The following is a 57,671-nucleotide window of genomic DNA, read 5'->3' as shown; positions in this document are numbered from 1 at the left end:
CAGGCCCTGCAGCGTTCACGCCGCGCCTTGGAAGAGATGGTGGTGGAGGGTATCCCCACCGTTATTCCTTTCGACCTGGCAGTGGTCACCGACCCCGATTTCGCCCCGGCTGAGGGTCCATTCAAGGTTCACACCCGCTGGATTGAAACTGAGTTCGTCAACAGCATCCCAGCATGGTCGGCCAGCTCTGCCGGCGCAGAAAAACCCGACGCCGGTGAGCGCCAGCGCGTCGTCGTCGAGGTTGGCGGCAAGCGCCTTGAAGTCGTCCTGCCATCCGGCCTTGGTGGCGGCGTGGCTGCCGTCTCCAGTGGCTCGGGCACCAAGTCCGGGAAGTCCAAGAAGCGTTCCCGTTCCGCTGGTGCTACGGCTGCTGCGGCCGGCGGCAACGCCCTGACGTCGCCCATGCAGGGCACCATCGTCAAGGTGGCAGCCTCTGAAGGCGACGTCGTGGCCGAGGGCGACCTGATCGTCGTCCTTGAAGCCATGAAGATGGAGCAGCCCCTCACAGCCCACAAGGCCGGCACCGTTCGCGGCCTGTCCGCCGCGGCGGGCGAGACCGTCGCTGCCGGCGCAGTCATCGCCACCATCGAGGACTAAGAACAACCGCTTAACGACGTCGGCCCCGCACCAAACGGTGCGGGGCCGACGTCGTTTAGGCGTACTTAGGCTACGTTGTTCTCGTAGTCGGTGTCCTTGGTTTCACGTGTCAACCACAGGGCGATGAAGGTCACCACAGCGGCGACGGCCATGTAGACACCCACCAACCAGGTGCTTCCGTTCGCTGCCGACCAGAGTGCGATGGCCACGAACGATGCCGGGGCGGCGCCGATCATGGACGACAGGTTGTAAGCGACCGCAGAACCTGTGTATCGGACATTTGCCGGGAAGAGCTCGGGCAGGATGGCGGCCATGGGACCGAACGTCAGGCCCATGAGCGTGAAGCCAACAATGAGTCCAACCATGGCGGCGGCCTGGCCAGGGCCGAACATGGTGAACCAGAGCGCACCGAAGACGAAGATGCCGGCGGTGACGCCCAGCAGGAACTTGCGGCGGCCCCACCTCTCAGCCAGCGGCCCGGAAACCACCGTGAAGATGCCGAAGAAGACCACGCCGATGATCAGCATCCACAGGAAGTCAGAGCGGGTAATGCCCAGTCCGGGAACGAATGCTGCGATTTGGTCAGCTGTCATGGGCTTGCCGGCTTTTTCGGCGGCGGCCTGCGCACCGGCCAGGGTGGGCTTGGTGCCGTAGGACAAAGTGAACGTGGTCATGATGTAGAAGAGCACGTAGGTGGCGAACATGATGAAGGTACCGGCCACCACGGGGCGCCAGTGGCTCTTGAGTGTGGCTGCGAGGGGCAGCTTCTGGACCTTCTCCTGCTGGATGACCTTGGTGAAGGACGCGCTTTCCACCAGCTTCAACCGGACATAGAGGCCCACGATGACCAGCACGGCACTGAGGATGAACGGAACCCGCCAGCCCCATGCGAGGAACTCTTCGGCGGTCAGTGCCACATTCATCCAGATGAAGATGACGTTGGCAATGATGAAGCCGATCGGGGCACCAAGCTGCGGGAACGTTCCGTAGATGGCGCGCTTGCCTTCCGGAGCGTTCTCGGTGGCGAGCAAAGCCGCGCCGGACCATTCTCCACCGAGGGCGAGGCCTTGGAAGAAGCGCAGAACCACTAGGAGGATGGGCGCCAGGATGGCCCAACCCGGCATGGATGCCGTAGGCAGGAGTCCGATCAGGAACGTGGCAATACCCATGGTCAGAAGCGAAGCGACCAGGGTGCCCTTGCGGCCGATCTTGTCTCCAAAGTGTCCGAAGACCACTGCGCCGATGGGGCGGGCGAAGAAGGCCACGCCGAAGATGGCAAACGCACTGAGCAACGCGTTGATATCAGTGGCGTCCGGGAAGAAGAGCTTCGGGAAGACGAGTACCGACGCGGTGGCATAAGCGTAGAAGTCGTAGAACTCGATCGTCGTGCCGATCAGGCTGGCGAAGATCACTTTGCCCCGCGAGTTCACCGGCTGAGTGGACTCGCCTTCCTTGGATGGTGCGGTGGAAGACATGTAGTTGCAGCTTTCGTTCACATGGATTATTCGAGAGTTCAATAATAGTTCCCGCTGTCCATTGACTGGACAACCAAGTCCAACATGCGGACCGCCGCAGAAATCCCACGATGTGGTCTGCGCCACAATACCTCACCACGGCCTCACGCGCCGGTGACCCCGCCGATAGGGAAATGTCACAGGGCGTTTACAAACAGCGTCCGTCCGTGAAATGCGCCAAACCTACCTTGGAAGAACAACGTCCCCCACCAAGGAGGCACTCCCGTGACTGTTGATAGCACCGCAGATGCACTGGTTCCCGTCCAGTCCACTGCTGCCGCCACCCCCACCCTTGAACACCGCCCCGGCCGCTGGATCGCCAACTGGGATGCCGAGGACAAGGGCCAGTGGGAAGCCGAAGGCCGGTCCATCGCCAAGCGAAACCTCTACTGGTCCATCTTCGCCGAATTCCTCGGATTCGTTGTCTGGCAGCTGTGGTCCATCGTGGTCGTCCAGCTCCCAGCTGCCGGTTTCGCGTTCGACTCCAACCAGATCTTCTGGCTCATCTCCATTCCCAGCCTCGTAGGCGCAACACTCCGAATCCCCTACACCTTCATGGTTCCGAAGTTCGGTGGCCGGAACTGGACCATCGTCTCGGCACTCCTGCTCCTGATCCCCACCACGGGATTGGCGATCTGCGTCTCCAACCCGGAAACGCCGTTCGGTGTCATGCTTCTCATCGCCGCCCTTGCCGGCTTCGGTGGCGGCAACTTCGCCAGCTCCATGGCCAACATCACCTTCTTCTACCCGGCCCGCGAAAAGGGTTGGGCGCTGGGCCTGAACGCCGCCGGCGGAAACCTGGGTGCCGCCGTCGCGCAGCTTGTTGTTCCGATCGCCATCACGCTCCTGGCGGCGGGAACGGTCAACCTTCCCATGGCTGGCATCATCTGGATTCCCCTGATCCTCATCGCCGCCTTCGGCGCCTGGAAGTACATGAACAACCTCACCAGCGCCAAAGGCGATGTGGCCGGCTCGCTGGCCGCCCTCAAGGAACCGCACCTGTGGGTCATGGCGTTCCTGTATATCGGTACCTTCGGTTCCTTCATCGGCTTTGCGGGCGTCTTCCCCAAACTGATCAAGGACTACTTCCCGGACTTCTCCTCCATCCACGTCGGCGCAGTTGCGCTCTCACTTGCCTTCCTCGGCCCGCTTGTCGGCTCCCTGGCCCGCCCCTACGGCGGACGCATGGCCGACCGGATGGGCGGGGCGCGAATGACCATTGCCTCCTTCGCTTCCATGGCCGTCATCACCCTCACCATGATCTGGACGTTGCCGCTGAAGAACTTTTGGCTCTTCCTCACCCTGTTCCTGCTCCTCTTCCTGGCGAGCGGCTTTGGTAACGGCGCAACGTACCGCATGATCCCGGTCATCTTCGCCACCTCCAGCAGGGCTGCACGGAGCGGGGCCAGTAGCGCGGCCACCGCCCGGCTTGCAGCATCCTCACTGGGCCTGATCTCGGCGATCGGCGCCTATGGCGGCTTCGTGATCCCGCAGGTGCTCAACGCCTCCAACACCACCGCAGGTTCCTACACGCCGGCGTTCTACGGATTCGTGGGAGCGTACGTCCTGATGCTTACCGTCTGCTGGGTCTGCTACATCCGCCCGGCCCGGAAGCGCAACACGATCGGACACATCTAGATGCCCAACGGCGCCGATACCCACTGCCCCTACTGCGCGCTCCAGTGCGCCATGACGCTGACCCCGGCCACGACGGACTCCGCCGCGCCGGGGCCGGCGCCCGCACCCACCGCAGAACCGGCCCAGCCAGCCGCGCCCCTGGAGGTCTCCGGGCGCGACTTCCCCACCAACCGGGGCGGGCTGTGCCGCAAAGGCTGGACATCGGCGTCGTTGTTGCATCACAACGGCCGGGTCACCGAACCGCTCCTCAAGGGATCGGACGGCGTCCACCACCCGATCTCCTGGGACCAAGCGCTCATGCTCATCGCAGCGGCCGTCAAGGACACCCAAAAGCAATACGGAAACGATGCGGTGGGCGTCTTCGGGGGCGGCGGCCTCACCAACGAGAAGGCGTACCTGCTGGGCAAGTTCGCGCGCCTGGCGCTGAGGACTTCCCGCATCGACTACAACGGCCGGTTCTGCATGTCCTCGGCTGCTGCGGCAGGCAACCGTGCGTTCGGCGTGGACCGCGGCCTCCCCTTCCCGGTAACGGACCTGGACACCGCGTCCGTCATCCTCATGCTCGGTTCCAACGTTGCCGAGACCATGCCACCCTTCGTCCCGCACCTGCAGGGCGCCCGCGACGCCGGCGGCCTGATCGTGGTGGATCCGCGCCGCTCGGCTACTGCTGCGTTGACGTCCGACGGCGGCGGCCTCCACCTGCAGCCGACCCCCGGTACCGATTTGGCCCTCCTTTTGGGCATCTCCCATGTGGTGGTGCACGAGGGTCTGGTGGATGACGAGTTCATTGCTGCAAAGACCACCGGTTACGCGGCTGTGGTGCGCAGCCTCAATGCCTTCTGGCCCGAACGCGTCCAGACCATCACCGGCGTTCCCGCGAACCTCATCCGCGAGACCGCCAGGCGGCTGGCTCACGGTGCCCGTACCGGCGGCAGCTACATCCTGAGTGGTCGCGGCGTGGAACAGCACGTGGACGGCACGGACACGGCCACCGCCGCGATCAACCTCAGCCTTCTCCTCGGCCTGCCCGGTTCGGCGCGCAGCGGCTACGGCACACTCACCGGGCAGGGCAACGGCCAAGGCGGCCGGGAACACGGACAGAAGGCCGACCAGCTCCCCGGTTACCGCAAAATCACCGATCCCGCCGCCCGCGCCCACATCGCCCAGGTGTGGGGAATCGATGAGTCTCTGATCCCCGGACCGGGACTGCCGGCCGTCGAACTCCTGAAGTCGCTCGGGAAGCCCGACGGCGTCCGTTGCCTTTTCGTGCACGGCGCCAACGTTGTGGTGTCAGCGCCTGATACCAACGCCGTGACGGCCGGGCTGCGGGCTCTCGACTTTCTGGTTGTCTGTGATTTCTTCATGTCAGAGACGGCCGCCGAAGCGGATCTGGTCCTGCCTGTCACGCAATGGGCCGAGGAGGAGGGCACGCTGACCAACCTGGAGGGTCGGGTGATCCGCCGTCGCAAGGCGCTCAATCCTCCCCCGGGCGTGCGGAGCGAGTTGTGGCTTATGGCCCGGCTCGCTGAACGCCTGGACGCACCCTCCACTTTCAGTGACGACCCTGAGACGGTGTTTGAAGAACTTCGTCTGGCCTCCGCCGGCGGCTTGGCCGATTACTCGGGCATCGACTACGCCATGCTGGACCGCGGGGAAGCTGCCTACTGGCCCTACCCCGTTGGCAGCACTGGTACGCCGCGGCTTTTCGGCGACGGCTTCGCGCACTCTGATGGCCGGGCCGTCATGGTGCCCGTGACGCCGTCCAAGCGGGCCGTGCGTTCATTTGCGGATGACTCGCTGGCACTGGCTACCGGGCGGCTGCTGGAGCACTACCAGTCCGGCGCGCAAACCCGACGGGTCGAGGCACTGATGGCAGCCCAACCGCAGGCGCGGCTGCTGATCCACCCGGGCACCGCAGCTTCACGTGGGATTGCCGACGGCGACTACGCCACGGTCACGAACGAACGCGGCGAGGTCCTCTGCCGGGCCGAGCTCAGCAACTCTGTCCGGGCCGACACTGTTTTCCTGCCGTTCCACTTCCCCGGCCAGGAGAATGCCAACCGCCTCACGGAGGCGGCCACAGATCCCATTTCCGGCATGCCGGAGTTCAAGACCAGCCGTGTGTGGGTTAAGAAGGCCGGGGCAACCCCGGCGGCAACAATCGCCGTCGGGGTTCGAGTGCCGGTTTACGTCAAGGAGGCTTTATGAGCGAGCGGATTGTCGTCGTAGGTTTCGGTCCCGTTGCCGCGCGGCTCGTGGACGAAATCCTCCCCGCCGTACGTTCGGGCCTGGTCCAGCTGATGGTGGTTGGACAGGAGCCGGAGGCTGCCTACAACCGCGTGATGGTTGCTGAACTGGGCGTGGGTCGGACCACTGCCGAGGCCCTCGCCGTGGCTGACGCAGCAGAATTGATGGCCGACGGCGTCGACGTCAGGTTGGGCGTGAAGGTCAAAAGGATAGACCGGGCACGCCAGCACGTAGTGCTTTCCGATGGCAGCTCAGAGCAATACGACCGGTTGGTGTTCGCCACTGGTTCCCGTCCCGTGATTCCCAACCTCACCGGCCTCAACCCGGACCCTTCCGGACCTGTGCTTCCGGCGGGAGTGACGGCATTGCGCGATCTAAGGGACGCCGCCGTCCTCCGTGCTGCCGTGGCAGGTGGCAAGCGCGTGGTGGTACTGGGCGGTGGCGTCCTGGGCTTGGAGACGGCGCTGGCCGCTTCCGAGGAGGGTGCCCTGGCTACCGTCGTCCACAACGGCCCCTTCCCTTTGGGCCGCAGCATCGACCGCGGCAGCGGCTCCGTGCTCACCAACAGCTTGCGTTTGGGCGGAGTCAGGATGGCGGGCAACGCCCGCTCCACCGGTGTGGAGACTGCCGGGCCGGGTGGTTCCTTCTCTGCCCTGCTTCTTGATGATGGATCGGCCATTGACGGGGACTTGCTGGTGCTCTCCTGTGGTGTCCGCCCCCGGATAGAACTGGCCGAGGGTTGCGGCCTGCCGGTGGGCTCCGGAATCCTGGTGGACCACCACCTCCGGACCTTTCACGAGCCCCACATGTTCGCGATCGGTGACTGTGCGGAAGTGCGCTGCCCGGACGCTGCATGCCTCGATTGCCGGAGCGCCCCTGGTCCGTCCGGCCTGATTGGTCCGGGCTGGCGGCAGGCCGAATGGTTGGCCGAGTATCTCGTGGTACTGGCCCGCGACGGACAGGACGCAGCGGATGCCCTGGAAGCACTCCCCCCGGAAAAGCCCGGTGTGGTGGTCCTGAAGGCGCGCGGCATCAACCTTGCCGTGGCGGGCGACAACCAGGCGGATCCCTGGGATGAAGAGCTATTGGAAGCCGGTGCTGCTTCCGGGCGCCCGCGGCGGCAGGTCTCGCAGTGGGCCGATCCTGAGCACGGCCGCTACGTAAAGATGACCACCCGGGGCGGTGTGCTGGAGGGCTTGGTGTCTGTGGGCATGCCCCGTACTGCTGCCGAACTGGTGGTCTTGTTTGAGCGCTCTTCCGAACTCCCCGCTGACCGGTCCTTGCTGCTGCGCCTGGATGGTCCGGACCAGCTGAACAGCGGCGCCACCAGCACCGACCCGCAACGGACCGTTTGCCGTTGCGCGGGGGTCAGCGCGGCCAGCATTGGCGACTCCGTGGCGGACGGGTGCTCGACGGTTGCCGATGTTTCCAAGGCCACCCGCGCCGGTACAGGCTGCGGCGGGTGCCACGAGGACATCAAGGGCATCATCGAGAAACACTTCCAGGCCGCCGCCGCTTGAAGCCGCATAGTTTTTGGTTTGCCGCTCGGGTTCGGGGGTTCGCTGCGGAGCATGCCGTGCGCCCGGCATTCTCCGCAGCGAGCCATCGAATCGGACACTTCAGCCTGCCGGGCCACGGTCCTGCGTTGCACATGCCCCTCGCTGAAGCCATCGCCGCTCTGCACACGTAGGAAGCACAAACGCCCGTTTCGATGGTTCGCTGCACGTTAGACGGTAGGAATCGTCTGGTGCGCTGCGAACCGTCGAAACGGGCGTCGGCGTCACAACTACATGTGGACGTGCAAGCGGCGTGCGGCCTCGGAAATGGATCCCGTCAGGGACGGGTACACCGTGAAAGCGCTGGCCACGTCATCGACGTGCAGCTTCTGGGTGACGGCAACCGAGATCGGGAAGATGAGCTCCGAGGCATTCGGGCCAACCACCACTCCACCGATCACTGTGCCGGATCCCTTGCGGGCGATGATCTTGACGAAGCCATCCTTGGTGTTGCGCATCTTGGCGCGGGCATTGCTGAGCAGGGACAGCATCACAACATCGCCCTGGTACTTGCCGGACGCGAGGTCGGCCTCGGAAACGCCCACGGACGCGATTTCCGGGGAGGTGAAGATGTTGGACGCAACTTGGTTGAGCTTGAGGGGCTTCACGCCGTCGCCCATGAAGTGCGCGATCGCGATCCGGCCCTGCATGGCGGCCACGGATGCGAGGGCGAACACACCGGTGCAGTCGCCGGCCGCGTAGATGTTGGGGGCAGTGGTGCGGGAAACGCCGTCCACCTTGATGTGGCCGGATTCCGTGAGCGTCACGCCCGCTTCTTCAAGGCCGATTCCAGCGGTGTTGGGAATGGACCCAACACACACCAGGCAGTGCGTACCTGTCACGATCGATCCGTCACCCAAGGTGACCTTCACGCCGTCGTCGGTCCGCTCAACGGCGTTGGCGCGGGACTTCGACAAGACTCGGACACCGCGGCGCTCGAAGACGCCTTCCAGCAGCTTGGCCGCATCCGTGTCCTCGCCGGGGAGGACCTGGTCGCGGCTGGAAATCAGCGTGACCTTGGAACCAAGGCCGTTGTAGGCGGAGGCGAACTCGGCCCCGGTCACACCGGAACCAACCACGATCAGTTCCTCGGGAAGTTCGTCCAGGTTGTAGATCTGGGCCCAGTTGAGGATGCGTTCGCCGTCGGGCTTGGCGGTGGGGAGTTCACGCGGGTGGGCGCCAACGGCCAACAGGATTGCGTCGGCGTCAATGGTGCGGGTGCCGTCGATGGTCAGGACCTCGATGGTGTTGTTGTCCAGCAGCTTGCCGGAACCAATGACGATCTCCACGCCCAGGCGCTCAAGTCCTGCACGGATGTCCTCAGACTGTCCATGGGCCAGGTTCAGGACGCGGTCGTTGATGTGCTTGAGGTCGGCGCGGGGCTTTGATGCCGCGCCGTCGCCGTCGAACTTCACTCCCAGCTCGTCGGCCTCGCCGACGCGGGTCATGAGATCGGCAGTTGCGATGAGCGTTTTGGAAGGCACGACGTCGGTCAGCACGGCCGAGCCGCCAAGGCCCGCCCGCTCAACAATGGTGACGTGGGCACCGAGTGAGGCGGCCACCATGGCAGCTTCATATCCGCCGGGACCACCTCCCAGGATCGCGATACGGGGGGCACTGAAGTCAACTTGGGTGGTCACAATCCTCAATTCTCGCTCATTGCCACGCCGGCTGCCACTCAGCCCACCCTCACCCACGCGTGCGTCCCTACCAAAGTCCCGTGGCCGCAAGGTAGCTTGTACCAGTGAGTAACACTGAGCTGATGAACACAGACCCCTTCGAAGCCGCCCAGGCCGCCGCAGACTTCATTGCAGCGGAAACCGGCATCGAGTCCCACGATGTTGCACTGGTGCTGGGATCCGGCTGGGCCGAGGCCGCCGATCTAATCGGCGAGACCACCGCGACCCTTAACGCCTCGGAGGTGCCCGGCTTCCACAAACCCGCTGTGGTGGGCCACGTTGGCACCATCCGCTCCGTCCTGACCAAGGAGGGCAAGCGGGCCTTGGTGCTTGGCGCGAGGACGCACTACTACGAAGGCAGGGGCGTCCGGTCGGTAGTCCACGGTGTCCGCACGGCTGCGGCCGCAGGGTGCAAGACACTGGTCCTCACCAACGGCTGTGGCGGCCTCAACGAGGACTGGACGCCGGGGACACCCGTGCTCATCAGCGACCACATCAACCTGACTGCGACCTCACCGCTTGAGGGCGCTACGTTCGTTGACCTCACCGACCTCTACTCTTCGCGGATCCGCGGCCTGGCCCGTGAAGTGGATCCATCCCTGCAGGAGGGTGTGTACGCGCAGTTCACCGGGCCGCACTACGAAACCCCGGCGGAAGTCCAGTACGCCAAGCGCATCGGCGCGGACCTTGTAGGCATGTCCACCGCTTTGGAAGCGATCGCCGGCCGCCACGCGGGCATGGAAGTCTTCGGGATCTCGCTGGTCACCAACCTCGCAGCCGGCATCAGCCCCGTTCCCTTGAGCCACGCCGAAGTCCTCGAAGCCGGCCAGGCCGCGGGCAAGCGGATCTCCAAGCTGCTGGCGGAGATTATCGCGAAGCTCTAGTAGCTCCCTGCGTCAGTCACATGCGTGGTCACCGTCCGGTGGCCACGCATTGCTGCTTTAAGGCTGCGTTTATTGGTGCGCGCTAACAATTCTTCCGGCACGTAAACACACAGTAAATTCTCAGAATAAATAAGATTTATGCCGAAACATTTGACCCGCTTCCCGCGGATATGCCACGCGCGCACGTTGACAATGTAAGCGCTTGCACATCTACCGGCGGGTAGCTTTTTGGGCCTCTGAAACGTCCTTTGATTTGCGACCTAACACGTGTCTAGCGTGGGAGCGTTCCGGTAAGTCGACGTGCCGGAGCGAACGGCAGCAAGTCCCCTCAAGGCCTTGCCGCACTCCCGAAACGATGGCGTCCTTCGATGACGCCTCCCGCGGCTCGATGGACGCCGGAGCAGGGAAACCCCATACCGGGGATCAGGGCATGCGCCCCACTCCACGAAGTCCAACACTCCGCGAGAAGAGCAAGCATGAACACGCACTCAACCCCTCAACGGCCACGCCGCCGTCTGCGACGGGCAGTAGCCGTCGCAGCGGCAGCCAGCGTGGCAGGCAGCATCCTGCTGCTCACGCCGGCTGCGCAGGCCAACCTGCCGGCCGACCCGCCGTCGAGCACCATGCCGGCGCCAACGCCCGGCTTCCCCCTGCCGAGCCTGCACACGCAACAGGCCTACGACCCCGCCGCGAACTTCACCTCCAAGTGGACGCGAGCCGACGCCAAACAGATCATGGCCCAGAGCAACCCCAACGTTGCGCCCGGACAGAACTCCATGAGCCCCAACGTCACCATGCCGGAAATCCCCAAGGACTTCCCCGCCATGAACGACGACGTCTGGGTCTGGGACACCTGGTCCTTGACGGACGAGAACGCGAACCAGATCAGCTACAAGGGCTGGGACGTAATCTTCGCCCTCGTCGCCGACCGCCACGCAGGCTACGGCTTCGACCAGCGTCACTGGAACGCCCGAATCGGCTACTTCTTCCGCAAGACCAACGCCGATCCCGCCAAGGACAAATGGAACTACGGCGGCCACCTGTTCCTGGACAACACCTCCATCGGCAACACGGAATGGTCCGGCTCCACGCGCCTCATGCAGGGCAACAAGATCAATGTGTTCTATACGGCCACCACGTTCTACGACGTCGCCGAGCGCAACGCAGGCGGCGGCGGGATTGCCCCGGATGCGGCCATCGCAAAAGCCCTTGGCACCATCCACGCCACCAAGGACGGCGTGACCTTCGATGGTTTCCAGCACACCAAGCTGCTTGAGCCGGACGGAAAGCTGTACCAGAACAAAGCCCAGAACCCGGGCTTCGCCTTCCGTGATCCCTACACGTTTGCGGACCCCGCACACCCCGGCAAGACCTTCATGGTGTTCGAAGGCAACACCGGTGGCACCCGCGGCTCCTACAAGTGCAAGCAGGAAGACCTGGGCTACCGTCCGGGCGATCCGCACTCTGAGACAGTGGACCAGGTCAACAGCACCACGGGCGCCTGGTACCAGACCGCCAACGTGGGCCTGGCTGTGGCTGACAACAAAGACCTGACAAAGTGGAGCTTCCTCCCGCCGGTCCTGTCCGCCAACTGCGTCAACGACCAGACCGAGCGTCCGCAGATCTTCATCCAGAACGAGAACGGCAAGAACAAGTACTACCTGTTCACCATCAGCCACCAGTTCACCTATGCCGACGGCATGCGCGGCCCCGACGGCGTGTACGGCTTCGTCGGCGACGGCGTTCGTTCGGACTACCAGCCGGTCAATAACAGCGGCTTGGCTTTGGGCTCCCCCACGGACCTGAACATGCCGGCCAACGCGCCGGAAGGACCGGATCCGCGCCAGAACGGGCGGCAATTCCAGGCCTACTCGCACTACGTCCAGCCGGGCGGCCTCGTCCAGTCGTTCATCGACAACGTCGATGGCGTACGCGGCGGTTCGCTCTCACCCACCGTGAAGATGAACTTCAAGGGTGGTGTGACCCAGGTTGACCGCAGCTTCGGCCAGAACGGCCTCGGCCCGTTCGGCTACCTGCCCACCAACGTCCGTGTTGGTGGCGAAGGCCTCTACAAGTAACACCCCCGGCCGTCAGGCCACGGCGGGGGTGCCGGCCCCACACGTGCCGGCACCCCCGCCACCCCAACCTTTCAGGATTCTCCCCATGACTCTCCCCAACCCCCACCTGTCCCGCCGCCACCTGCTGGCCGCAAGTGCCGCCGTCGTGGTTGGTTTTTCGGCCGCTGCCTGCACACCGGATGAAAGCCCGACGCCGACCCCCACCGTCGCGGGTACCGCACCTACCGCTTCGGACCCCTGGCGGCCGGGCGCCCATCTGACAGCCGCGAAGAACTGGCTCAACGACCCCAATGGGCTGGTCTACCACGATGGGACGTACCACGCCTTCTACCAGCACAATCCGCGCGGAAACTCATGGGGGAACATGTCCTGGGGCCACTCCACCAGCACCGACCTGGTGCACTGGGAACAACAGCCGGTAGCCATGGAAGCCAGCCCGGAAGAAGAAGTCTTTTCCGGCTGTATCGTGGTGGACACCAAGAACGCGTCCGGCCTCGGGTCCGCTGAAAACCCGCCCATGGTGGCCCTTTATACGAGCGCTTATGGAAAGAACGGCGCACTCCCCCAAGGCGCGCAGGCCCAGTCGGTTGCATTCAGCCTGGACAAGGGCACCACGTGGGAAAAGTACCGTGGCAACCCGGTGCTGAACCTCGCTCCCACCAACAACAACTTCCGCGATCCCAAGATCACCTGGTACGAGCCGGGCCACTACTGGGTGATGACCACAGTGGTGGCCGACGCCCAAGTGGTGAAGATGTTCAAATCCACCGATCTTCTCCACTGGGATTTCCTCAGCGATTTCTCCGGAGCCGGAGCCCAGGGCGGCCTGTGGGAGGTTCCGGAACTCATCGAAATGGCCCTGGAAGACTCCACGGCGAAGAAATGGGTCATGCTGTTGAGCATCAACCCCGGGGGCATCGCGGGCGGGTCGGGCATGCAGTATTTTGTGGGCGAATTCGACGGAACACGGTTCACGGCGGAAAATGCCGCCGCCCCTGACGCCCCGCCCACCGATTCGCAGTGGCTGGATTACGGCGCTGACTACTACGCGGCGAACTCCATTTCCAGTGCACCCGGCGGCAAGCCCGTGCTGCTGGGCTGGATGGGCAACTGGGACTACGCCCAGCATGTTCCCACCACTCCATGGCGCGGATCCATGGCGATCCCGCGCGAACTGACACTGGTGCGCGGCGAGCGCCGTTTGGAGCTGCGATCGGCCATTGCCACTGCTGCACGGGAGGCCCTTGAACGCGCTGGCAGTGTCGTCCAAGGCAAAAACCTCACCGTCGGCTCCGGGCTGCAGCACCTGGACGGCGATTTCACCGCCCGGGCGCAACTGCTCGAGGTGGAGATGGAGCTGACATCGGCCCGCGAGGCAGGCGTGAACCTCCGTGCATCAGCCGACGGAAAATCAGCCCTGCGGATCACTTACGCCAAGGACACCCGCACGGTGAAGGTAGACCGTTCGAACGCCGGAACCACCAACTTTTCCGAGAAGTTCAGCCCGTACCACCAGGCCACGCTGCCTCCCTCCCATAACGATGCCAAGGTCCGCCTCCAGATTCTCCTGGATTCCTCATCCGTGGAAGTCTTCGCCGGGGACGGCGCCATCGTCATCTCGGACACCTTCTTCCCTGACTGGGACGACACGGGAACCTCGGTGTTCAGCACGGACGGGGACACGCAGTTTACGGTGCAAACGCGTCAGTTTTAGCGCCGAGGGGCGGGATTTCACCCTTTACGACCCTTCTTAAGGGCGTTATCCCACCCCTCGTTGCGCCCTGTTCCTCCATTTGAGGATAGTTTTGTCCCTATGACATCCAACGATGCCGCCTTTGAACAGCTGATCACCGACGCCCGCCTGTGGGCCTCCCAAGACCCGGACCCGGCAACGTCCGCCGAGCTCACCGAGCTCATGGAACTCGCCGGCAGCGGCGATGCCGCAGCAATCCAGGAACTGGGCGACAGCTTCAACGGCACCCTGCAATTCGGCACTGCCGGCCTTCGCGCAGCCCTCGGTCCCGGACCCAACCGGATGAACCGCGTGGTGGTGCGCCGGGCAGCAGCAGGTTTGGCAGCCTTCCTCACGGAAACGGTCGAGGCGGCTTCTCCCGGAACGCGGCCCCGCGCCGTCGTCGGCTTCGACGCACGCTACAACTCGGACATCTTTGCCCAGGAAACCGCCGCGATCTTCACCGCGGCAGGCATCGAAACGTTCCTCATGCCGGCGGCACTTCCGACGCCGTTGCTCGCCTACGCGGTCAGGAACCTCGATTGCGACGGCGGCGTGATGGTCACCGCCAGCCACAACCCGCCACAGGACAACGGATACAAGGTCTACCTTGGCCGGCACGCCGTGTCCGAAAGCGGCCGCGGCTCCCAGATCGTAGCCCCCTACGACGCTGAAATCGCGGAAAAGATCCAGGCAGTGGGCGCATTGGAATCGATCGAACTTGCCGACGGCGGCTGGACGGTCCTGCCCACCTCCATCGCATCCGACTACGAGTCGGCCATGGCCAGCCTGGTGGACCGCAAACACTTCCCCGCCCGGGACCTCAAAATTGTTTTGACCCCCATGCACGGCGTCGGCGGCGAAACGGCCGTTTCTGTCCTGAACGCAGCCGGATTCACCGATGTGACCCTCGTGGCCGAACAGGCAGAGCCTGACCCGGACTTCCCCACGGTCGCCTTCCCTAACCCGGAAGAACCCGGTGCCTTGGACCTGGCTCTCGCGGCAGCCGCGGAATCAGGGGCGGACATCGTTCTGGCCAACGATCCCGACGCCGATCGGGCCGCGGTTGCTGCCCTGGACCCGGACACAGGGGCATGGCGGATGCTGCGCGGCGACGAGGTAGGTGCCCTTCTGGGCGCTCATGTCGTGGCGCGTTTGACCGCCAGCGCCGGCGACGAGCCGCACACCGGAGTCTTCGCCAACTCGATCGTTTCCTCGCGGCTGCTCTCACGTATTGCCGCTGCGGCGGGGTACGCGCACGAGGAAACGCTCACGGGCTTCAAATGGATTTCACGCGTTCCAGGACTCATCTACGGGTACGAAGAGGCGCTGGGCTACTGTGTGGCCCCTGGGCTGGTGCGCGACAAGGACGGCATCTCGGCGGCAGTGCTGATCGCTGAATTTGCGGCAGCTGCCAAGGCCGAGGGCCGGACGATCTTCGACACACTGGACGATCTTTACCTGGTGCACGGCCTGCACGCGAGTGACCAGCTGAGCATTCGGGTGGCGGACCTGGGCCTGCTGGACGCCATGATGAACCGCTTGCGGGTCAACCCGCCCGAAGCTTTCGGGGGCTCCGCCGTCGAGGTCTTCACTGACCTGGCGGAAGGAAGCGACGCACTGCCTCCCACGGACGGGCTGCTGTACCTGACCCGCGACCTCACCCGCGTGATCATCCGGCCCAGTGGTACGGAACCGAAGCTGAAGTGCTACCTGGAAGTCATCCAGGCGGTGGAATCCGCAGCGGAACTTCCCGCTGCGCGCCAAGCAGCGCGGACATCCTTGGACGAGGTCCTCGGGGACGTCCGCGAAGCGCTGGGCTTGTAAAACTCCTAGAGCTCAACCTCGATGAAGCCGTCCACCAAACGGGTGCGGAAAGCGTCGAGGCGGAGGTCGGGGTTGGTGAAGCACTCACCGGTTTCGAGGTCGTAGACCTCTTTGTGCAGGGGCGAGGCGATGGTCGGGCGGCTTCCCTTGGACCCGATGATGCCACGCGCCATAACGTTCGCGAGGGTCGCCGGGTCCTGCTGGGCAACAGCGAAGACCTCGGTGGGCGCGGTACGGAACAGCGCAATCTGGCGACCGCCGATCAACGCAGCCTCGCCCCAGGCCAGTTCGAGCTCGTCCACCGGGCAAACACGCTGCCACGTAGCTGCGGCGCGCAGGTCACGCTCAAGAATGTCGGTAACGTCCAGAATTACGGTCATGTCAGCCCCTCTCACTGTGTCCGGGTGTTGGCAGTCTCCGCCGTCACTCCCCCGGACAGGGCCGCGCTTGCGGCCACTCCTCCACGCTAAAACCCGGGTGTTTCATCAGGGGGCGCGGATTGTGTCCACTTCGTAAAAGAGACCTCACACCCGAGGAAATGTCCTCGTGATGCAGAAGTTAAGATCACGAAACAAACGGGAAACTGAAGCGAAACTGCCCGTCCCTAGGCTGGAACCACAAGTTGCGACAGATCCGTTGGCAACATCTGCGAAAGGCCCACAGTGACCGGACACACTTCAAGTACAGAGAACCCGCGCCGCATCGTCGTCGTCGGCGGCGGCCCCGCCGCGCACCGCTTTGTTGATGCCATGTTCAACCGCGGACTTGAAGGTTGGCAGGTTACGGTGCTGACCGAAGAGGCCCACCTCCCCTACGACCGCGTGGCATTGAGTAAGGCGCTCACCGAAACCGGCGTGGACCTCACCCTGGGTGACGCTTCCATGTGGGAGCACCCGGCAATCACCCTCAAGACCGGCGAGCGCGCCGTCAAGATCGACTCCGCGGCCAAGAGCGTCCTCACTGCTGCCGGCAACAAGTACGAATACGACCACCTGGTGGTCGCCTCGGGTTCGGATGCCGCCCGTCTTCCCATCCCCGGCGCCGAGCACACCCACGTTTACCGGACGCTCGAAGACGTATGGGCCATCAACCAGGCCATAGCCGGGCTGACGGAGAAGCTGGGACGCAAAGTCAACGCCGTCACCATCGGTGGTGGCCTGCTGGGGCTTGAATCCGCAGCCGGCACCGAACAACTGGGAGCTACCCCGGTTGTCATCAACGGCTCACCCTGGCTCATGAACACCCAGTTGGACGAAGGCGCAGGACAGGCCCTTGGCCGGCTCATCGAAGCCAAGGGCTTCACGGTCCACGGTGGCGTCTTCCCCTCCGAGGTGGTTACGGACGACGACGGTATTGTCACCGGAGTCCTCATGGCCGACGGCCGCACCATCGCAGCCGACATCGTGATCGTAGCCATCGGCGTCAGGCCCCGCGATGATCTCTTCCGCGCTGCGGAGGGCGAAGAGCAACTCTTCAGCCTGGGCCAGCGTGGCGGTGTGGTGATCAACGATTTCTGCGCCACGGAGGTGGACGGCATCTGGGCCATCGGTGAAGTAGCCAACTTTGGTGGCATGTGCCTGGGCCTCGTTGCTCCGGCCAACACCATGGCCGAGATTGTTGCCGACCGTCTGCACGGCGGAGAGGCCACATTCCCCGGTTTCGATACGGCCACCAAGCTCAAGCTCTCCGGTGTGGACGTGGCCAGCTTCGGTGACGCCTTCGCCAAGACAGAGCACTCCCTCGAAATCGTTTACGCCGACCCCGCCCGCGGTGTTTACCAGAAGATCGTCACCACCGACGATGCCAAGACCCTTCTGGGCGGCATCTTCGTGGGCGACGCCTCCCCGTACATGAGCCTGCGTCCCCTCCTTGGCCGCGAGCTCCCTGCAGAACCCGGCGCCTACCTGAGCGCGGCCGGCGGTGGAGAAGCCCCGGAAACCGAACTCCCGGACGATGCCATCCTCTGCTCCTGCAACAACGTGGCCGCCGGTGCCATCCGTGATGCCATTAATGGGTGCGGCGCCTGCGAAGGCAACGCTCCCGTACAAGAACTCGGCGAGCTGAAGGGCTGCACCCGTGCCGGAACCCAGTGCGGGTCCTGCGTTCCCATGCTGAAGAAGCTCCTGGAAGGCGAACTGACCAAGTCCGGCATCGAGGTCTCCAAGGCCCTCTGCGAGCACATCAGCCTTTCCCGCCAGGAGCTCTTCGATGCCATCCGTGTCCTGGAGCTCACGTCCTTCGAAGACATCATGGCCAAGTACGGCACGGGCGCCGGTTGCGACATCTGCAAGCCGACCATTGCCTCCATCCTGGCCAGCCAGCACTCCGCCTACGTCCTGGACGCCGGGCGTGGTTCCCTGCAGGACACCAACGACCGTGCCCTGGCGAACATGCAAAAGGACGGGACCTATTCGGTGGTTCCACGCATCGCCGGCGGTGAGATCACGCCCAAGGGACTGGGCGTCATCGCTGCGGTGGCTGAGAAGTACAACCTGTACACCAAGATCACTGGCGGCCAGCGCATCGATATGTTCGGAGCGCGCCTTGAGCAACTGCCGGACATCTGGAAGGAACTGGTTGATGCCGGCTTCGAATCGGGCCAGGCTTACGGCAAGAGCCTCCGTACCGTGAAGTCCTGTGTCGGCTCCACGTGGTGCCGCTTCGGTGTCCAGGATTCCGTGGCCATGGCGATCGCTTTGGAGCTGCGCTACCGCGGTCTTCGCAGCCCGCACAAGTTGAAAATGGGCGTTTCCGGTTGCGCCCGCGAGTGTGCAGAAGCGCGTGGCAAGGACGTCGGCGTGATCGCGACCGCCGACGGCTGGAACCTTTACGTGGGCGGGAACGGAGGCGCCACGCCGGCTCACGCCAAGCTCCTCGCCAAGGACCTGGATGATGAAACGCTGCTGAAGTACATCGACCGCTACCTGATGTACTACATCCGCACCGCCGATCGCCTGCAGCGCACTGCCCGGTGGCAGGAAGAGCTCGACGGCGACATCAAGCACGTCGAGGACGTTGTGGTACACGATTCCCTGGGCATCGCCGACGAGCTCGAAGCTGCCATGGCCAAACACATCGACACCTACGAGGACGAGTGGGCCGAGACCTTGAAGGATCCCGAGCGCCTCCGCAGGTTCCGTTCCTTCGTCAACGCCCCCGACCAGAAGGACGAGTCCATCTCCTTCGTTCCGGAGCGTGGCCAGATCCGTCCGGCCACCAACGAAGAAAAGGGCGGCGTGCTCATCGCTTCCACCATCCCGGTCCGCAGCGAAACCGTCAACGCAGAAAACTAGGGGTCCCCCATGCAGCTCACCATTGATCTCACCGGACGCGACGTCCTGGTTGCCGGCTCCGAAAAGTCTGCCCGCCAAGCAGTTCGCCGGTACCGGAACGCCGGAGCCCACGTGTCCCGGCTGAGCACACCCGAGGGTATCCCAGGTGACGGCCAACTCCCGGACCGTCCGTTCCTGGTGGCAGTGGTGGACGACGGCGAAGCCGGCTGGCTTCCGTTGGTGGAACGCTGCCGCGATGCCGGAATTCCAGTAGCGTTCGAGCCGGCCGCGGGCGCCGAAGGCAACGTCACGTTGGTGGGCGGTGGTCCGGGTGCCCTGGACCTGCTCACTGTCGGTGCCGTGGAGGCCCTGCGCGACGCCGACGTGGTGTTCTATGACCGGCTGGCGCCCTACCAGGAGTTGGCTGGCCTGACCTCCGCCGAGCTGGTGGACGTTGGGAAGCAGCCCGGCCTGCATAAGGTCACCCAGCGCGACATCGAGAAGCTCATGGTTGAAGCTGCCCTGCTTGGCCAAAACGTGGTCAGGCTCAAGGGTGGGGATCCCTACGTGTTCGGACGCGGCGGCGAAGAAGTGGCGGCGTGCGTTGCGGCGGGCGTGCCGGTGCGTGTCATCTCCGGCGTCACCAGCGCCATCTCCGTTCCGGCCGCAGCGGGGATTCCTGTGACGCACCGCGAAGTAAGCCACATGTTCACGGTTGTCTCCGGCCACGCTCCCCTGACCGAGAAAGAGCACACCCATCTTGCCGGTCTGGGAGGAACGATCGTGGTCCTCATGGGCATAGGCACCCTGCCCCAACTTGCCGCGGGACTTCGCCGGGCGGGGATGAGGCCGGACATGCCGATGGCCGTGGTGGAACGCGGGTACCGTCCGGGGCAGCGCACCACCATCGCCGAACTCGGTACGATCGAAACAGCAGCCACCGGTTGCAGTAACCCTGCCGTGCTGGTCATCGGCGAGGTGGTCAGGGTGGCTGAAGCCAACCGGAACCACGCCGAAGCATCCGCCGAACTGAGCCGACTCGCGGCTTCGCTCCTTGAAGCCTGAAGGTAAAAACACATGACTGTTGCACGTGCCATCGAAGTCCAGGAAGCCACCGCAGCTCCGGAAGTATCCGAGGCCGCAGATGCTCCGCTGGACGGATTCCGCATTGGTGTTACCTCGCACCGCCGTTCCCGTGACCTCATCGAGGCACTGGAGCGTCGCGGGGCGAGTGTTCTGCACGCCCCCGCTTTGAAGATCGCCCCCGTGCAGGAAGACATGGTCCTCATCGAGGACACCCGGACCATCATCGCTGCCCGGCCGGATATCTGTATCGCCACCACCGCTTACGGTATGCGCCGTTGGTGCGAGGCCGCTGATTCCTTCGGCATCGGCGAACAGCTCCTGGAAACGTTGTCTGCCTGCCGCATGTTTGTCCGGGGGCCCAAAGCCCGCGGTGCCGTCCGCGCGGCTGGACTTGCCGACGTCGGCATCAGCAGCGACGAAACCACCGCAACCCTGGTGGACATGCTGTTGGCCGAAGGCGTGCGGGGAAAGACCGTGGCCGTGCAGTTGCATGGATACACCGATGTCCGCCAGTTGGAACGGCTCCGCATGTCCGGCGCCACCGTGCTGACCGTGACACCGTACCGCTGGGTCAAACCCGATGGCGAAGACAAACTGCCGCGCCTGATCGAAGCCGTGGTTGGCGGGAACCTGGATGTCCTCACGTTCACCAGCGCCCCTGCAGTGGATGCCATGTGGAGCACTGCGCATGAAATGGGTCTGTACCGGTCCCTCATCGAAGCCCTCAAGGGACCCGTGACGGTCGCAGCTGTTGGGCCCGTCACTGCGCAGCCACTGGTGGACGCCGGCCTCACGCCCCTGATTCCGGACAGGTACCGTATGGGTGCGCTGATCCGCCTTGTGACAGAGCACCTGTCCTTGAACCACGTCCGGCGGTTGGAGACCAAGAGCGCCACGATCGAGTTGCGGGGCCGCTGCTTGCGGGTCAACGGTGAGGTGGTGGATTTGGCTCCTGCACCCCTTCTGCTGCTGCGGGCGCTGCTCGGCGCTGGCGGGGCTGTCCTGTCCAGGGAAGCGCTCTCGGACCTGTTGGACCTGCGGGGATCCGTCCACGCCTTGGACATGACGGTCAGCAGGCTGCGCTCGTCGCTCCCGGACGGGAAGCTGGTGGAGACCGTCGTCAAACGGGGCTACCGGTTGCGGGCCTAGGCTTTCCGACACGCTACGCCGCCTTCACCAGGGGTAGTTCGTCCCAATGGGTGGTGTAGCGGGGGCTGAGCATGTCCCTTTTCATGGACCAGTCCGGCCCGCCCTTGATTCCCGCATGGCCCAAGCCGATGGAACCGCGTCCGTACTTTTTGCTGACCTCTTCCAAGAGGCTGCCGATTCCCCGCTCCTCATGTGGGTTCTCGAAGATCTCCAAGGGTTTCTGGTTTCCACTGGGCCGCAGGTCCGTGACCATGATGCCGGCTTTGGCGTACCGCACGCCTTCCTGGATCCTGGGAACCAAGGCGTGCGCCGCCCGGGTGAGCAGGACCGGGTCCGAGGTGGGCATTGGCAGCTTGACGCTCACAGTGGGAAAAGACCTGTCATTCGGGTTGTAGACGGAGGTCTGGGCGAAGGCGGTCAGGAGTTTGGCCTGCAGATCATGCTTGGCCAACCTGGCACTGGCCATTTGCCCGTAAACGCTGAGCACCTGCCGCATCCCGGCCGCCGTGGTGATGGGAGTGGAAAAGGAACGGGAGAAGATCAGCTGGTCCCTGCCGATTCTTTCTTCTTCCATGGGAATGCAGGGGGTGCCCTGGAGTTCCAGGACCGTTCGCATCATGACGATCGAAAACTTGTCGCGCAGGGCAATGGGGTCGGCCCGGACCAGGTCCAGGATCGAGAAGATTCCCATGGCATTGAGGCGCTTGGTGAGCCGCGTGGCGACGCCCCAGATCTCGATCACTGAAAGCCTGGCCATAAGCGCTTCGCGTTGCTCTTCGGGAATCGAGTCCCAGCGGCACACCCCCTGGAACGCGGGGTTGTGCTTGGCCCACTTGTTGGCCAGCTTGGCCAGGGTCTTGGTCCGGGCGATTCCCACGCACACCGGAACCCCCACATGCTTTTGGCAGGCCATTTTGATGGTGCGCCCCAACTCCAGGAGTTCCCCGGGCTGCCCTTTGACGCCAAGGAACGCTTCATCGATGGAATAGACCTCCTGCCACGCCGAGAAGCGGGCAAGGAGTTCCATGACCCTCGAGCTGATGTCGCCGTAGAGCTCATAGTTGCTTGAGAGGGCAACCAAGCCCCATTCCTTGGCCCGCGGAGCGAGCTTGAACCAGGGATCTCCTAACCCGATGCCGAGCTTCTTGGCTTCCGGAGACCGAGTCACGGCGCAGCCGTCGTTATTCGAGAGGACTATGAGCGGCCTGCCCTCCAACGATGGGTTGAAGGCCCTCTCCGCCGACGCATAGAAGCAGTTGATATCCACATGGGCGATCTCCTGCATCCGATGCATGATTGCTGGCTTGGACATCGATCTCCTCCTGATCCGCGCTATCACGCACGCCCACGCAACCCGCGCAGGACACGCCTAGTATTCGAACATACTTTCGAATACTTAAACTGTAGCGTCGACCGCAGACAAGAAAGCTCCTCTGAGCAATCGAACGGCGGGGGATTCTGGCGTTCCCGCGCGCTGAGCGGGGCATGGACCGTCCTTGCTTTAAACATTGATGAGTGTAAATATTTACATGTGTCTATGTCTTTGGAATTGACCCCGGTTCAAACCGTCGCCTGCTGCTCGCCGTTGGCGCGCGAACCACTGTCGGAGAAAGAAGCAGAGGGTGTTGCGCCGTTGTTGAAGGCATTGGCCGATCCGGTGAGGTTACGCCTGATGTCATTGGTGGCCTCCCATGAGGGCGGCGAAGCGTGCGTCTGCGACCTGAACGATGCCTTCGAGTTGTCGCAGCCGACCATCAGCCACCATCTCAAAGTGCTGCACGAAGTAGGTTTGCTGGACCGGGAGAAGCGCGGCGTCTGGGTCTACTACAAGGCCCGCACCGAAGCGCTGCAGAACCTGGCGGCCCTGATCGGTGGACAGGCTCAGTGAACCCCTTGCTTGTCCGCCGCACCGGAGCGGAGTTCATTGGGACCGCGTTCCTCGTCATGGCCGTGGTCGGGTCCGGCGTGATGGCCTCCCGGCTGTCACCGAACGACGTCGGACTGCAGCTGCTGCAGAACAGCCTCGTCACCGGCGCGGCCCTGGTTGCGTTGATCCTGGCCCTGCAGCCGGTATCAGCCTCGTTCAACCCCATCGTCACCCTGGTTGAACGGTTCCTCCGCCTGGTCGACACCCGGACTGCCGCTCTTTTGGTTGCGGCGCAGATCGTGGGTGGTTTGGTCGGGACGGTCGCGGCGAACCTGATGTTCGGCCTGGCGCCAGCCACATTCTCCACCCATGAACGGAGCGGGCCTGGTCTCTGGCTGGCAGAGGTCATTGCCACAGCCGGGCTACTGGTCATCGTGTTCGGGACCATCCGTTCCGGACGCGCCGACCGGGTGGCTTTCGCCGTCGGGGGTTACATCACCGCCGCGTATTGGTTCACGTCTTCCACAAGCTTCGCCAACCCGTCGGTCACGATCGCCCGAACCATCACCGACACCTTCTCGGGGATCGCGCCCGCTTCCGCACCTGGTTTCGTCGCCGCCCAACTGGTCGGAGGCGCCTTCGGACTGGTCCTCGTCCGCTTCCTCTACCCCCAAACCACTGATGTTTCCCCGGCTGATGCCGCGGCTGACCGAAAGGTGCTCTCATGAGCGTCAAACCGTCCGTCTTGTTCGTCTGCGTCCACAACGCAGGACGCTCACAGATGGCTGCTGCCTTCCTGACCACCCTTGGCCAGGGCGCGATCGAGGTCCGCTCCGCTGGTTCACAACCCGCCGATCAGGTCAACCCCGCAGCGGTTGAGGCCATGGCCGAGATCGGGATCGACATGTCCGCCGAAATCCCCAAGATCCTCACCACCGAGGCCGTCAAGGGCTCCGACGTAGTCATCACCATGGGCTGCGGGGACGAATGCCCGTACTTCCCGGGGAAACGCTATGAAGACTGGGTCCTGGAAGACCCCGCCGGCAAAGGCGTCGAGTCCGTCCGGCCCATCCGTGACGAGATCAAAACCCGGGTCGAGGCACTCATTGCCTCCCTCACCCCGGCGGGAGCACAGCAGTGACAGAGCACGACTCCCTGCCCGTCGCGGTGATCGGCGCCGGGCCGGTCGGTCTGGCCGCGGCGGCGCACCTCCTCGAACGCGGGCTCGAACCCCTCGTCATCGAAGCCGGCCCCACCGTCGGTTCCGCCATCAAGGAGTGGGGCCACATCCGAGTCTTCTCCACCTGGAAATACAACCTCGATCCCGCAGCCGTCCGCCTCCTGGAACGCACCGGTTGGGAAGCACCCCGCCCGACCGCTCTGCCCTACGGCCACGAAATCGTCACCCAGTATCTTGAACCTTTGGCCGCAACCCATGACCTGGAGCAGAGGATCCATACCGGTTCCAAGGTCATCGCCGTTACACGGCAAGGGATGGACAAGGGCCACAGCCACGGCCGCGACCAGACATCTTTCGTCCTGTACGTTCAGCACGACGACGGCCATACGGCCGAGGTTGTGGCGCGGGCCGTCATCGACGCCTCCGGAACCTGGAACACCCCCGCACCGCTTGGCTCCAGCGGGCTCTCCGTTCCCGGGGAAAATGAAGCGCGCGCCACCGGGACCATCACCGGGCCCCTGCCTGATGTCACGAAAGGCCGTTTCGCTGGCCATCGGACCCTCGTCATCGGGTCCGGCCACTCGGCCGCGAACATGGTCCTGGACCTCGCTCGCCTCGCACGCACCAAACCCGGCACCGAAGTAGCGTGGGCCATCCGCGCCTCCACCCCTGACAGGGCTTACGGCGCCGGCAACGCTGACGAGCTCCCCGCCCGCGGCCAGCTTGGCACCCGCCTGCGCACCGCCGTCGAGACCGGGGGCGTGCAGCTCCTGACAAGCTTCAACACCCGCCGCATTGAAACTACCGATTCCGGCGCGGTGGTGGTGCACGCAGCGGACGGCCGGTTCATCGAGGTGGACCATGTCATTCCGGCGACCGGGTTCCGTCCGGACCTGGGCATCCTTTCCGAACTTCGGCTGGACCTGGACCCGGCGGTCGACGCCCCCAAAGCCTTGGGACCGTTGATCGATCCGGACTTCCACAGCTGCGGAACCGTCCCGCCCCACGGCGCAAGGCTTCTCGCCCACCCCGAGAAAGACTTCTACCTTGCAGGAATGAAGTCCTACGGCCGGGCACCGACCTTCCTCATGGCCACCGGCTACGAGCAAGTGCGCTCCATTGCAGCCGCCCTCGCCGGCGACACCGCAGCAGCGGACGCGCTGGAGCTTGAACTGCCCGAAACCGGTGTCTGCTCCACCAGCCTTCCCGCAGAGGGGCAAGACGCGGCGGATTCGTGCTGCGGATCCCCAGAACCTGTCCCGGTCACGATTGGTTTCCCTACCGGTCTGGTTCACGGACGCAGCGGGGAACCAGCCACACCATGACCAGCACCAACGACACGGGTTTACGGTCGTAGGCACCCGGCGAAGCATCGGACTCATGAGCTATGGGCCGGCGGCCGGATCCTGGAGGGACACCATCCTGCTCGAACGCCGCACCCAACAGGGAAGCTAGGAGGCTCCCGCGGTGTCCTTCTTGTGTACAAGGTAGATGGCGCCCGTGGTGACGTCCTCCTCCAGCGCTTCCAGGGTGCGGCCACGGGTTTCGGGCACCTGGGTGTAGATGAAGATCAGCGCGAGGATGCCCACCACCCCAAAGAGGAAGAAGGTGCCGGTAATGCCCACGCCCGCAACCAACGTGGGGAAGAAAAGGCCCAGGAGTGCGTTGGCGATCCACAGGCAGAACACCGACAGCCCAATGGCGAATCCGCGGACGTGGAGCGGGAAGATCTCGGACAGCATGACCCAGACAGCAATGTTCAGGAACGTCTGCATGGAGCCAACGAAGGCGACCACCAGGAAGAGGATCACGAAAGGCCGCGCGGGGTTTCCGACAGGTAATGCAATGGACGCAATACCGATGAGGAAGTGGCACACGGTGGTCAGCGTGAAACCGAGCAGCAAGGTGGTACGTCGGTTGATCCGCTGCATGAGCGTCAGTGCGATGATGCCACCAACTACCGCGATAACGCCCGGTGCAATGTTGGCAACGAGCGCCGCGTTGGAATCGAACCCGGCCTCCACCAGCACCGACTGGCCGTAGTACATGATCGAATTGATGCCGGTCAGCTGCTGGGCCACACCCAGCCCGATGCCTACCAGGATGATGCGCAGGATCCACTTGTCCTTCAGTGCAGCCCAGGACGTGGCCCGGGAGGCTCGTTCCTCGTCGGCGAGGTGCTTCACATCGGCCATTTCAGCTTCTGCCCGCTCTACGGACCGAATGGTCTTCAGGACAGCAAGGGCTTCCTCCCACCGCCCTTTGGAGATCAGCCAACGAGGTGACTCGGGCATCCTGAGCATCCCGAAGAACAAGGCAATCGCGGGCAGCGCGGCGACGGCGAGCATGACCCGCCACACTCCGCCGAATTCACCCCAGACGTTGCCAATGATGGCGTTGACGACGAAGGCGGCGAGTTGGCCGATGACGATCATCAGTTCATTGCGCCCCGCCAGGGAGCCGCGGATTTCGTAGGGTGCCAGCTCGGCCAGGAACACAGGGACCACCGTGGATGCACCGCCGACGGCAAGGCCGAGAATGACCCGCCCCAGGACCATGACCTCGAAACTTGGGGCAAAGACGCAGGCGATCGTGCCGCTAAGGAACAGCACAGCCAGCAAGATGATGGTCTTCCGGCGCCCCCAGGAATCGGAGAGCCGGCCACCCGCAACGGCTCCCGCCGCCGCGCCGAACAGCAGCGAGCTGGTGACAACGCCTTCGGTCAACGGCGTGAGGCCGAGGTCGACCGTCATTGGTCGCAGGGCGCCGTTAATGACGCCAGTGTCGTAGCCGAACAACAGGCCACCGAACGTTGCAACCAGGGCCACAAGGCCAAGGCGCTTTCGATGCGGGCCGTTGGTCAGCTGGGGAAGCGCGACGCCGTGGGCGCCTCCCCGCTGCATTTGCGTAGCAGACATCAGGACTCCTTTGTCAGTGTGGTGCGGGTCATAACCGCCCGCTCTGAATACAGACTAACGCGCGAAAGGTTTAAATGTAAGGTCAAACTAACAAATGAGGAACTTTAGCTCATATTCGCCATGGGAAGATGGAGGGCATGGCCCCTGAACAATGGCATCGTCCCGCGACGCAGAGCGATGTGGCTCGCGAAGTCGGAGTGTCAAGGACGCTGGTGTCGTTCGCCTTTCGCGGAGCCCCCGGGGTCAGCGACGAGACAAGGGAAGCCATCTTCGCGGCCGCCCAACGTCTCGGGTACCGGCCCAACGCGGCGGCCGCCGATCTGGCACGCAAGCACCGTTCCGCCGTCGGACTCTATTTGATGGATATCCGAAACGAGGTCTATGCAGACATCCTTAGCGGCGTCCGCACAGCACTCCCCCATGACGGCAACAGGCTCATACTGAGCGTCTCCCGGTCGGTCGACGGCGTGGATCGGGGCGCACTGGACTCCCTGATTGAAGCCAGGGTGGGGATCATCATCGCCGCGACACTCCTGGACACCGACCACCAGGTGCAGGAACTGGCCCGGGTAGTGCCGCTGGTCAGCGTGACCCGCCCGGTCGAAGGCGTAGACAGTGTGTACTCCGATGATGTGACCGGTGCCCGCGCCGCGACAGAACATCTGCTTGGCCTCGGGCACCGGCGGATCGCCCATCTGGCCGGCCCCATTTACGACGGACACACCGCGCGTCGGCAGAGCTACGAGAAAACCATGCTCGACGCCGGGCTCGCGCCGGTGACGTTGTCGGCGGAGGACTTCACACAGGAGGCCGGGGAGCGGGCAGCATCGGAACTGCTTGGCCTGGCAGACCGGCCGACCGCCATCTTCACCCACAACGACCAGCTCGCCCTTGGCGCCCGGGAAGCCGCTTACGCAATGAACTTGTCCATTCCCCGGGATCTGTCGCTGGTGGGATACGACGATTCGAGGACTTCCCGGCTGCACGGAATCGACCTCACGTCCGTTGACCTGCAGGCGTTCGAGTTGGGCCGCCGTGCCGGCTCTGTGGCGCTCGAACGCCTGGCCAACCCCGACGCGCCCACAGCGGACATCCGCCTCACGCCGCGCCTGATAGTCCGGAATTCCACCGCGCCGCCGGGCACCAGCTAAACGTGGTGCAGGCACGTGGTGGCCACCCCCCAGATGGTCAATTCCGACAGCGCAGCCACCGTGATGTCCGGAAATGCAGGGTTGTCCGCCTGGAGCACCACGCCCCTTGAGGTGATGCGGAGCCGTTTGATGGTCAACTCGCCATCCAATACGGCAACGACGACGGACCCGTCCTTGGGCTCAAGCGCCCGGTTCACGATCAGCTCGTCACCGTCGCTGATCCCGGCACCCTCCATCGACTGTCCGGTAACCCTCACCACGTACGTGCTGGTCACGTCCTTGATTAAGTGCTCATTGAGGTCGATCCGGCCGTCAAAATAGTCTTGTGCCGGGGAGGGATAGCCCGCAGCAACAGCGACGGGAGCCAACAGCACCGACGCCAGGGAAAAGCCCGCATCTATCACGCGGGGGCCGACGATAACGCCCACAACACACCTTTATTCGAATATATGTTCGATATTCGAGTGTACATCCGTTGGGGGACATTGTTCTCCTGCGGTTATGGGACCCCGGAGATCAGCACAGCGCCGGGCTAGTCCTTGACGCCGCCCACGCTATAGGTGACGTGGGTGACCAGTCCGGTGCCACTGACGGAGGTCGGTTCGAGCCTGAGGTTCCCCACGCCGTCGAGCAGCCGCTCCCCGCCACCAAGGATCACAGGTGCTATATGGAGCCGCAGTTCGTCAATCAGCCCGGCCGACAGGAACTGCCGGGCAGTCGACGCTCCCCCGGCGATCGCCACGTCCTTGTCCCCCGCGGCGTTCCGGGCCAGGGACATTGCCTCTTCGACTCCGCCGTTGATGAAGTGGAACGTCGTGCCACCCTGCATCTCCAGCGGTTCACGTACATGATGGGTCAGCACATACACCGGCGCGTGATAGGGCGGCTCCTCGTCCCACCAACCGCGCCAGTCCGCGTCCCACGGGCCAGGACCCGGTCCCGCGAACATGTTCCTGCCCATAATGAAAGCGCCCGCAGCGAGGATCCCTTCCACCTGGGCGGCATTGGCTTCGCGTTCCTCGAACTGCCACCGGTGAAGGGTTTCGCCGCGCTCACCCAATGGCATCTGCAGGCTCTGGTGGGGACCGGCCACGTAGCCATCGAGGGACACGGTCAGGTCGCATGTGACTTGGCTCATGGGCCCATCATTGCATCCAAAACCTCAAGGTGGCGCCAAAACCCTCGCCAAACCGCCGCGCCAAGGCGGACACTGGGGGCTAGACCTTCAGGAGGATTCCATGGCGAGTACTGCAGAGCTGGAGCAACTTGGCATCCTGGTGGGCGAATGGGAAACCACCGTCCCGGGACGGGAAGTCAAGGGCCGGACGACGTTCGAGTGGCTGGAAAACGGCGGCTTCCTCATCCAACACTCCACGGTGCAACAGCCGGAATATCCCAACTCGGTGAGCATCATCGGTGCCACAGGCTCCGATGGGGCGCTCCAGCAGCACTACTTCGATTCCCGCGGCGTCGCACGCGTATACGACATGATCCTGAAGGACAACGTGTTGACGCTTTTCCGGGACGGCCCGGACTGGCCCCAGCGATTCGTGGGACGGTTCAGCGACGATGGCAACGTGATCAACGCACGCCTGGAACGCGGAACCTACCCCGGCGGACCCTTGGAACACGACTTCGACATGGTCTACACACGGATCCACCCACGCTCGATGTGACGCACGTTATTACCGGCCGGTAAACAACACGCTACGGATCGGCCAAAGATGGCAACAGCGGGGAAACACCCGCGAAAAACCGAATGCCTAGGCTGATGATCAACAGCACCAAACAGGTCATCAGCGAAAGGGCCGAACATGTCCGCCACTCCGTCCGCAGCATCCCTCCACATCGTCATCGCAGGCGCAGGTCCAGCAGCCCAGGCTTTGGTGCGGCGGCTGGCCGGCACGGCCGATACCCGGCTACGTCCCTTCACCGGCACCATCACCGTGCTCAGCAACCGCGACGACTGCCCCGAGGCCCTCCTCGAACTGGCAGAACTTCCACAGGTCTCGGTCCGGTTCGGCCAGGCGGCCAGCTTCATCGATCCGCACGCCAAAGTTGTGACCACAGTGGACGGCATGGACTTCTCCTACGACCAGCTGGTTATCGCGACCGGCTCTGCCCCGGCTCTCCCGCCAGTCGCCGGTGCTGAAGCCAGCCTGAGCTACTCCACCATCGATGATGCGGCCACCATCGGCGAAGCCGTCCATGATCTCACCCGGATCGTTGGACGCCGTCCGCTGGGAATCCTCGTCGGCAACGGCCCCGCGGCCGGCCAGGCAGAGGCCGTGCTCCGGGCCCGCGGAGTCCGTCCCGTGCGCACCACCCTCCGCCCTGCCGCCGTCGTTCGTTCCATCGCAGGTTCCCCTGTACCGGCCACCGGCATCGTGTTCGAGGACGGCAGCAGCATGAACGGGGACCTCGTGGTCCTGGCCGAGGAGCGGACGGCCCGCAACGACCTCGCCGAAAGCGCTGGGCTCCTGATTGCGTCCGACGGCGGCATCTCCGTGGGGCGCGACCTCGCCACCTCCGTCCCGGGCATCTGGGCAATTGGCGATGCAGCGTCCTGCGACGGCCTCCGGTTGGGACTCCTCCTTTCCGCCGAATCTTCCGCAATGCTCTGCGCTTCGGGCATGATGCTCGGTGTCTTGGGCAGCGACCAATTGGCCCCGTTGGCGGCCTAGGCGGCAACCGGGTTGCCCTTCCACAAGCGGCGGAAGGGCTACCCGGCCCGTATGGCAAGATGGTCCTTTGACGGGCAGTGACAACCCTGCGGCCACCGGGCCGGCCACGCCTGCACGGAAGGATCCCATGAGCAACGAAGCCGCTACCCCGGCAAACATCGCCTCCTACATCGACCACACCCTGTTGAAGCCGGAAGCCAGCGAGGCGGACATCCTCAAAGTGTGTGCCGAAGCCGTCGAATACCAGTTCAAATCAGTGTGCGTGAACCCGATCTGGGTCAAGACCGTCACCAAAGCGCTCAAGGGCTCGGGCGTGCTCACATGCTCTGTGGTCGGCTTCCCGATGGGCGCTACACCCAGCGACGTCAAGGCCTTCGAAGCCCGTGGCGCCGTCCTTGACGGGGCCGACGAAATCGATATGGTGATCAACATGGCCGCTGGACGCGCCGCAGACAAGGGCGCGCTGGTGGACGACATCCGGGCAGTCGCCGAAACAGTGCACGCCGGCGAAGCAATCCTCAAGGTCATCATCGAGACGTCCATGCTGGACGACGAGCAAAAGGTCATCGCCTGCGAAGCAGCTGTTGAAGCGGGCGCAGACTTCGTCAAGACCTCCACCGGCTTCAACGGTGGCGGCGCCACTGTTGAAGACATCGCGCTGATGCGCAAGACGGTGGGACCGGACATAGGCGTCAAAGCCTCCGGTGGGGTGCGATCGCTGGCCGATGCACAGGCTATGATTGCAGCTGGTGCAACACGTATCGGAGCGAGTTCCGGAATTGCCATTGTCAAGGGTGAGCAAGGTTCATCTGCCTACTGAGGCTTCCCGACCGCCAGAGATTTTGAGCCCTGCGGGGCCGAGGAGGAACGAATGTCCAAGAACGCAACCAGCGCCCCCATCGAGCGCGAGAACAACCTGGGCCAGAGCATTGTCCTGTTCCTGGTGATGATTGTGCTCTTCCTGGGCGCTATCTACTCGCTGTCCTTCCTCAGCCTCGAAAACCCGTGGCCGATGGCTGTGTGCCTGGGCCTGTTCGCCCTTGCGTTCTGGATCCCGCAGACCATCCTGGGCCGCTCGGATTCGGCTGGCGAAAGCTAAACCCTCTACTTCTGCAGGAATGGCCCGGGCGTTTGCCCGGGCCATTCTTGTCTGTGGTGGCGGATCGCCTCGCGGCCAAGGGCTGGCGGCTTCACCGCACCGAGCCACCGCACCGAGTCACCGCACCGAGTTACCGCACCGCCAGGACGCCTCCAAGCGCCGCGAGTACGCCCGGCCAGTGCTGTTGCGCAAGGGTCCAGGCGGCCACTCCCATCCCCACCATGGCGTATCCGCTCACGGGAATCAGCACCAGCCATTCCCGCCGCGAACCTGCCCGGCCCAGCAGCGGAATGGAAAACGCGCCGTTGGCCCGCCACACTCCACTGATGACTGATTTGCGCAGGAACTTCGGCGGTTTGATCACTATCGGCCACAGGAGCGGCACGCCGCCCACAGTGATCATGTCGCCCACAATATGGATCACGACGCCGGTCAGCATGGACAGTGGCAGCCACCCCCACTGGTCCGGCGCAAACCACGTCACCAGGCCAGCCATGACGATCGCGAAGAGCCAGTTGGTGATCCAGCCGGACTTCGGAAACAGGTTCAATGCCTTCGCGGCGAGGTTGATCATGAACATGCACAGCAGCCCGGCGCCGACCGAGAGTTTTCCGACCGGGGTTACCATCTGGAACTGTGCCGCCATCGCTGCGAGGATCACGAACGCCGAAGCCCCAAGCAGTGAGTGGGTCCCCTGTCTATGCCCGCCGCTGGCCCTTTCGATCCCTACCGCAATCGCATTGGACAGCGGGGGCAACGAATTTGCGATGGTGCTGTGCCGGTGGTCCCAGTCGCACACAAGTGCCGTTCCCGCCGTCGCCATGGCGCCAATGAGGATTCCGGTGGAATCCAGCGGGTACCAGCCCAGGGCGTAGGGGCCGGTCGAAGCAATAGCTATCCACGCCGCGGCTCCCGACGCGGCGTGGTGTCCTCCCATCATCGAGGTTAGCCCGCCTTGACTGGCACGTCGGTGAAGATTGCTTCAATCACGTTGTTGGCCCACTGCAGGATTTCGGCGTCCTGGAGATCCCGGCCACCGATCCTGGCCGTCTTGGGTTTGGGGATAAGCACAGCGTCCAGCGCCGGCTTGACCTGGGAACCGGGATACATACGGTTCAACCGCATGGTTTTGGACTCGGGCAGTTGCGCCGGCGAGAACCGGATGAAGTTTCCTTGGAGCGCGACGTCGGACAGCCCGGCTTCGCGGGCACCCACCCGGAAGCGGGCCACGGCGATCAGGTTCTGGACAGGCAACGGCGGCTCGCCGTAACGGTCCACCAGTTCTGCCAGGACCTCGTCGATTGCCTCGTAAGTGATGGCCGAAGCCAGCTTGCGGTAGGCCTCCAGGCGCAGCCTTTCGCCGGGCACGTAGTCGTGTGGCAGGTGGGCGTTGACCGGCAGCTCGATCTTCATCTCGGCGGCCTTCTCTTCGGCCTCGCCGCGGTACTCGGCTACAGCCTCGCCCACCAAGCGGATGTAGAGGTCGAAACCCACGCCTTGGATGTGGCCTGACTGCTCGCCGCCGAGCAGATTGCCCGCGCCACGGATTTCCAGGTCCTTCATGGCCAACTGCATGCCGGCACCGAGTTCGTTGTGCGCCGCCACGGCTTTCAGGCGTTCCAAGGCAACCTCGCCCAGCGGCTTCTCCGAAGGGTAGAGGAAATAGGCGTAGGCACGTTCGCGGCCACGGCCAACACGGCCACGCAGCTGGTGTAGCTGCGAGAGACCGTACTTGTCCGCGCCATCAACAATCAGGGTGTTCGCGTTGGAGATGTCCAGGCCGGTCTCGATAATGGTGGTGCACACCAGCACATCGAAGCGTTTCTCCCAGAAGTCCACGATGATCTTCTCGAGGCGGCTTTCGGACATTTGGCCGTGCGCCACTTCCACGCGGGCTTCCGGCACCAGCTCGCGGATCTGGGCAGCGATCCGCTCGATCGAGGACACCCGGTTGTGGACGAAGAACACCTGACCTTCGCGCATGAGTTCACGGCGGATGGCGGCGGAAGTCTGCTTGTTGGTGTACGGGCCAACATATGTCAGCACCGGGTGCCGCTCTTCGGGCGGGGTGGCAAGGGTGGAGGTTTCCCGGATGCCAGTCAGCGACATTTCCAGGGTTCGTGGGATGGGGGTGGCACTCATGGCAAGGACATCCACGTTGGTGCGCATTTTCTTGAGCGCTTCCTTGTGTTCCACACCAAAGCGCTGTTCCTCGTCCACGATCACCAGGCCCAGGTCCTTGAACTCGAAGTCCTTGGACAGCAGGCGGTGGGTGCCGATCACCACATCCACGGCACCGCTCTTGACCCCCTCCGCCGTTTCCTTGGCCTCCTTGGTGCTCTGGAAGCGGGACAGCGGCTTCACGCGCAGCGGGAAACCGGAGAAGCGTTCAGTGAACGTCTCGTAGTGCTGCTGGGCAAGGAGCGTGGTGGGCACCAGAACGGCAACCTGTTTGCCGTCCTGCACCGCTTTGAACGCCGCACGGACAGCGATCTCGGTTTTGCCGTAGCCCACGTCGCCGGACACCAGCCGGTCCATGGGGATTTCCCGTTCCATGTCCGCCTTGACCTCGTTGATGGTGGTCAGCTGGTCGGGCGTTTCGATGTACGGGAAGGCTTCCTCGAGTTCACGCTGCCACGGGGTGTCCGGGGCGAACGCGTGCCCACGTGATGCCATGCGGGCCGAGTACAACCGGATGAGTTCGCCGGCGATTTCCTTGACGGCCTTGCGTGCCTTGGATTTGGTGCTGGCCCAGTCCGCGCCGCCCATCTTGCTCAGTGCCGGGGCATCGCCACCGACATAACGGGTCACCTGGTCCAACTGGTCCGTGGGCACGAACAGCCGGTCCCCCGGGGCGCCACGCTTCGAAGGTGCGTACTCGAGCACCAGGTACTCCCGCAGCCCGGCGTCGGAGGACGACGTGCCAACCACCTTGCGCTGGATCAGCTCCACGAACCGGCCGATGCCGTGTTGTTCGTGCACCACGAAATCGCCCGCGTGCAGCTGAAGCGGGTCCACTGCGTTCCGTCGCTTGGATGGCATGCGCCGCATGTCCTTGGTGGAACCCGCCGTGGCGCGCCCCAGCAGGTCGGCTTCGGTCAGCAGGCCCAGCTTCAGGCCGTCAAGGACAAAACCACGTCCGACGGCGGCGGTGGTCACCTCGATGATGCCCGGTTGGGGTTCCTTGTCCAAGGACTCCACGCGGGAGCAGGGAATCTCCGCATCATGGAACAACTCGGCAAGGCGCTGCGCGGGGCCAGGACCGTCGGTGACCACAACAACACGCCACTGCTCGCGGACACGTGAGCCGATGAACTCCAGCATCTCGGCCACGTCGCCCTGGTAGCCGCGGGGTTCGCGGGCACGCATATTCAGGACGTCGATATCCAGGACCAGGTCCTCGTCCGATGCGAGCGAGGTGATGGACCACCAAGACACGCCGTGTTCAAGGGCCGCGGAGCGTGTGTCGGTCAGGGACCGGAAGCTGGCGGCGTGCAGGTCAGTGGATGCCTGGGATGACAGGTCAAGGGGCGCCGCACCGCCGTCGGACGCCGTTGACCAAGCAGCTTCCAGGAACTCTTCGTTGGTAGCCGCGAGGTCGTGCGCGCGGGTTCGCACCTTCTCCGGTTCGATGACTACCGACAGGGACCCCGCAGGGAGCTGGTCCACGAACGGAACCATGGCATCCACCAGCACCGGGGCCAGCGACTCCATGCCTTCCACGGCAATGCCGCCGGCGATCTTCTCCAGCATGTCTGCCGCGGCGGGCATGTCCGCCTTGAGCTTGGCAGCCCTGGACATCACCGATGGCGTGATCAGGATTTCGCGGCATGGGGGCGCGTGAAGTTCGGTGGGGTGGTGGACACCGGGGGCGGACAGCGAGCGCTGGTCGGCTACGGCGAACCATCGCATCTGGTCTACCTCGTCGCCGAAGAACTCCACCCGGATGGGGTGGTCTTCCGTGGGCGGGAACACGTCGATGATGCCGCCGCGGACGGCGAATTCGCCCCGGTGCGTCACCATGTCCACCCGGGCGTAGGCGGCGTCGGACAGCGCCCGGACCACCTCGGTGAAGGGGCGCTCCTGCCCCACCTGCAGCGTCACGGGAACCAGGTCACCCAGGCCGGCAACGATGGGCTGGACCACGGCGCGGACCGGGGCAACCACCACACGCAAGGGGGCCGCCGTCGAGGTTTCCGGGTGGGTCAGGCGGCGCAGGACCGACAACCGGCGGCCCACGGTGTCCGATCGTGGCGAAAGCCGCTCGTGCGGGAGGGTCTCCCAGCTGGGGAAGGTAGCCACGGTGTCGGCGGGAAGGTAGGAAGCGAGCGCTGCGGTGAGGTCTTCGGCTTCGCGGCCCGTTGCGGTGACAGCGAGGACCACCGGCGCGCCCGCACCGTCGGCACCAGCCTGAGCCAGGGCATCAGCCATTTCGGCAAGCAGAACAGCCCGCATACCCGTAGGTGCGCTGATCTGGTAGTCGCTGTTGCGGTCGGAAAACTCCCGCTGAGCCTCCGTTCGGACGCGCGCGAAAGTCTTGTCCTCCGCCAGTGCGCGGCGCAGACCGTTGAGGCTCATGGCTGAAACTCCTAGGGTGGTTCCAAGGGCAGGCAACACAAATGCCCGGAAATTCGTCAGAATGCCGGGTCATTCCAGCCTACCCCTCCCCCAGCCACAGGAGTTCTCTTGCAATCTTCCGAAGCGACGCATTCCAACAACCCCCGGGAACCCAGGACTGTGCTGGTCACGGGCGCTACCGGCTACATCGGCGGGCGGCTGGTCCCCCGGCTCCTCGAAGCCGGCCACAAGGTCAAAGTCCTGGTCCGTACGCCGCAGAAGATCGCGGACGTACCGTGGCATGACGACGTCGAGATCGTGGAAAGCAGCCTGTCCGACTCCGAAGGCCTGGCCGATGCCCTCAGCGGTGTGGAGGTCCTGTATTACCTGGTGCATTCCATGGCGTCGGGCAGCGGGTTCGAAGCCAAGGAAGAAGCCATGGCGCGGCTCGTCGCAGGAGCCGCTGCGGATGCCGGAGTGGACAGGATCGTGTACCTGGGCGGTCTGCACCCTGAGAACACCGAACTTTCCACCCACATGCGTTCACGCGAGACCGTGGGCAAGGTGTTCCTCGAATCCCCTGTTGATGCCATCGTGTTCCAGGCCGGTGTGGTGATCGGTTCGGGCTCTGCGTCCTTTGAAATGATCCGGCACCTCGCCGACACCCTGCCGGTCATGCCCGCGCCCAGCTGGGTTAACAACAGGATCGAAGCCATCGCTGTGCGGGACGTGCTGCACTACCTGGTGGCAGCGGCGGCCCTGCCGGAGCAACTTAACCGTTCCTTCGACATCGGCTCCCGCGACGTCCTGAAATACAAGGAGATGATGAACGAGTACGCGGTGGAACGCGGACTCCCCCGGCGCCTGGTCATCGCGCTCCCTGTTCCGGCACCAAAACTTGCCGGGCTCTGGGTTGCGCTGGTCACCCCCATCCCCCTGTCCATGTCCCTGCCGTTGGTCCAGTCGCTGCAGCACGACGCCATCTCGCGGGAGCACGACGTCGACCATTACATCCCCCAGCCCGACGGCGGCCTGACGTCCTACCGCCGCGCCGTCGCTTTGGCGCTGGGCAAGGAAAGGGACGGCCAGGTGGAAACCACCTGGGCCAACGCAGGGATCGACGCCGACCCTCTGCCAAGCGACCCGGACTGGGCCGGCTACAAGGTCTACGTTGATGAGCGCACCTTCCATAGCGAAGCCAAACCGGAACACGTCTGGACCATCATTGAGGGCATCGGCGGCAAGAACGGCTGGTACTCGCTGCCTCTGGCGTGGCGGGTACGCGGTTGGCTGGACAAGCTGCAAGGTGGGGCCGGGCTCCTGCGGGGACGTCGGCATCCGAAAACGCTTAACACGGGCGAAGTGGTGGATTGGTGGCGCGTCGAAGCCATCGACCGCGGCCGTTTGCTCCGCCTGCGGGCTGAAATGCGGGCCCCGGGCGGCGCCTGGCTGGAGTTGGGGGTTGAGCCCGACGGCGAGGGCAGCCTCTATAAGCAGCGTGCCATCTTCTTCCCCCGCGGTTTGGCCGGCCGGCTGTACTGGCTGGGCGTGTACCCCTTCCACGGATTCATCTTCCCGTCCATGGCCCGCAACATTTCAGCGGCGGCTATCACGCTCCAGGACGCGGGCCAGGAGCAGGGTTCAGGGGTGCCCACCCAGACCCCGTAGGATGTTTGGGAGCTAAGAAGCTTCACCAATACCATCCACGGAGGACCCATGGCCCTGAGTGCATCCACCACCCTGCCGCACAGTGTCGACCGCGTAGCGGCCGTTTTCATCGACGAGGATTTCCTGCGCCACACCAGCGAACTGGTGGGCGGTTCCTTGGAATCGTTCACCATCGAAGGCGACCCTGCAGGTGCGTTCAATACCACCACGGTCCGTACCCTGCCCACCACGCGCCTGCCGGACATTGCCCGCAAGTTCGTTGGCGAAACCCTGACGGTCACCCAGAAGGAACAGTGGGAAGCACCTGCTGCTGACGGCTCACGCTCCAGCAACATCGCCTTGAAGATCTCGGGTGCTCCCCTTGATGTGACTGCCGTACAGCGCCTGGTGGCAGACGGCACCAGCACGCGCATCGAACTCGATGGCACGGTGTCCTCTTCGGTGCCCTTCCTTGGCGGAAAGATTGCTGACGCCGCGGAGCCCATGGTGGGCAAGGCCCTGAACATCCAGTCGCAGCAGGCCCAGGCCTGGCTCGAAAGCCACTAGCGTGGAGATTCCGGCGATCCTGGCCGTCGTCCTGATCGTTGCCGGCGTCTGGTCCTTGGCGGTGTGGCCGCAGTTCCTGAAGCGGGTCATGAAGGATCCCCGCGCCCGGGACGCTGCCGGCAAGGCCACCAAGTTCCTTACGGTCCACGTCGTGCTGGTCACCATCTCCATGGTGCTTGGCCTCGCGACGGCGGCCATCGGCGTCGCGGGCCTCGTCGCCTGACGCTGCGCCCACCCAATCAGGGGACAGCACCTGCTGTCCCCTGGTTGGGTAAGATGGATACTGGTGTGCCGGGAAGTCTGGTCGGCGGAGTCATTGTGCTCCCCTTTGACCGACTGATTTCCGCGAGTTAGGAGCCCTTCGTGGCCCAGAAGCCCCCCGCAGCCACCAAGCAGCCCGGCAAAGTCTTTGCCCGGTCCAGCTACCCCGAATATCGCCGCATCCTCTCCATCCTCCGCACCGAGACCGTCGGCGGGGCCCTCCTCCTGGCAGCCACGGTGGTTGCGCTCATCTGGGCTAACTCCCCCGCAGCGGGCGCCTATTTCGCCTTCCGCGACTTCAGGATCGGCTACGAACCGTGGCACCTTGAACTCAGCCTCGGCCACTGGGCCTCGGACGGGCTGCTGGCGGTGTTCTTCTTCCTCGCCGGACTTGAGCTCAAGCGCGAATTCGTCGCCGGGGAGCTCCGCAAACCGGCCCGGGCGGTGGTCCCGGTTGCAGCAGCCATCGGTGGCGTGCTGGTCCCCGCCCTGATCTACGTCCTCTTCAACCTCAACAGCCCTGATACCCTGAAGGGCTGGGCGATCCCCACAGCCACGGACATTGCCTTCGCCCTGGCTGTGCTCGCCGTGATCAACACGCACCTCCCCGCGGCGCTGCGGACCTTCCTGCTGACACTTGCCGTGGTGGACGACCTCATCGCTATCGGCATCATCGCGTTTTTCTACTCAACCGGGCTTCAGCCACTCATGCTGCTGGCCGCCCTGGTTCCCTTGGGCCTGTTCGCGTTCCTCGTCCAAAAGCGGATCCGCAGCTGGTACCTCCTGCTCCCCCTGGCCCTCGCTACTTGGGGCTTCGTTCATGCCTCCGGTATCCATGCCACCGTCGCCGGAGTCCTGCTGGGCTTCGCCGTTCCTGTCCTGGCCAACGGAAAGAAGGGGGAACCCGCCGAGGGCCTGGCCGAGCACATCGAACACAAGCTCAGGCCCTTCTCCGCAGGATTCGCGGTCCCCGTCTTTGCGTTCTTCTCCGCTGGCGTAGCCTTGGGCGGATTCGATGGGATGGGTGCAGCACTGACGGACCCCGTTGCCGTGGGCATCGTGGCGGCTTTGGTGGTGGGCAAAGCCGTGGGCGTTTTCGGAACCACGTTCCTGGTCACCAAGACCACGCGCGCCAGCTTGGACTCAGGCATTGCGTGGATCGACCTCTTCGGGCTCGCCCTGCTGGCCGGCATCGGGTTCACAGTCTCGCTCCTGATCGGCGAACTCAGTTTCGGCGCCGGATCCGCGCACAACGACCACGCCAAGGTGGCCATCCTGGCAGGTTCCCTGATCTCGGCGCTGCTGGCCGCCGTCGTCCTTAAGGCCCGTAACCGGCGGTACCGCCAGGTCCAAGCGGACGAAGAAAGGGACGACGACGGCGACGGCGTGCCTGACGTCTTTGCCCGCAGCTGACCGAAGCGCTGCTGCGCCCGACTGCTAGGTGGTTGTGGCCTGGTTGAGGGCGTCCTCGGCCGCGACCCAGGAGATCATGGCGCACTTGACGCGGGCCGCGTAGCGGGCGACGCCCTCAAACGCGGCGGCATCCCCGAGGATCTCGGGGTCGGCATGGACCTTTCCGCGTGATCGGAGGACCTCGCGGAAGTTCTCGATCACCGAGTGCAGTTCCTCCACCGACATGCCTTCACCCATGTCGCTGAGCACCGAGGCGGACGCCATCGAGATGGAGCAACCCGCGCCGTCCCAGCTGATCTGCTGAACGGTTCCGTCCGACACAGCGAGCCGCAACGTGACCTCGTCCCCGCAGACCGGGTTCAGCTGATGCGACTGTCCGGTGGTGGCGCCGGCCGGAGCTGGAGTTTCCGCGAGCCCGCTGCCGTGCCGTTGCTTGGAGTGGTCCAGGATGATCTGTTGGTACAACTGGTCAAGACTCATGATGCGCTGATGCCTAACTAAGTATCTGGGGGGGAACCCGGTGTTCAGGCCTGGAAGTAGGCCCGGACCCCGGAAACGGCGTCAAGGAAAGCATCGACGTCGTCCGTGGTGTTGTAGAGGTATGTGCTTGCGCGGGTGGTGGCCGTCAGGCCCAGGCGACGGTGCAGCGGCTGTGCACAGTGGTGGCCGACACGAACCGCGATTCCGCGGTCGTCCAGGAACTGGCCGACGTCATGGGCATGCACGCCGGCGACATCGAACGCAGCCAGTCCGATCCGTTCAGAGCCCGAAGCAGGCCCTACAACGCGGATGCCGTCGATGCTTTCCAGCCCCTTGACCAGCCGTTGGCCCAGGGTCGATTCCCATGCGTGGATGCGCTCGATGCCGGTTTCGGCGAGGTAGTTCACGGCAGTTGCCAGAGCCACTGCCTGCGAGATGCGCTGGGTCCCGGCTTCGAACCGCTGCGGGGCGGGCAGGTACTCCGCCCGTTCCATGGTGACCGTGGTGATCATGGAACCGCCGGTCAGGAACGGCGGCAGGACATCAAGGAGTTCCTGCTTGCCGTACAGGACGCCCACACCGGTAGGTGCCAACATTTTGTGGCCGGAGAACGCAGCGAAGTCGACGTCCAGGTCCTTGACGTTGACCGGCATGTGCGGCACGGACTGGCAGGCGTCCAGCACCACCAAAGCGCCGACGCGACGAGCCAGGGCCACGAGCTCCGCCACGGGGTTGATGGTTCCCAGGACGTTGGAGGCATGCGAGAAGGCCAACACTTTGGTCCGCTCCCCGACGAGTTCCGCCGCAACATCCAGGCGAAGCGCGCCGTCGTCCGTGATGGGGATGTATTTGAGCGTGGCACCGGTCCGGAATGCGAGTTCCTGCCACGGGATCAGGTTGGCGTGGTGCTCCATTTCGGTGACCACGATCTCGTCACCTGCGCCAATAGCCAGTTCCTTCAACGCGGCGCCACCACGGCCCTGCGCGGCCCACAGCGCGGCGTTGGAGAGGGCGTAGCTGACCAGGTTGAGGCCTTCGGTGGCGTTGGAAGTCCACACTGTTTCTTCGTAATTGGCGCCGATGAAGTCCGCGACAGTCTGGCGGGCGTCCTCGAACACTTCCGTGGCTTCGACGGCCAGGTGGTGCGCCCCACGATGAACCGCAGCATTGCGTTGCTCGTAGTATTCCTGCTCGGCCTCGATCACGCTGAGCGGGTTCTGGGACGTAGCCCCGGAATCGAGGTAGATCAACGGTTTGCCGTTGACCAACTGATCCAGCACCGGGAAGTCGTTCCGGATCCGCAACACCTCCGCATTGTCCATGGCAGGCACGGACCGTAGGAGTGAGGCGGGGGTTGATACGGCAGTCAAGGGACGCTCCTTGGAAATCCTTCAGGGACTCCCCATTATCCCACGGAGACCTCCGGCGTGCGGAGCAGGGGGTGTGCCTTACAGCACGTTAGCTGCCGGCCCGCCCGGGGGCCCACCCCAGCGGCGGAACAGCTCCGCTTTCGAAAGCGGTGAGCAACTTGTTGACCAGCATCGTGGCGCGGCGGCTTGCCGCGCTCCGGGTCTTGGCCTCATAGCCTCTTGCGGCGCGGGAGTAGCTCATGGCGGCGTGGGCGAACAGCCGATCCTCCGATAGGCTCCGGCCCGCGGCCTCGAGCGACTTTGGCTCATCTCCCATCAACGCCTTGGCAAACATCGCGAGGGAAGCCCCGGCCGCACCCTGCAGGACTGCGGCTGCTTCGGCCAGCTGCCGCTGGCTGGCGGGATCGTCGACGGCGGCCGCGTGGGGGTCCAGCGCGATGAGGGAGAGCGCCTCGGCTTCGATCAAAAAGGTCCGGTCCCCACGGCCCTCTCCTGCGAGCTGGATCAAATGGGCCGGCTGGCCGGAGGAGCCATCCCGCCCGGCGACACAATCCCGGGCCGCCGCGACGTAGAGCGCGCTGAGCCTGGGCAGCAGCGCCCCGGGATCGTGTCCGGTCAGTGCGGAACTGCTTCGCCCGGCACATTCCAGGGCGGCCTCCGGATTTCCGCACAGGGCCTCCGCGTAGGCCAACAACGCGGCCGCCAGCGAAAGTACCTGCGGAAGGCCGGCGTCGTGCAACTCTGCCAGCACCGGCCTCAAGGTGCGTCGTGCTGCCCTGGCGAGCCCCTGGACCAGCTCGGCATATCCGCGGGCGACATCCATGCACACGGCAAGGTTCGCCGGCAGGGCGTAGGGGGCGGGGCAATCCAGGAGTGCGTCCATGGTGTCCCACGCCAGGCTGTACCTCAGGCAGATGGCGTGGCGGAGCAGGACTGCCGGCCGGAACATCGCCAAGGCCGGGTCCGCGTCGAGTGCCGCCATCGCAGCTGAGGACCGTTGCAGCGCCTCCGGCACGGCGCCGGCGAGCAAGAGGCGTTCGGCGTCCCGGACGTTGCCGGCGACCAGGGACCACGGTTCCGAGGCATCCGGCTCGACACCTGGAACGGCCCCGAGGAGCTCCAGCGCCATGAGGTGGTGCGTGGCATCTGACTTCACGGCCGGCGACTCTCCGCCTACAGCCAGGCCACGAAGTTCGGGGGCTGCTTCGCGAAGTTGGCCCTCGGCGAGCAGCGCCCGGGCCCGGAGGAGCCTCGCTTCGTCCCGGTGGCCCGGATCCGAGACGGCCGCCGCTGCCCGCATGGCAAGTTCCGCCGTCGACGGCCTGTCAGCGGCGGGCGCCGCAGCCAGGAGAAGTTCATCCGAAAGGGAGAGTCCACACTCCAGTGTCCATGTCATCCATCGCAGCAAGGTAGGCGCGGACTCCCTGGTGAGCGCCGGATCCTCGATTCCCAGACGCAAAGCCACGCTCCTGGACCGGGGAACCGACAGTCGGGTCGCTTCGCCACGCAGCCACGGACTTGTGCGGAGCAGAGGCGGGCTGCCGCCGAGCATCCTGACGTGTTGCAAAGCAAGGAGGTGTTCCACGGCCCCTTGGCCAAAGTGGCGCTCCACGACGTCCAGGCCTATCGGTTCGGCGAGCGCAACGAGTTCCAGGGCCTGCCGCTCTTCCGACGTCCTCGCAGCGTTTTCGGTGCGGACACGCTCAACAACCCGCGGCCAATCGCAGTGTGCGCGGACGTCAATGGTCCAGAAGCCCTCCCGCTGCACCAGCAAACGGGCGCTTCGGGCGTCTGCGATCGCCAGGCAGAGGAGGGCCGCATTGAAGCCGCATATGGCCGAGAGCAGGCTGCTGGCCCGTCGCTGGACCTGCCCGCCCAGCAGCGCTTCGCACAGGGCGTGCGCCTCTCTGAACGTGAAAGGGGGAAGGAAGTACTGGTCCAGGAAGCCTTCCTCCCAGAGCTGGTAGAGATCCTGGGGCAGGGGCCGGCGGCTGTCGGCGGTTGCCACCAGGGTGGCCCCGAAGCCCGGAATGAGCTGCAACAGGACAGCCAACGACGCCGGGTCGACGTCGTGGATGTCGTCCACCAGCAGGACCAGCGGTGGTCGCGACGGCGGGGTCGGCTTCCTGTTGCGGCGTCGTCCGGGAGGTGGGGTGTACAGGTGCGCGGCGGGCCCCAGCGAACTGGTGAGGGCGCGGAGGACATGCAGGCCCGGCAGAACGGAATCACCGCCGTCGGCTTCGAAGGCCCCCAACGCGCCATACCGGATTGCCTTCAATTCGGGGGTGCCCGCGAAGGTGCGGACGTCCATGGTGTCGGATAGTCCTGCTTTGATGGAGAGCAACAGGTGGGTCTTTCCCGATCCGCTGTCACCTGCAACCACGATCCCGCTGGTGGATGGCGATGGTACTGAGGAAAGAATGATGTCCAGAAGCTGTGTCCGGTCCGGGAGGGACGTTGGCCGCAGTCCGGCTGTGACGGTGTCTTCGTCCAGCCAAGGATCCGGCAGCATGCACACTCCACTAGAAGCAGTCCCATGGTCCGGGAATTTGGGGGGTCCGCGATTCGCGGGTCCCTGGCCTAGAAGCCGGCGACGGCTGGGGGGAGAGTCTCGGTCTCAGAAGACTCTGTCGCCGCCGGCTTCGTCCAGGGCCGGATCACCTTGCGGTGGCCGGAGCATCGGTTCTGGAGACCACCGATGCGGATGATGCGACTTTCGGAATCCCGGTGATGCTTGGGGCTGAACCGTTCTTCCAAGATCAATATTGCCGGGACCGGAAATTCCGTACATCAGTAGTTGGTACTCGAATAGTTCGGGGCTTTCGGGACCCCGATACTGTGTTGTACTCAGTCCCTTGGGCGGGCACTACTTGGTTTGGGCTCGGGACATCCGGGGATTACTCCAGTGAATGGTTAAACACCGCAGGATCCCGGCACAAGTAGCGCGGGATCCTGCATGCAGGTACTCGGTTTGGTCCTCTCAGGGACGGACCGCAGCCCCAAGGTCTTCGCGTCGGCGGATACCCAGTTTGGCGTAGCTCCGATACAGGTGCCCTTCCACGGTACGCACCGAAACCATCAGCTTCTCGGCAATCTGCCGGTCAGTCAGTCCCGAGACCGCCAACGCAACAATGTCCTGCTCGCGTCGCGTCAACGGGACGGACCGGTCCGCGTCGGCCTGCGGATCATGGACCAGTGCGTCACCCAGGTTCGCCTCGCTGACGTCCCGCAGGACCGCCGCTTGCCTGGCCTCGGGACGCTTTCCTTCGGCATCGAAAGTTGCCGCAGCCTTGTCAAAAGTCACAGCTGCGGGGCCCGGCATTCCGGCAGCGGCCAACAGGTTGCCCGCGTTGACGTACCCTTGGCCCGTACCGGCCACGTCGGCTGCGGCAAAAGAATGCCAGCCGGCCGCCCAGGCCCCCGCCATCGACGACGCCGTTGCCCTGATGGACTCCATGGCTTCCGCTTCACCGAGTTCGGCCCTGAGGACAAGGTTCTGGAGCAAAAGACCTGGCAGGCCGTGCACAGGCCGGGACGCAGGGATCTGCCTCAGTGCCGGCAAACCGGAGCCCTCCTCAACGAGTTCCATGCCGGCCAGCCTGAAGATCTCGGCCAGGGAATCCACATATGCTCCGCCAGAGCCGTTGGTGTCCTGCTCCCCTGCCAACCGGTGGGCGAGGGCGGCATCACCGGACCTGGCCGCGGCGTACAGCGCCAGTGCGGCGCCCAGACCACGCAAGCGTTGAGGATCAGTGACCCCGAGGGCTTCGACGGCGGGGGTCAGCATCTCCGTGGCCTGCTCCAGCCGGCCCTGCCGAAGCAGCGACAACCCCTTCAGTGCCTGGATACCTCCACCGAAAACAATGAGGCCCATGGCCGAGCTTGCGGCGTATCCGTCAAGCGCGGAGTTGACTGCATCCCAGTCCCCGGACTCCAGGGCTGCGAACACATAGCGGACCACCACGAAGTCGCGGAAGTAGAGGAGGTCCTCCGTGCGCCCGTCCAGGAGCGACAACGCCTCCCGGCCCGCCTCCATTGCCTGCACAGGCTGGCCTTCTGCGGTGAGCAGTTCACACTGCATGGCCAGCAGGGAGATCCGGTTTGTGACGAAATCCGCTTGTTCCGGGTCAAGGTCCGCAGCAAAGAGTTCCAAACCTTCGCGGAGTTCCCCGTACTGGCCGTCGTAGGCCAACGCGGCCAACTCCAATACCCGGGCTTGCCTGCCCACGTGCCCGCTCATGGCCTCCGGCAGCCCCTTCACCAGGGCTTCCGCAGCGGCCTGGGCCTCGGCCACGATCGCTCCGGATGAATCCCCGGCTGCGGTCCTGGCCGCGGCCCACAACAAGCCGGTCCCCAGGGGTCCCGACGGGTCGGCGTCCAGGAACCCGGAGTCCACCTCCAACAAGCGCGCGGCACTGCGGAAGTCGCCGTCGTGATAATGCACCATCGCCATCACTGCACGTGCCCGCGGTTGCAGCGCATCCGAACGGACTTTGCGGGCTGCCGCCATGGCCAACGGATTTTGGAGCAGCCTGGCGGCCAGGAAGGCAGCCTGGAGCAACTGTTCATCCTCGACGTCGGCGCCACAGTCCAGCGCCCAGCTCACCATGCGGAGCAACCCTTCCGCCGTTGGCGGCTCCGAGAGCAGGTCCTGCACCATCCTCTGGCGGATTTGCAGGCTGCGGGCTGGCGAAACGATCTGGCGAAGAGCCTCGCTGTACAGCGGATGCCACATTTTGAGGGGGCTGCCGGGACCGTTGGTTGATACGACCATGCGGTTGTCCACCAACGCCCTTACAGTGTCCCTGCCAACCTGGGCGTCCAATACCGAGGCGGGGACGGGTTCGGACAGGGCAATGACGTACATGGCCTCCCGTTCGGCCTCGCTGGTCCGCAGGACCCTGTTCCGCACGACCTCGGCCAGGCCTTCGCCCGTCCCGGTGAGGGCACCTGTCAGGAACCAGATGCCGTTCCGGCGCACCAGCTTCCCATCGGCCCGTGAATCGTCCAGCAAGCAACGCAGCAGCAAGGGGTTGCCCTCGGAAAGGGTGTGCAGCACCTCAGCGACGCTCGCCATGACCGTTCCGCCAAGGGTTTTCTCGGCGAGTTCAGTGACCTTGTCCTTCTCCAAGGGGTGTAGTTCCAGCCGTTCGGCCAGTCCGTCGTACCACAGCTGGAGCAAAGCCGGCGGCAGGCCGGGACGAGGCCTGCTGGTCGCCACCAGCCGGGCCCAGCCTGCCGTCACCAGTTCGGCCAGGATTTGGGTACTGCCTTCATCGAGGTCATGGGCATCATCGACGATCAGCAGCAGGCGGGCACCTTCTCCGCCGCGGCGCCTCTCGAACTGCGACCAGAACTCACGAAGTATCGCTACGGGGGACGTCGCCTGCTCCACCGGAAGGTCCAGCAGGTAGGGCGCCAGGACGCCATAGGGAACAGCGGACAGTGCGGGACTTCCGTGAATCCGCATCACCACCATCTCGCCGGCGAGGCGGGCGGCGATCTCGGCCGCCAGGGCAGTTTTGCCGATGCCGGGGTCCGCGAGCAGGAGCACAGCCCCCGCACCCTCCTGGCGTAATATCTCCGTGGCCAAGGCCAGCTCTGAGTCCCGGCCTACAAGGTGCTCAGCCTGCATGGGCAATCCGTGCCGACCCTAAGGGGTTTCCGGGTCCAACCTCACAGCAGCCCATTGAGCTCGCCTCGAGACGAAACACCAAGCTTGGTGAACACCTGGTACAGGTGGCCTTCCACAGTTCGCACAGACACCCCAATATCCATCGCGATTTCGCGATTGCTGACACCCTTTCCGGCGAGTTTAGCAATTTGGCGTTCCCGTTCCGTCAACACCGGCGCGTCGCTGCGCGGCTGGATGGGCAGCGCCGAAACCGAGTGCTCCAGCCGTTCGAGCCTCAACTGGGCTGTCCGGGCAGCTGTGGACTCGCCGGCTTCGCGTGCAAAGTCCAGGGCCATGGCCACGCACCGTGCTTCGACGACCAACAGTTCCAGCGCCGAGGCGGCGTCAGCGGCGGCAAGCATCGACTTGGAGCTCTTGTTCAGCGCTCCGCGTGCCAGGTCTGCTGAGATCCTGGCCAGCGGCCCTTGACGGTGGCCGGCGATGTCTTCCAGAAGCCGGTATTCCTCATCCGTGCCTTCCACTGTCGCGCCGAAGAGGCAGATACCGGCCGTGGTGTAGCGCTGGTTTTCCAAGTCATTGCGGACCCGGGCCATGAGCCGCTGCTTGACGTCCCTGTCACCCATCCACCGCCCGGCCATCTCAGCGCAGAACTCGGCAACGGACTCTGAAAAGTAGGTGCCAACACCCCGGCAGGTGCGGTACAGGTCCAAGTACCGGCCCGCTTCCACCGAGTTGCCCAGCTGGGCGTAGGCGAATGCGGTGGCCGCATAACCTACCTTGTTCATGTTCATGGCCGGGCGCAGCTCCAGTTGCGCAACCGCTGACCGCAGGGGCTCGATCGCGCTGGCTGGCTTCCCTGCGTAAGCGTAGGCCAATCCGATTCCCAATTCAGTGAGCGCACCCCTGTACTGCAGGCGGGACGATCGTGAGGGGGTGCGGCGGACGAGCTCAATGCATTGCCGCCATTGTCCGGAGAGCAACAAGACCAAAAATGTGTGCCTGGCGAATGCTTCCTCAAACTGGCCGGGTCGGTCCGTATCTCCCAGCTGCCGCGAAACGGCGCGGGCAAGCTCCTGGGCATCAAGCTCCCGGCCCATCATGCAGCGGGCCTCCACCAGGAACAAGGACGAGCGCAACCAGTGCTCCATGTCCTCGGCGGGGTCTTTGTCCAGCTCTTCTTCCAAGGAATCAATCATGGCCGCGTACTCACCCATGAAGGTGTTGTACTCGTAGCTGCACAGCTGGAGCCGGTTCCGTGCCTTGGCCATGGTCCCCGCCGGGTGTGAGCCGTTCATGGCGTCGAGCTTTTCCAGTCCGTCCGAGATGACGCCGGGGACCAAGGCCGAGCGGCCATCGATCCACGTCATGGCCTGGCATTTCGAGGCCGTGAGTTCGGCAAATTCCAGCGGGTCCAGGGCGGACACATGCTGCTCTGAGACTTCATCCAGCGCCTGTGCGGCGTGCAGGGGAAGGTCAAGCATGAGGTAGGCGGCAGCTTTCAGGCGCTGTCCGGGGACCCACTCACTGTCCTTCGGGTCAAGTGACTGCGTGCACTGGATGGCGAAGTTGGGGTCATAGTCGTCCAAAGCTGCCCTGCCTGCGGCCAATGCCAAGGAGGGAGAGGGTGTGGGCTCGTCTTCTGAGGCGTGCATCCAGGCTGCGTAGCTCAGCAGGTCCTGCGGTGCCAGCCCCTGAAGGTCGGGCTCTTTGGGTCCGTGGAGCATGAGTCGAAGCTCCTTCATCCGACGGGTGTTGAGCCACCCACGGACAACCTCACCCATATAAGGGTCCCGCAGCGAGACCCAGTGCGCCTCACCGCGTTCGACCGTGAGCAGGCCACGCTCTTCCATCTCCACCAGGACGTCAGTATCAACGAGGGCTGCCAGGTCAACGAGCGTCGCGCGCTGAGCGCAAGCCAGGATTTCGACGACGGTCCTGCTGGCTTGCGGTTCGCGCGCCAGCCTGGAACGGACGAAGTCCTCCACCACGGTCGCGCCTTCAAGCTTGATCCGGTCGCGGAGCGTCCACACGGAATCATTGAGGACCAGGTTGCCTGAATGCCGTTGCTCCTCCAGGAGGGCATGCAGCAGCATCGGGTTACCACCCACGGCAGAATGCAACGAACCCACCAAGGTGGAAGAAACGTAGTGGCCGAGGACGGAACCAAGCACCTGCTTTGTCTGTTCTTCGCTGAGCGTGTTCAAATGCACTTCAGCGAGCTCGCCCTCAAGGACCAGGCGGTGGAAGTCTGCGGGGAGTTCGCTTGAACGCTGCACCGTGGCGATCACTTTGGCGGTTCCCGTGGCCATGAGGTTCAACAGGACCCCCGTGCTCATCGGATCCATACCGCCGGCATTGTCCACGATGAAGACTGTCTCCCGACCTGCAGCTTCTGAGCGGATCAAGTTGGTCACTGCGTGCAGGATGCCTGTTGGCGAGCTGACGGCCTCGGAAGGCAAACGCGCCAGAAGGAAGCCGAGACATCCGTAGGGGGTTTGTGCGCCGGCCACGGTATTGCGCAGTTGCAGGCTGTGGACCTTGGGTCCCAGCGAGGAGACGACGGCGCGTGCGACGCCGGACTTGCCGATCCCCCGATCACCGGTCAGGACCACGCCGGAGGAGTCCGAGGACTCAAGGAACTGCACTGCCTTGGACACATCACGGCTTCGTGCCAGGAGCGACCACGTTTGCCGATCCGTCGCGCCGCCCACAAGATCAGGAGCCGCAGCCCTCGCTGCGCCTCCACCGCTCCTGTTTAGCAACTCCGCCGACATCCGCATCCTTAGCTACACATCCGCGACAGTCCCCCACCGCTTTTCTGCGTACCATGCACACTACCTTCGGGCGCCGACAGTGTGTAGGCCTTAGGGTCCTGGGGACCGTCAGGCTTTGATCAGGCTTTCCTCAAGATTTGCTCAAGTTTTGGCGGGGTGGTGTTTCTGCTGCGCCGCCAGCAACCCCTGGGCCATGAGCAACTCCACGGCGTCGGCTGCTTCGTCAATGAGGAACGGGAGATCCTTCTTTTCTGCGGTGCCGAAATCGCGCAGTACGTAGTCGGCAGTTTCCATTCGTCCCGGCGGCCTTCCAACACCCACGCGAACGCGGTAGTAGTCCTTGGTGCCGAGGGCTTTGGAGATGTCCCGAAGGCCGTTATGTCCGCCTTCACCGCCACCTGTTTTTAACTTGACCGTGTTAAAAGGGATGTCGATCTCGTCGTGGACAGCGATGACGTGGTCCGGGGCGATGTCGAAAAAGTTGCACAATCCGGCGACCGGGCCGCCGGAGACATTCATGTACGTCATGGGCTTGGCCAACACCACCCGCGGTCCGCCAATGCCAAGCCGGCCCTCCACCACCTGGGCCCGCGCTTTATGGGTCTTGAACTTCCCTCCCATGCGTGAGGCCAGCTCATCCAACACCATCTGGCCCACATTGTGCCGGTTGTTGCTGTACTCGCTGCCGGGGTTGCCGAGGCCGACAATCAGCCAGGTGTCAGTCATGATCCCATCCTAGGAAAGCGTCACGGTCCGTGTTCAAGGGCAAAGGCAAATGGCCGGGACCCCAAGGGGGACCCGGCCATTTCAAGGCAGGAGCCTCAAGCAGTCAGAAGACTACTCTGCGGCTGCTTCCGTGGTCTCTTCTTCCTCGGAGGCGGCGGCTTCGGCGACGCGGACCACCAGGGTGTCGCCTTCGGTGAGCAGCGTGGAACCCTTGGGGAGTTCGAGGTCCGAAGCGTGGACGTTCTCGCCGGCCTTGCGGCCTTCGATGTTGACCTCGACGGCGGTGGGCACGTGGGTTGCCTCAGCTTCGAGGGAAACCGTGGTGGCTTCGAGGCTGGCAACGGCACCCGGTGCAACTTCACCGGAAACGTGGATCGCGATGTCGACGGTAACCTTCTCGCCGGCCTTCACGGTCTGCAGGTCAACGTGCTCGATGATCTGCTTTACGGGATCGCGCTGGATGTCCTTGACCAGCGTCAGGTGCTGCTCGCCGTCAACGTCGATCGCAAGGAGTGCGTTGGAAACGCGCACTGCCAGCGTGGTTGCCTTGCCCGGCAGGTTGATGTGGATCGGCTCTGCGCCGTGGCCGTAGATGACAGCCGGGATCTGGCCGGCCATGCGTGCACGGCGGGCGAAACCCTTGCCGAATTCGGTGCGCAGTTCTGCGGTGAGCTTCTGCTCAGACATGTGTACTCCTTGATTACTGTGGCGTCCGGCGAAGGCCGGACAGGTCTATCAGCAAGGGCGGAGGTCTGGAGACCTTCTACGCCCGGCTGGGATTGGCCGCTGTGCAGCCATTCCGCCTGTGTTGAAGGAGATGCAGACCCAGTCGATAACGGAGACCCGCAACCCTGGTTCACACTGCTGCGAACCGGATGTGCTCTCCCTCGCCAAGGTATCCCCAAAAGTTTAGCAGCGAACACCCTTCAAACTGAAAACGGGCCACCCGCACGCCCGGAGGCGGCAGGTGGCCCGTTTCATGGGGCTTGGGTATCAGGCCTTGCCGTCAAACAGGCTGGTGACCGAACCGTCGTCGAACACTTCACGGATGGCGCGGGCGATCAGCGGCGCGATCGACAACACCGTCAGCGACGGGAAGCGCTTCTCGGCCGGGATGGGCAGCGTGTTGGTGACAACCACTTCGCGCGCCCCGGAATCCGCCAGGCGCTGGGCCGCGGGGTCGGAGAACACGGCGTGCGTGCAAGCGATGATGACGTCCTTGGCGCCGGCGTTCTTCAGCACCTGGACGGCGCCGGAGATGGTTCCGCCGGTGTCGATCATGTCGTCGATGAGCACGCAGGTGCGCCCCTCGACCTGGCCAACGACCGTCTTGGAGACGGCCTGGTTGGGAACCGTGAGGTCGCGGCTCTTGTGCACGAACGCCAGCGGGGCACCGCCGAGGCGCTCCGCCCACTGCTCGGCGACGCGGACGCGGCCGGTATCGGGCGAAACAACTGTGATGTTGTCGGCTTCGACCTTGGTGCGGATGTAGTCAGCCAGCAGCGGGATGGCCATCAGGTGGTCAACGGGACCGTCAAAGAAGCCCTGGATCTGCGAGGTGTGCAGGTCAACGGACATGATGCGGTCCGCGCCGGCCGTCTTGTACAGGTCGGCAACGAGGCGGGCGGAAATCGGCTCGCGGCCGCGGCCCTTCTTGTCCTGGCGGGAGTACGGGTAGAACGGGGAAACAACCGTGATCCTCTTGGCAGAGGCGCGCTTGAGGGAGTCGATCATGATCAACTGCTCCATGAGCCAGTTGTTCAAGGGAGCCGGGTGGGCCTGGATGACGAAGGCGTCAGTGCCTCGCACGCTCTCGGCCGAACGGACGTAGATTTCCCCATTGGCGAAGTCGTAGGCGTCGATGGGCAGGAGTTCGGTCTCCAGCTCCTTCGCGATTTCCTGCGCCAGCTCCGGATGCGCCCTTCCGGCGGCGAGAATCAATTTCTTCTCGCCGTGTGCGGTAATTTCGCTCATGCCTAGTTGCCCTCTTCTGTGGTTGCCGGGGATTGGGAGGATGTGGAAGCCTGCGCGGCTTGGGCCAGCTGTGCTGAGGCCGTGCCTGGGCGGTTGGAGATGACCCAGTCTTCGGCATTCCGCTGCGCGGCCAGGCTCAGGGCCAGGGCACCGGCGGGGACGTCCTTACGGATCACGGCACCGGCACCGCTGTACGCGCCGTCGCCAACAGTCACCGGGGCGACGAACACGGTGTTGGAACCTGTGCGGACGCCGGAGCCGATAACCGTGCGGTGCTTCTTCTCGCCGTCGTAATTGGCAGTGATGTTGCCGCAGCCAATATTGGTGTCCTCACCGATCTCGGCGTCGCCGGCATAGCCCAGATGTGAGAGCTTGGAACCACGGCCGATAGTCACGTTCTTGGTCTCATAGAATGCGCCAATCTTGCCGGTCTCCCCCAGCACCGTGCCCGGGCGGAGGTACGTGAACGGTCCCACGCTTGCCTTGGCACCAATCGCGGAGCCGGAACCGTGCGTGCGGGTGACCTTTGCGCCTTCGCCGATAGTGACGTCGGTGAGGGTCGTGTCAGGTCCGACGACGGCGTCACGGGCCACTGTGGTGGAACCGTGAAGTTGCGTATTGGGCAGCAGTCGGACGTCTTCGTCCAGCGTGACGGTGGAGTCGATCCACGTGGTGTTGGGATCCACGACGGTTACACCGGCGCGCATCCAGGCCTCGACGATCCGGCGGTTGTGCTCAGCGCCCAGCGCCGACAACTGGATGCGGTCATTGGCACCCTCAACCTGCCAGCGGTCTTCAGTGACGACCGCGGCAACCCGGCCGCCGGCGTCGCGCGCCAAACCGAGGACATCGGTCAGGTACATCTCGCCCTGGGCATTGTCCGTGGTCACATTCTTAAGTGCGTCCCTGAGGACTGCCGCGTCAAAGGCATAGATGCCTGAGTTGACCTCGCGGATGCTGCGCTCGGATTCGCTCGCGTCTTTATGCTCACGGATGCCGGTGACAGTTCCGTCTTCGGCGCGGAGGATCCGGCCATAGCCGGTGGCATCGTCCAGGACCGCGGTGAGCACCGTCACTGCGTTGCCCTCGGCTTCGTGGGTTGTCACCAGTTCACCGAGGAGTTCACCTGTCAGCAGCGGGACGTCGCCGTAGGTCACTACTACCGTGCCGGTGAGTTCAGCTTCGGCGTCGAGCGCTGTGAGCGCGACTTCCACCGCGCGGCCGGTGCCGGGAATCTCGTCCTGGTCAACGATGAGTGCCTCGGGATCCAGTGCTGTGACGTGCTCCGCAACCCTGTCCCGTTCGTGGCGGACAACAAGCGCCAGCTTCAGCGGGGAGATGGAACGGGCGGCGAGGAGAGCGTGGCCCACCATGGAGCGCCCGCCGATTTCGTGGAGAATCTTGGGAGTCCGCGACTTCATGCGCGTTCCGGCGCCGGCGGCCAGAACAATGACCGCTGCGGGACCGGTGGTTTCGGGGCTCACGTACTGGCTCTCCTTGCTCGGTATGTCCCGGGTAACCCGGCTTCGGAATGCTGCCATCCAACAATGGACCCAGGCACCGTTCAAGCCGTTCCAGGTACAGAGAGGAGCGCATTTTCCGACCGTTCCGCCCATAGGATTCGAACCTATACTCCACGGCTCCAAAGGCCGGGGTGCTGCCGTTACACCAGAGCGGACCGTGCATGGTTGACACCTCCAGGCGGCAGGGCCCGGGGGCTTCCCGGCTCACCGGGATGCACACACAAGAATCTAGTTTGCCATGACCTTTGCGTGGTTCGCGACTCGGCTGGCCCCCACTCGTTCCGCGACGCTCCAATGAACACCACCTTCGCCCTTACCGGGTGGCACCTGGGGCATGATGGTCACGTGAGCAAGCGCACTGAAATCTCCCTGCCAGTGGCCGCCGTCGAGCCCGCTGACGCCGCCCACAACGGTCCGGCAGTGCGCGTTCGGATGACTGGGCAGCAGCGCAAATCCCAGCTCATTGGCATCGGCCGCGCACTCTTCGCCGCCCGTGGGCTGGACGGCACGACCATCGAGGAAATCGCGGCCACGGCCGGTGTGTCCAAGCCGGTCATATACGAACATTTCGGGTCCAAGGAGGGTCTGTACCGCCAAGTCGTGGAGACCGAATTCCGGATACTCCTGGACTCCATCACCGAGTCACTGAGCGCCGACGCCAAGCCCCGCGTCCTGGTGGAGCGTGCCGCGCTGGCCCTTCTGGGCTACATCGAAGACCGCACGGACGGATTCCGGATCCTCATGCGGGACGCCCCACCATCCCAGCCCGAAGGCGCCTTCTCAACCCTGCTCTCGCATGTCACAGCGCGCGTCGAGCACCTGCTTTCGGACGAATTCGCCCGTCGGGGTTTCAGCGCAGCCGACGGTGCCATGTACGCGCAGATGCTCGTGGGCATGGTGGCCATGACCGGCCAATGGTGGCTCGACAGCCGCCAACCTGACAAGCGTGCCGTGGCAGCCCACTTGGTGAACCTAGCCTGGAACGGGCTCACCGGGCTGCAGAAAGAGCCCGAGCTGCGCTCCGAGGGCTGAGCCCCCCTTTCTCCCCTAGTTCCGTCGCCAACCCGCAATTGCGTCGCTGGGCAACGACGGAGAAGCGGGCCAACGACGTGTCAGCGCAGGAGAAACCGGGCCGTTTTCGTAGGATTTGCCCATGACAGCACCCCAGATCTATGTCCTCTTCCCAGGTACTGCCCGCGAAGCCTTGGGTTTCTACGCGGAAATCTTTGGCGGAGAACTAACCCTTCACTCGTATCAGGACTTCTCACGCACTGACGGACCCGCGGACGCCGTCGCCCATGGGGTCCTGAGCGGAGTTGTTGCCTTGGCCGGCGCTGACGCAGCGGCGGGTGAGAAGAGCGTCCGCATCGAAGGAGCCATGCTTAGCTTGCTCGGAGCGGCCGAGCCTGCGGTCCTGCACGAGTGGTTCGACAAGCTTGCCGACGGCGGCCGGATCGTCGACCCGCTGGCGCAGAAACCGTGGGGCGCATCAGACGGCCAGGTTGTGGACCGTCACGGCCTCCACTGGCTCATAGGCTACGAGGCCGCCGAATAGCACGCGTGAAGTGAGCGAGCGTCAGCGGGAAAGCTACGGGACGTGAGCGAGCGTCCCGCCCAAACCGGCGGGACATGAGAGAGCGTTGGGCCTGAACTACTCGCCCAGGATTTCGGCGGCCTCCAACCACTCGAGCTCCAGGCCCTCTTTCTCGTCCAGCAATTCGCGGAGCTTGGCATTGAGATCGCTGAGTGCGTCGAAGTCGCCGGATTCGGACTTCGCAGCCATCTGGGTGTGAAGCTTTTCTTCCTGCTGGGCGATCTTGCCGAGTTGGCGGTCGATCCTGTTCAGGTCCTTCCGGGCTTCGCGCTTTTCTGCTTCGCTGGCACCTGAAGGAGACCCGGACGAAGAGGAAGTGGAAGCTCCACTGGCAGAAGTCGGCGCGCCGGAGCCGCCGCCCACCGCGCCTGAGGCCAGGGCAGCTTCGCGCAGCTCAAGATATTGGTCTACGCCGCCAGGCAGCCCACGGAGTTTGCCGTCGCCCAGCAACGCCATTTGGTTGTCGGTGACGCGTTCCAGGAGGTAGCGGTCGTGGCTGACGACTACGAGCGTGCCGGGCCAACCGTCCAGGACATCTTCGACGGCGGCAAGGGTGTCGGTGTCGAGGTCGTTGGTGGGTTCGTCGAGCATGAGGACGTTGGGCTCCCCTACCAGCAGGCGAAGGAGCTGCAGCCGCCTGCGCTCACCACCGGAAAGGTCGGAGACCGGGGTCCATTGCTTTTCCTTGGTGAACCCCAGCTGTTCCACGAGCTGTCCCGCGGTGAATTCCTTGCCGCCCACGCTGAAGGACCGCTTCTCGCGCTCAATGACCTCAATGACGCGCAGGTCCGAGACGTCGTCGAGTTCCTTGACGTCCTGGGTGAGCACGGCGGTGACCACGGTCTTTCCGCGCTTCACTTTGCCGGACGTGGGCTGGATTTCGCCGTTGAGCAGTTTCAACAAGGTGGACTTGCCCGCGCCGTTGACGCCCACGAGTCCCAGGCGTTCGCCCGGTGCAAGCCGAAGGGTGATGTTGTCGAAAAGCTTCTGCC

Annotated in this window: 45 protein-coding genes and 1 tRNA gene (2 of these 46 cut by a window edge); 26 read left to right on the top strand and 20 right to left on the bottom strand. The window is 64.3% G+C overall.

Annotation, left to right across the window (positions count from 1 at the left end):
• Positions 1-597 carry the 3' end of an acetyl/propionyl/methylcrotonyl-CoA carboxylase subunit alpha gene (locus QRM57_RS07860; protein WP_284986175.1) on the top strand. The gene continues 1,218 nt to the left of window position 1, outside the view, so only the last 597 of its 1,815 coding nucleotides appear in the window; the start codon falls outside the window, past its left edge; the stop codon is at positions 595-597.
• A 65-nt stretch (positions 598-662) separates the two neighbouring features.
• Here QRM57_RS07860 and QRM57_RS07855 read toward each other — a convergent pair whose 3' ends face one another.
• Complete coding sequence (locus QRM57_RS07855) at positions 663-2,072, bottom strand: MFS transporter (RefSeq protein WP_284986174.1); 1,410 nt, start codon at positions 2,070-2,072, stop codon at positions 663-665.
• Between the two features lie 264 nt (positions 2,073-2,336).
• On the opposite strand from QRM57_RS07855, the gene QRM57_RS07850 reads away from it, so the two are divergent.
• The 3 genes from QRM57_RS07850 to QRM57_RS07840 are packed head-to-tail and all read left to right on the top strand — an operon-like array spanning position 2,337 to position 7,516.
• Positions 2,337-3,749: an MFS transporter gene (locus tag QRM57_RS07850; protein WP_284986173.1), complete on the top strand. Its 1,413-nt coding sequence runs from the start codon at positions 2,337-2,339 to the stop codon at positions 3,747-3,749.
• Positions 3,750-5,957 carry a molybdopterin oxidoreductase family protein gene (locus tag QRM57_RS07845; protein ID WP_284986172.1) on the top strand — a complete coding sequence of 736 codons (2,208 nt, stop codon included), beginning with the start codon at positions 3,750-3,752 and terminating at the stop codon, positions 5,955-5,957.
• Positions 5,954-7,516, top strand: a complete 1,563-nt coding sequence (locus QRM57_RS07840) for an FAD-dependent oxidoreductase (protein WP_284986171.1) — start codon at positions 5,954-5,956, stop codon at positions 7,514-7,516. The genes QRM57_RS07845 and QRM57_RS07840 overlap by 4 nt, the downstream gene beginning before the upstream one ends.
• A 266-nt stretch (positions 7,517-7,782) precedes the next feature.
• Here the strand turns inward: QRM57_RS07840 and QRM57_RS07835 are convergent, their stop codons facing one another.
• Positions 7,783-9,192, bottom strand: a complete 1,410-nt coding sequence (locus QRM57_RS07835; RefSeq protein WP_284986170.1) for an NAD(P)H-quinone dehydrogenase — start codon at positions 9,190-9,192, stop codon at positions 7,783-7,785.
• Between the two features lie 122 nt (positions 9,193-9,314).
• On the opposite strand from QRM57_RS07835, the gene QRM57_RS07830 reads away from it, so the two are divergent.
• From QRM57_RS07830 to QRM57_RS07815, 4 genes are all read left to right on the top strand, one after another.
• Entirely contained in the window at positions 9,315-10,115 is an 801-nt protein-coding gene (locus tag QRM57_RS07830; RefSeq protein WP_235519456.1) for a purine-nucleoside phosphorylase, read from the top strand.
• A gap of 476 nt (positions 10,116-10,591) precedes the next feature.
• Positions 10,592-12,193: a glycoside hydrolase family 68 protein gene (locus tag QRM57_RS07825; RefSeq protein ID WP_257368580.1), complete on the top strand. Its 1,602-nt coding sequence runs from the start codon at positions 10,592-10,594 to the stop codon at positions 12,191-12,193.
• Between the two features lie 85 nt (positions 12,194-12,278).
• Positions 12,279-13,907: a glycoside hydrolase family 32 protein gene (locus tag QRM57_RS07820; protein WP_284986169.1), complete on the top strand. Its 1,629-nt coding sequence runs from the start codon at positions 12,279-12,281 to the stop codon at positions 13,905-13,907.
• Between the two features lie 99 nt (positions 13,908-14,006).
• A complete protein-coding gene (locus tag QRM57_RS07815) occupies positions 14,007-15,752 on the top strand; it encodes a phospho-sugar mutase (protein ID WP_284986168.1) in 1,746 nt (581 codons plus the stop codon).
• A 5-nt stretch (positions 15,753-15,757) separates the two neighbouring features.
• Here QRM57_RS07815 and nirD read toward each other — a convergent pair whose 3' ends face one another.
• A complete protein-coding gene (gene nirD / locus QRM57_RS07810; protein ID WP_284986167.1) occupies positions 15,758-16,132 on the bottom strand; it encodes a nitrite reductase small subunit NirD in 375 nt (124 codons plus the stop codon).
• A gap of 282 nt (positions 16,133-16,414) precedes the next feature.
• On the opposite strand from nirD, the gene nirB reads away from it, so the two are divergent.
• The 3 genes from nirB to QRM57_RS07795 are packed head-to-tail and all read left to right on the top strand — an operon-like array spanning position 16,415 to position 21,259.
• On the top strand, positions 16,415-19,045 hold the full coding sequence (gene nirB, locus QRM57_RS07805; RefSeq protein ID WP_284986166.1) for a nitrite reductase large subunit NirB: 2,631 nt from the start codon (positions 16,415-16,417) through the stop codon (positions 19,043-19,045).
• A 9-nt stretch (positions 19,046-19,054) separates the two neighbouring features.
• Complete coding sequence (gene cobA / locus QRM57_RS07800) at positions 19,055-20,089, top strand: uroporphyrinogen-III C-methyltransferase (RefSeq protein WP_284986165.1); 1,035 nt, start codon at positions 19,055-19,057, stop codon at positions 20,087-20,089.
• A gap of 12 nt (positions 20,090-20,101) precedes the next feature.
• Positions 20,102-21,259, top strand: a complete 1,158-nt coding sequence (locus tag QRM57_RS07795) for a uroporphyrinogen-III synthase (RefSeq protein ID WP_235519442.1) — start codon at positions 20,102-20,104, stop codon at positions 21,257-21,259.
• Positions 21,260-21,272: 13 nt separating this feature from the next.
• Here the strand turns inward: QRM57_RS07795 and QRM57_RS07790 are convergent, their stop codons facing one another.
• Complete coding sequence (locus QRM57_RS07790) at positions 21,273-22,571, bottom strand: Y-family DNA polymerase (protein ID WP_284986163.1); 1,299 nt, start codon at positions 22,569-22,571, stop codon at positions 21,273-21,275.
• Positions 22,572-22,796: 225 nt separating this feature from the next.
• Between QRM57_RS07790 and QRM57_RS07785 the strand changes: the two genes are divergently transcribed.
• The 4 genes from QRM57_RS07785 to QRM57_RS07770 are packed head-to-tail and all read left to right on the top strand — an operon-like array spanning position 22,797 to position 25,631.
• Positions 22,797-23,147 (top strand): ArsR/SmtB family transcription factor, encoded by a 351-nt coding sequence (locus QRM57_RS07785; protein ID WP_284986162.1) that lies wholly within the window; start codon positions 22,797-22,799, stop codon positions 23,145-23,147.
• A complete protein-coding gene (locus tag QRM57_RS07780; RefSeq protein WP_284986161.1) occupies positions 23,144-23,854 on the top strand; it encodes an aquaporin in 711 nt (236 codons plus the stop codon). Before QRM57_RS07785 ends, QRM57_RS07780 begins: the two co-directional genes overlap by 4 nt.
• Positions 23,851-24,267 carry an arsenate reductase ArsC gene (locus QRM57_RS07775; RefSeq protein ID WP_284986160.1) on the top strand — a complete coding sequence of 139 codons (417 nt, stop codon included), beginning with the start codon at positions 23,851-23,853 and terminating at the stop codon, positions 24,265-24,267. The genes QRM57_RS07780 and QRM57_RS07775 overlap by 4 nt, the downstream gene beginning before the upstream one ends.
• The gene (locus tag QRM57_RS07770; protein ID WP_284986159.1) at positions 24,264-25,631 is read left to right on the top strand and encodes an FAD-dependent oxidoreductase; all 1,368 of its coding nucleotides are present in this window, start codon (positions 24,264-24,266) and stop codon (positions 25,629-25,631) included. Before QRM57_RS07775 ends, QRM57_RS07770 begins: the two co-directional genes overlap by 4 nt.
• A 126-nt stretch (positions 25,632-25,757) precedes the next feature.
• Here QRM57_RS07770 and QRM57_RS07760 read toward each other — a convergent pair whose 3' ends face one another.
• The gene (locus QRM57_RS07760; protein ID WP_284986158.1) at positions 25,758-27,224 is read right to left on the bottom strand and encodes a sugar porter family MFS transporter; all 1,467 of its coding nucleotides are present in this window, start codon (positions 27,222-27,224) and stop codon (positions 25,758-25,760) included.
• 128 nt (positions 27,225-27,352) lie between these two features.
• Between QRM57_RS07760 and QRM57_RS07755 the strand changes: the two genes are divergently transcribed.
• Positions 27,353-28,375 (top strand): LacI family DNA-binding transcriptional regulator, encoded by a 1,023-nt coding sequence (locus tag QRM57_RS07755; protein WP_350309834.1) that lies wholly within the window; start codon positions 27,353-27,355, stop codon positions 28,373-28,375.
• Here the strand turns inward: QRM57_RS07755 and QRM57_RS07750 are convergent.
• Together QRM57_RS07750 and QRM57_RS07745 are read right to left on the bottom strand one after the other, a co-directional pair.
• Positions 28,372-28,803: a LexA family protein gene (locus QRM57_RS07750; RefSeq protein WP_284986156.1), complete on the bottom strand. Its 432-nt coding sequence runs from the start codon at positions 28,801-28,803 to the stop codon at positions 28,372-28,374. The two genes, QRM57_RS07755 and QRM57_RS07750, sit on opposite strands and share 4 nt — an antisense overlap.
• A 104-nt stretch (positions 28,804-28,907) precedes the next feature.
• On the bottom strand, positions 28,908-29,513 hold the full coding sequence (locus QRM57_RS07745; RefSeq protein WP_284986155.1) for a dihydrofolate reductase family protein: 606 nt from the start codon (positions 29,511-29,513) through the stop codon (positions 28,908-28,910).
• 100 nt (positions 29,514-29,613) lie between these two features.
• Here QRM57_RS07745 and QRM57_RS07740 point away from each other — a divergent pair, with 100 nt between their 5' ends.
• From QRM57_RS07740 to QRM57_RS07725, 4 genes are all read left to right on the top strand, one after another.
• Entirely contained in the window at positions 29,614-30,051 is a 438-nt protein-coding gene (locus QRM57_RS07740; RefSeq protein WP_284986154.1) for a hypothetical protein, read from the top strand.
• Positions 30,052-30,189: 138 nt separating this feature from the next.
• On the top strand, positions 30,190-31,059 hold the full coding sequence (locus QRM57_RS07735) for an FAD-dependent oxidoreductase (protein ID WP_284986153.1): 870 nt from the start codon (positions 30,190-30,192) through the stop codon (positions 31,057-31,059).
• A 127-nt stretch (positions 31,060-31,186) separates the two neighbouring features.
• The gene (deoC, locus tag QRM57_RS07730) at positions 31,187-31,879 is read left to right on the top strand and encodes a deoxyribose-phosphate aldolase (RefSeq protein ID WP_235519415.1); all 693 of its coding nucleotides are present in this window, start codon (positions 31,187-31,189) and stop codon (positions 31,877-31,879) included.
• A 51-nt stretch (positions 31,880-31,930) separates the two neighbouring features.
• Positions 31,931-32,158 carry a hypothetical protein gene (locus tag QRM57_RS07725; protein WP_211713208.1) on the top strand — a complete coding sequence of 76 codons (228 nt, stop codon included), beginning with the start codon at positions 31,931-31,933 and terminating at the stop codon, positions 32,156-32,158.
• Positions 32,159-32,288: 130 nt separating this feature from the next.
• Here the strand turns inward: QRM57_RS07725 and QRM57_RS07720 are convergent, their stop codons facing one another.
• Both QRM57_RS07720 and mfd read right to left on the bottom strand, forming a co-directional pair.
• Positions 32,289-33,098, bottom strand: a complete 810-nt coding sequence (locus QRM57_RS07720) for a metal-dependent hydrolase (RefSeq protein WP_284986152.1) — start codon at positions 33,096-33,098, stop codon at positions 32,289-32,291.
• Between the two features lie 5 nt (positions 33,099-33,103).
• The gene (mfd, locus tag QRM57_RS07715) at positions 33,104-36,736 is read right to left on the bottom strand and encodes a transcription-repair coupling factor (RefSeq protein ID WP_284986151.1); all 3,633 of its coding nucleotides are present in this window, start codon (positions 36,734-36,736) and stop codon (positions 33,104-33,106) included.
• Positions 36,737-36,844: 108 nt separating this feature from the next.
• Here mfd and QRM57_RS07710 point away from each other — a divergent pair, with 108 nt between their 5' ends.
• From QRM57_RS07710 to nhaA, 4 genes are all read left to right on the top strand, one after another.
• Positions 36,845-38,383, top strand: a complete 1,539-nt coding sequence (locus QRM57_RS07710) for an SDR family oxidoreductase (protein ID WP_235519409.1) — start codon at positions 36,845-36,847, stop codon at positions 38,381-38,383.
• A 48-nt stretch (positions 38,384-38,431) separates the two neighbouring features.
• Complete coding sequence (locus tag QRM57_RS07705) at positions 38,432-38,929, top strand: DUF2505 domain-containing protein (RefSeq protein ID WP_211713204.1); 498 nt, start codon at positions 38,432-38,434, stop codon at positions 38,927-38,929.
• Between the two features lies 1 nt (position 38,930).
• The gene (locus tag QRM57_RS07700; RefSeq protein WP_211713203.1) at positions 38,931-39,152 is read left to right on the top strand and encodes an SCO4848 family membrane protein; all 222 of its coding nucleotides are present in this window, start codon (positions 38,931-38,933) and stop codon (positions 39,150-39,152) included.
• Positions 39,153-39,292: 140 nt separating this feature from the next.
• Positions 39,293-40,603: a Na+/H+ antiporter NhaA gene (gene nhaA / locus QRM57_RS07695; protein WP_284986150.1), complete on the top strand. Its 1,311-nt coding sequence runs from the start codon at positions 39,293-39,295 to the stop codon at positions 40,601-40,603.
• A 24-nt stretch (positions 40,604-40,627) separates the two neighbouring features.
• Here nhaA and sufU read toward each other — a convergent pair whose 3' ends face one another.
• The 10 genes from sufU to QRM57_RS07645 all read right to left on the bottom strand — a co-directional run bounded on the left by sufU (position 40,628) and on the right by QRM57_RS07645 (position 55,240).
• Positions 40,628-41,083: a Fe-S cluster assembly sulfur transfer protein SufU gene (sufU, locus tag QRM57_RS07690; RefSeq protein WP_235519402.1), complete on the bottom strand. Its 456-nt coding sequence runs from the start codon at positions 41,081-41,083 to the stop codon at positions 40,628-40,630.
• 44 nt (positions 41,084-41,127) lie between these two features.
• Complete coding sequence (locus QRM57_RS07685) at positions 41,128-42,453, bottom strand: cysteine desulfurase (protein WP_284986149.1); 1,326 nt, start codon at positions 42,451-42,453, stop codon at positions 41,128-41,130.
• 88 nt (positions 42,454-42,541) lie between these two features.
• Positions 42,542-44,965, bottom strand: a complete 2,424-nt coding sequence (locus QRM57_RS07680) for an ATP-binding protein (RefSeq protein WP_284986147.1) — start codon at positions 44,963-44,965, stop codon at positions 42,542-42,544.
• A gap of 468 nt (positions 44,966-45,433) precedes the next feature.
• Positions 45,434-48,088: a helix-turn-helix transcriptional regulator gene (locus QRM57_RS07675; protein ID WP_284986146.1), complete on the bottom strand. Its 2,655-nt coding sequence runs from the start codon at positions 48,086-48,088 to the stop codon at positions 45,434-45,436.
• Between the two features lie 41 nt (positions 48,089-48,129).
• A complete protein-coding gene (locus tag QRM57_RS21050; protein WP_502868634.1) occupies positions 48,130-48,423 on the bottom strand; it encodes a helix-turn-helix domain-containing protein in 294 nt (97 codons plus the stop codon).
• A gap of 2,580 nt (positions 48,424-51,003) precedes the next feature.
• Positions 51,004-51,588: an aminoacyl-tRNA hydrolase gene (gene pth, locus QRM57_RS07665; RefSeq protein ID WP_257368612.1), complete on the bottom strand. Its 585-nt coding sequence runs from the start codon at positions 51,586-51,588 to the stop codon at positions 51,004-51,006.
• 111 nt (positions 51,589-51,699) lie between these two features.
• On the bottom strand, positions 51,700-52,275 hold the full coding sequence (locus QRM57_RS07660; RefSeq protein WP_235519390.1) for a 50S ribosomal protein L25/general stress protein Ctc: 576 nt from the start codon (positions 52,273-52,275) through the stop codon (positions 51,700-51,702).
• A 306-nt stretch (positions 52,276-52,581) separates the two neighbouring features.
• Positions 52,582-53,562 (bottom strand): ribose-phosphate diphosphokinase, encoded by a 981-nt coding sequence (locus QRM57_RS07655; protein WP_011774071.1) that lies wholly within the window; start codon positions 53,560-53,562, stop codon positions 52,582-52,584.
• A gap of 2 nt (positions 53,563-53,564) precedes the next feature.
• A complete protein-coding gene (gene glmU, locus QRM57_RS07650; protein ID WP_284986144.1) occupies positions 53,565-55,046 on the bottom strand; it encodes a bifunctional UDP-N-acetylglucosamine diphosphorylase/glucosamine-1-phosphate N-acetyltransferase GlmU in 1,482 nt (493 codons plus the stop codon).
• A gap of 122 nt (positions 55,047-55,168) precedes the next feature.
• A tRNA-Gln gene (locus tag QRM57_RS07645) sits at positions 55,169-55,240 on the bottom strand.
• A 277-nt stretch (positions 55,241-55,517) separates the two neighbouring features.
• Between QRM57_RS07645 and QRM57_RS07640 the strand changes: the two genes are divergently transcribed.
• Together QRM57_RS07640 and QRM57_RS07635 are read left to right on the top strand one after the other, a co-directional pair.
• A complete protein-coding gene (locus tag QRM57_RS07640; protein WP_235519747.1) occupies positions 55,518-56,117 on the top strand; it encodes a TetR/AcrR family transcriptional regulator in 600 nt (199 codons plus the stop codon).
• Positions 56,118-56,238: 121 nt separating this feature from the next.
• Positions 56,239-56,640, top strand: a complete 402-nt coding sequence (locus QRM57_RS07635; RefSeq protein WP_257368625.1) for a VOC family protein — start codon at positions 56,239-56,241, stop codon at positions 56,638-56,640.
• Positions 56,641-56,736: 96 nt separating this feature from the next.
• Here QRM57_RS07635 and QRM57_RS07630 read toward each other — a convergent pair whose 3' ends face one another.
• Positions 56,737-57,671 carry the 3' portion of an ABC-F family ATP-binding cassette domain-containing protein gene (locus QRM57_RS07630; RefSeq protein WP_284986143.1) on the bottom strand. The gene runs 904 nt beyond the window's last position, so 935 of the gene's 1,839 nt are visible here — the last part of the coding sequence; the start codon falls outside the window, past its right edge; the stop codon is at positions 56,737-56,739.

The sequence above is a fragment of the Arthrobacter sp. fls2-241-R2A-172 genome (genome assembly GCF_030208885.1).
Lineage (GTDB): Bacteria > Actinomycetota > Actinomycetes > Actinomycetales > Micrococcaceae > Arthrobacter.
Note: the sequence above shows the minus strand (reverse complement) of the source record. Positions and strands in the feature narration are given on the sequence as shown.

What these genes read in the sequence shown, in the direction of transcription:
- sufU (WP_235519402.1), bottom strand. Translation starts at nt 41,083, where the DNA reads ATGAGTCTTGACCAGTTGTACCAACAGATCATCCTGGACCACTCCAAG.
- QRM57_RS07855 (WP_284986174.1), bottom strand. Translation starts at nt 2,072, where the DNA reads ATGTCTTCCACCGCACCATCCAAGGAAGGCGAGTCCACTCAGCCGGTG.
- QRM57_RS07815 (WP_284986168.1), top strand. Translation starts at nt 14,007, where the DNA reads ATGACATCCAACGATGCCGCCTTTGAACAGCTGATCACCGACGCCCGC.
- nirD (WP_284986167.1), bottom strand. Translation starts at nt 16,132, where the DNA reads ATGACCGTAATTCTGGACGTTACCGACATTCTTGAGCGTGACCTGCGC.
- QRM57_RS07680 (WP_284986147.1), bottom strand. Translation starts at nt 44,965, where the DNA reads ATGCTGCCGGATCCTTGGCTGGACGAAGACACCGTCACAGCCGGACTG.
- QRM57_RS07640 (WP_235519747.1), top strand. Translation starts at nt 55,518, where the DNA reads ATGACTGGGCAGCAGCGCAAATCCCAGCTCATTGGCATCGGCCGCGCA.
- QRM57_RS07760 (WP_284986158.1), bottom strand. Translation starts at nt 27,224, where the DNA reads ATGTCTGCTACGCAAATGCAGCGGGGAGGCGCCCACGGCGTCGCGCTT.
- QRM57_RS07725 (WP_211713208.1), top strand. Translation starts at nt 31,931, where the DNA reads ATGTCCAAGAACGCAACCAGCGCCCCCATCGAGCGCGAGAACAACCTG.
- QRM57_RS07820 (WP_284986169.1), top strand. Translation starts at nt 12,279, where the DNA reads ATGACTCTCCCCAACCCCCACCTGTCCCGCCGCCACCTGCTGGCCGCA.
- QRM57_RS07705 (WP_211713204.1), top strand. Translation starts at nt 38,432, where the DNA reads ATGGCCCTGAGTGCATCCACCACCCTGCCGCACAGTGTCGACCGCGTA.
- QRM57_RS07655 (WP_011774071.1), bottom strand. Translation starts at nt 53,562, where the DNA reads ATGAGCGAAATTACCGCACACGGCGAGAAGAAATTGATTCTCGCCGCC.
- QRM57_RS07740 (WP_284986154.1), top strand. Translation starts at nt 29,614, where the DNA reads ATGGCGAGTACTGCAGAGCTGGAGCAACTTGGCATCCTGGTGGGCGAA.
- mfd (WP_284986151.1), bottom strand. Translation starts at nt 36,736, where the DNA reads ATGAGCCTCAACGGTCTGCGCCGCGCACTGGCGGAGGACAAGACTTTC.
- pth (WP_257368612.1), bottom strand. Translation starts at nt 51,588, where the DNA reads ATGACTGACACCTGGCTGATTGTCGGCCTCGGCAACCCCGGCAGCGAG.
- cobA (WP_284986165.1), top strand. Translation starts at nt 19,055, where the DNA reads ATGCAGCTCACCATTGATCTCACCGGACGCGACGTCCTGGTTGCCGGC.
- QRM57_RS07675 (WP_284986146.1), bottom strand. Translation starts at nt 48,088, where the DNA reads ATGCAGGCTGAGCACCTTGTAGGCCGGGACTCAGAGCTGGCCTTGGCC.
- QRM57_RS07635 (WP_257368625.1), top strand. Translation starts at nt 56,239, where the DNA reads ATGACAGCACCCCAGATCTATGTCCTCTTCCCAGGTACTGCCCGCGAA.
- QRM57_RS07735 (WP_284986153.1), top strand. Translation starts at nt 30,190, where the DNA reads ATGTCCGCCACTCCGTCCGCAGCATCCCTCCACATCGTCATCGCAGGC.
- QRM57_RS07795 (WP_235519442.1), top strand. Translation starts at nt 20,102, where the DNA reads ATGACTGTTGCACGTGCCATCGAAGTCCAGGAAGCCACCGCAGCTCCG.
- QRM57_RS07755 (WP_350309834.1), top strand. Translation starts at nt 27,353, where the DNA reads ATGGAGGGCATGGCCCCTGAACAATGGCATCGTCCCGCGACGCAGAGC.
- QRM57_RS07830 (WP_235519456.1), top strand. Translation starts at nt 9,315, where the DNA reads ATGAACACAGACCCCTTCGAAGCCGCCCAGGCCGCCGCAGACTTCATT.
- QRM57_RS07785 (WP_284986162.1), top strand. Translation starts at nt 22,797, where the DNA reads ATGTCTTTGGAATTGACCCCGGTTCAAACCGTCGCCTGCTGCTCGCCG.
- QRM57_RS21050 (WP_502868634.1), bottom strand. Translation starts at nt 48,423, where the DNA reads ATGGCCCTGGACTTTGCACGCGAAGCCGGCGAGTCCACAGCTGCCCGG.
- QRM57_RS07790 (WP_284986163.1), bottom strand. Translation starts at nt 22,571, where the DNA reads ATGTCCAAGCCAGCAATCATGCATCGGATGCAGGAGATCGCCCATGTG.
- QRM57_RS07845 (WP_284986172.1), top strand. Translation starts at nt 3,750, where the DNA reads ATGCCCAACGGCGCCGATACCCACTGCCCCTACTGCGCGCTCCAGTGC.
- deoC (WP_235519415.1), top strand. Translation starts at nt 31,187, where the DNA reads ATGAGCAACGAAGCCGCTACCCCGGCAAACATCGCCTCCTACATCGAC.
- QRM57_RS07660 (WP_235519390.1), bottom strand. Translation starts at nt 52,275, where the DNA reads ATGTCTGAGCAGAAGCTCACCGCAGAACTGCGCACCGAATTCGGCAAG.
- QRM57_RS07825 (WP_257368580.1), top strand. Translation starts at nt 10,592, where the DNA reads ATGAACACGCACTCAACCCCTCAACGGCCACGCCGCCGTCTGCGACGG.
- QRM57_RS07840 (WP_284986171.1), top strand. Translation starts at nt 5,954, where the DNA reads ATGAGCGAGCGGATTGTCGTCGTAGGTTTCGGTCCCGTTGCCGCGCGG.
- QRM57_RS07720 (WP_284986152.1), bottom strand. Translation starts at nt 33,098, where the DNA reads ATGATGGGAGGACACCACGCCGCGTCGGGAGCCGCGGCGTGGATAGCT.
- QRM57_RS07745 (WP_284986155.1), bottom strand. Translation starts at nt 29,513, where the DNA reads ATGAGCCAAGTCACATGCGACCTGACCGTGTCCCTCGATGGCTACGTG.
- QRM57_RS07775 (WP_284986160.1), top strand. Translation starts at nt 23,851, where the DNA reads ATGAGCGTCAAACCGTCCGTCTTGTTCGTCTGCGTCCACAACGCAGGA.